Here is a 57,671-nt window from a genome sequence, read left to right on the forward strand (position 1 = left end):
AATTTTAAGTTCTACAACTTAAAATTACCTTACACTTGTAATCAAAATCTTGTTCAGTTTTCAAAGATCTACTCTGATTTGTTGCCGTTTAGTTCTCCCTTAACGCAACATGTATAACTATACTACGTTGTGTTTTCAATGTCAACAGATAAACTCAATTATTTTAAATTTATTTGTTAGCAATCGGCAAAACCATTATTGCAACATCAAATATAATACAGTATTTTGCACTTTAGTGCAAGAGCAATATTTATGATAATTAACTTAGTTCATAATCAGTGACTTATTAATTATTATCAAATCATTTTTCTCTCTCACTGAGCATTTACTACTATACATGCGCTCAAATACTTTGTCAACACTTTTGGTCAAAAAAGGTCAAACTTTTTTCAATTTTTATTTTCCATCTAATAAATGAACGTAATCGTACAAGTGATCAATCTTTACAAAAGCTACTCTAACAATGTTTCAAATCATTTTTGTACAAATAAAAAGAGATGATTTTAATCATCTCTTTTCTTTTTCTATCAAACAAATCTATTTTTTATTATCTTCATCCTGTGGATTATCAGAATTATCTTCTGGTCTCATAGTTGGGAACAAGAGAACATCACGAATGGATGGTGCGTCAGTTAAAAGCATTACCAAGCGATCAATTCCGATTCCTAATCCACCTGTAGGAGGCATGCCATACTCAAGTGCTTCGATAAAGTCTTCATCGATACCCTGAGCTTCATCATTCCCCTCTTCACGTTCCTTAGCTTGAGCTTCAAAACGTTGACGTTGATCAATTGGATCATTTAATTCAGAAAAAGCATTAGCATATTCATTACCAAGAATATATAATTCAAAACGGTCCGTAAATCTTGGGTCATCAGCATTTTTCTTTGCCAAAGGAGAAATTTCAATTGGATGACCATAGACAAACGTTGGCTTCTTTAGCTTTGGTTGAACGAACTGTTCAAAGAAAGCATTAATGATATGACCAACTTTCCAGTATGATTCATAGTGCACACCGTGTTTATCAGCCAACTTCTTAGCGTCATCATCCGACATCTTAGGCCAAAAATCAACTCCCGTATATTTTTTCACGGCATCAACCATATGAATTCGATCGAATTCTTGGTTCAAATCAACTTCTTCACCCTGATACGTAACCTTACCATTATCACTAACGGCTTTGGCAGCGGCTCTAAAAATTCCTTCGGTTTCATCCATTACATCATGAAAATCAAAGTATGCAGCATAGGTCTCAAGTTCAGTAAATTCAGGATTGTGTTCCTTATCCATCCCTTCATTTCTAAACACACGGCCAATCTCGTAGACACGTCCCATGCCACCTACAATCAAACGCTTCAAATGAAGTTCCAGTGCAATTCGCAAATATAAATCAATATTTAAAGCATTATGATGAGTTATAAATGGACGAGCGGATGCTCCACCGGCAGTAGTGTGTAATACTGGGGTCTCAACCTCAGTAAAGTCCATCTTATTATCCAAGAAGTTTCGAACTGCCTTAATAATTTTACTGCGCTTCTGGAAACGCTCAAAACTATCACGATTTGAGATTAAATCAAGGTATCGCTGACGATACTTTTGTTCTTTATTTTGTAATCCGTGATACTTATCAGGAAGTGGACGAAGTGCCTTTGATAGGAAAGTGATGGACGTCGCACGAACGGTTAGTTGCCCCATGTCTGTCTTAATTACTTCACCAGTAAAGCCAAGAAAGTCCCCGATGTCAGCACGTTTAAAGATATGATACTGTTCTTCTCCAACAACGTCTTTTCGAACGTAAACCTGGATTTTACCCGAACGATCAAGGATATCGGCAAATCCAACTTTACCTTTGCCCCGTTTAGCTACCATTCGCCCAGCAATTGTAGCCTTGACATCTTTTTGTTCTAATTCTTCCTTATCGTACTTATCAAACTCTTTGTCTAAATCTTTTGCCAAATAAGTTGGCTTAAAGGCATGACCAAAAGGATCAATTCCCTCATCTCGTAGCTCTTGCATCTTTTCTCTACGAACTTTTAATTGGTCATTCATTTTCTTCTCTTGTGCCAATTCAAATCCCCCAAACTAGTAACTTACATTCATAATAACATAGTTAAGCATCGTAATTATGCATTTTTCCGTGCGTTTCTCATCGCATCTTTTTCTAGAAAATCATCGAAGATCTGGTCCATCTCTGCTTCAGACTCAGCATTGTTTAACTTTACTTTGGTTCGAGCCGAATGAGAAATTCCTTTCAAGTAATAAGCTGCCTGACCTCTGAATTGTCTTGGCCCAACATATTCACCCTTAATTCGAACCAGCCCATGCAAATGTTCCTTAGCAGTGTTGATTTTTTTCTCAACACTTGGTTCCGGGATTAATTCGCCAGTTGCTAGATAGTGCTCAGTTTGCCTCAAAACCCAGGGATTTCCTTCAACGGCACGGCCCATCATTACTGCATCACAACCTACTTCATCAATCATTTGTTTAGCCTGTTGTGGAGTAGTCACGTCACCATTTCCAATGAACGGAATCGTCAATGCATCGGCAACTTCTTTTAAAATCTCCCAGTTAGCATGACCGGTATACATTTGTTTTCTAGTTCGACCGTGCATCGCAACAGCAGAAGCCCCAGCCGCCTCAGCAGCAAGCGCATTTTGCACCGCATAAACATGATCCTCATCCCAACCAGTTCGCATCTTAACCGTTACTGGCTTTTTAACGGCAGCAGTTACATAAGACACCATTTCATAAACCTTATCAGGATCAAGGAGCCACTTAGCCCCGGCATCGGTCTTAACGACCTTATTTACGGGACAACCCATGTTGATATCGATAATATCAGCAGCCGTCTTCTGATCAATAAACTTAGCAGCCTCCACTAAAGTTTCTTTGGTTCCACCAAAAATCTGAATACTCATTGGGTGTTCATTAGGATCAACGTTAACCATGCTTAACGTTTTTTTGTTGTTATACATAATTCCACGATCGGAAATCATTTCACAGACAACTAATCCCGCACCAAACTTTTTACAAATGATTCTAAAGGCTGAGTTCGTAACTCCAGCCATTGGAGCTACTACTAGTTGATTTGGAATCGTTACGTTTCCAATTTTCCACTCCATTTTTTCACCTCATCTAAATTGTTTCCAAACATTTTATATAATACCATACCCGTACAAAAAAGAGCGAACCGTATGACAGCACGCTCTTTGATACTACTTATCCCTCTCATTCAGTAAATCAACCAATTCATCTTCCGAAAAGTTATACTTTTTACCACAAAAATTACATACAACCTGTGCCCCATGATCTTCATCAATCAATTGCTGCAGATCCTTCTTACCAATTCCCGCAATGTCTTTGGCAAATTTTTCTTTGGAACAATTGCAGACAAATTCGACTGGCATATGATCAATAACGTTCAGATTATCCGTGCCAAATAACTCATTCAAAATGTGATCAGGATTAGGATCCTTTTCTAACATGGACGAAATACTGGGCGCATTCTTTAAAGTCTGCTCCAACTTATCAATTGCCTCGTCAGAAGCACCAGGCATGACTTGAATCAAATATCCCCCGGCACTTTGGACGTTGTTTTCTCCGTCAATGTCAACTGAAACTCCAACGGCTGATGGAATCTGTTCTGACTTTGCTAGATAAAAGGTAAAATCATCACCAATTTTACCGCTTGCGAGTGGAACATCACTAGTGTAGGGTTCACTTGTTCCCTGATTTTTAACAACTTCTAAAAAACCATTCGTTCCTACACCCTTAGAAACATCAACTTTCCCATCCTTTGTGAGTGGCAAGTTAACGTGAGGATTCTGAATGTATCCCTTAATGTGTCCCTTAGCATCAGCATCAATAACCATTCCGCCGACTGGACCACGTCCATTTAAGCGAACGGTCATGCTTTCTTTTCCCTTTAACACTGAGGCCGACAGCATCAAGGTTGCAGCAATCGTTCTTCCAAGTGCTGCCGTTGATGTACTCCAGGTATCATGAATTTTTTGAACATAACTGACAATTCCAGTCGCGTTTAAGCCGTAAACCCGAAACATCCCATCTTTAGTAAGTGCCTTAACTAATACATCATTTTTATCATTCATTTTATTCCCTCCTTAGATTAAAAAAGAACGTGGGCTTTGATCCCAACGTTCTTTTCGTTTATTGATCTTGATTATCAGAATTTTGGTGATCTGAATTACTATCATGATTTTCATCGTGTTTTTCTTCAGAATGATCAATTTCTTGTTCAAGTTTCTTTTCGTGCTCGTGCTCCTTAGCGTCAATGGCTTTTTTAGCTTGTTCAAAGGTTTCATTTTCACTAGGGTACTCATCACTATTAGTTGAATGTTCAGGCATTTTACCGGTCTTGTAGAGACTCAAAATTTCCTTTTCATCCAACGTCTCGTATTTAAGCAACGCATCCGCAATTGCCTTGTGCTGATCACGATGACCCTCAATAATCTCCTTAGCTTCACCATGAGCTTCATCAATAAAGTACTTCACTTCATCATCAATCTTAGCTGCGGTTTCCTGTGAGTACTTAGGAGCAGCGTATGGATCTTGGTTAGGACTTTCGAGTTCCACGGTTCCAATCTTGTCACTCATTCCATATTGAGTAACCATGGCACGAGCAAGATTAGTGGCTTGCTCAAAGTCATTTGAAGCACCAGATGATTCAGAATGGAAAACGACTTCTTCAGCAGTTCTACCACCCATTAACCCAGCTAATTGTTCTTGAGCGTTCTTCTTTGAGATCAATTGTTGGTCTTCCTTAGGCAGCATGATGGCATATCCACCAGCACGACCTCTTGGAACAATGGTAACCTTATGAACAACTCGAGCGTCATTTAATACTAAACCAACGATGGTATGACCAGCTTCATGGTTAGCCACAATTTGACGTTCGTGTTCGTTAATAACCTTATTACGTTTAGCTGGTCCAGCAATAACACGATCCTCAGCTTCATCCATATCAGCCGCATTAATCTCATTATCACCATTTCTCGCGGCCAGTAAGGCAGCTTCATTTAGCAAGTTCGCTAAATCAGCACCAACAAATCCGGGAGTCTGTTTAGCAATTTCATGAAGGTCAACATCAGAAGCAAGTGGTTTGTCTTTGGCATGAACTTTCAAAATTGCTTCTCGTCCACGAACATCAGGCTGACCAACTAAGATTTTCCGATCAAAACGACCTGGACGAGTTAAGGCTGGGTCTAAAACATCAGAACGGTTCGTGGCGGCAATGACAATAACACCTTCATTACCAGTAAAACCATCCATTTCAACCAACAACTGGTTAAGGGTTTGTTCACGTTCATCGTGACCGCCCCCCATTCCGGATCCACGTTTTCGTCCAACGGCATCAATTTCATCAATAAAGATGATGGCCGGTGAATTCTTCTTAGCTTGAGCAAACAAGTCTCTAACACGACTCGCACCAACCCCAACGAACATCTCAACGAAATCAGACCCTGATAATGAATAGAATGGAACGTTTGCTTCACCGGCAACCGCCTTGGCTAACAGCGTCTTACCAGTACCCGGAGGTCCTTCAAGCAAGACACCTTTTGGTATAACGGCACCCAGTTTAGTAAACTTCTTTGGATCCTTTAAAAATTCAACAACTTCGACCAGTTCTTGTTTTTCTTCATCTTCACCAGCAACGTCACTAAACTTAACATTACTCTTAACTGGTTTAGCCTGGCTCTTTCCGACTTTCATGACACCACCAGCGCCACCACCTGCTCCACCAGCTTGCTTCATCATAATGTAGAACAAGTAAATGAAGATTAATAATGGTAGAACTGAGATTGCTAAGTTTAACCAAAAGCTATTCGATTGTGTTTCTTTAGTACTCATCGGCACCTTATTCTTATTAGCTAACTTGGTAATCTGACTAACCGATGAGTCATTCTTTAAAATGCTAGTAGTGAATCCATTTACCTTAGTGTAAGTATTGTTGCTCGACTTGGTAAGTTTTCCATTACTAAAATTAAGCGGAATTCCGTTATTTTTCTGCTTAACATTTTGGGGCTTCTTGTACTGACCAGTTATTTTATATACACCGCCAGAAGGTTGAACAGAGAAGTTTTTAACCTTGTTCGTCTGCAAATCATTTGTAAATTGACTTGAACGAATTCCCTGAGTTTGAGTGCTTTGTGATCCGCTGCCACCACCAGTGACAAGCATAATCACACCCATGACAACCACAAAGATGATGATATAAAATAGGCTACTCTTAAAAAGCCCATTTTTATTATTTTTCATTTGTGCCTCCCAATCTAATTTCTCGAAAAGATAACAAATAGAATGTTATCACTTTTACTTTAAATGGACGACCGTTTAGGCCGAATAAATTGAAGGTTTTAAAATTCCAATGTACGGTAAGTTACGATAAAAACCCTTGTAATCAAGTCCATAACCGACAATAAATTCATTTGGAACGTTAAAACCCACATAATCTGCCTTGGCAGGGACAACTCTTCCCTCAGGTTTATCAAAAATGGTACAAACTTTAATTGAATTAGCTCCTCGATCTGAAACCAAATCCTCAAGAAATTGAAGGGTGCGTCCTGTATCAATAATATCTTCAACAAAAATGATATCACGGCCACTAACATCACCATCAAGATCACGGATGAGCTCAACTTTTCCGGTTGAAGCAGTCCCACCCTTATAGCTTGAAACATCGACAAAATCAAGATCTAGATATATGTCCATCTGGCGAATAATATCGCTCATAAATAACACTGCACCAGTCAGCACACAAACCACTAGTGGCTTTTTGTCTCGATAATCATTACTTAACTGCTTCCCTAGCCTTTTTACTGCAGAAGCAATGTCTTTTTGACTATATAAGACCCGCTCAATATCGTCATTCATTTGTTATATCCTTTCGCGTAATTAAAAGTTCATACCCGTGAGTTGCACCCTTAGGCAACCACTTGCTTTCCTTATAACCAATGACGGCCAACACACTCTCCTTACTGTCCACCAGTACTTGCACGTGACGTCGCTTGGCACTTGGAACTTTCTGATTAATTAACAATCTTCTTAAACTCTGATGACCGCCATTCTTGAGTTCAACGGTATCATCCGGTTTAAAGGCTCTTTTGGACAATGGAAACTGAGAGTCCGCCAAATCAAAATGACTTCGACGCCAAAAGTTTCCCTTTGGAACATGATTTTCATCAAAAATACCAAAATTAAATCCGTTAACGTTGCGGTTCCACTGGTTTAATTCTACCACAAACGAACTTTCATCACGGTGATCATCGTAATTGTTAGGAGATTGTTTAAAAAACATGATTTTATTATAACTTTTTTCAAAAAAATAAGCATTTGAAATTCGCAATTTTCCCTGTGGTTTTCCAAAATCTTTAACTAAAGTCAAAATTTCAGCAATTTGATTATCAGAAAGAGTAACCGTTGACGTCAACTGTTTTAACAATGCGCGAAGTAAAATAGAAAGTTGATTAATTGACGCTGTATCGTACTCGGCACTTACGCAGTCTCTTTTAATCTTTAAGTCATGTCTCAAAAGATCAGCTTGAGCGAAACCACTTGATCCGTCGAGTTCCGATTGCAAATTACTAGCAAACTTAGCAAAATGAGAGATAACATTAGGATTTTCTTTAATTAATTCTGGTAAAACCTGGTTACGAATCCGATTACGGAGGACCGTATTTTCAAAGTTAGTTTTATCATCATACCATGTTAACGAATGATTTTTAGCATACAAACGGATGGATTCTTTCGAAAACTGTAGTAATGGTCGAACCATCGTTCCTCCATTAAAGGGATGACTCTCTTTAATTCCTTGAACCTCAAACAAATTCCCACTGCGAATGAGTTTCATAAGGATGGTCTCGGCTTGATCATTTTCTTGATGAGCCGTTAACAAGACTGAAGCATTAAAATCATTCATGACTTCCGCAAAAAAATGATAGCGAAACTTACGAGCTTGATTCTCCACCCCACTACTAATCTGGTCGTGATTCCAATTGCCAACCCGCAAATCAAGGTGGTGTTTCTTACAGTAATCAATCAGAAACCGTTCTTCAACCTCACTTTGTTTTCGTAAATGGTGGTTAACATGAGCAACAATAATATGAGGTTTAAAATCTTTTAAGTGTTGGAGTAAATCTAACAAAGCCATGGAATCAACTCCAGTTGAGACCCCAATCACAACATTTTCGTCTTTTTTCCACCACTGTTTCTTCTTAACCAACGAATTAATTTGATTACGTAAATTCAAATTAACCTCCAAAACAAAAAAGCCGAGCAATTTGCCCAGTTATTCGTTCATTAACTACGACGACCACCACGACCGCCGCGTTTTCCTTCTGTGTTTTTCTTAATGACGGACATCCGACTTTCGCTTTCTTTCATGAAGTCTGAAAGCAAATCATCAAAGCTTTCATTCTTACCCTTATGGCCATTACGATTGTCGCGGCCACTGCGATGTCCATGATTCCCGTTATTTGAGTGCCCGTAGTGTGAATGCTCATCATGATTATGTTCACCATGATGTTGATGTGATTCTTTTTCTGGATGATCGGAAGCTTTGCGAATTGATAGGCCAATCTTACCATCATCCCCAATGCTCAAAACCTTAACGGTCACTTCATCGCCAACCGACAGAATATCATGAATATCTTTTACGTAACCATCAGAAACCTCACTGATATGAACTAGTCCAGTCTTATGATCGCCTAGATCAATGAAAGCTCCAAAATTAGTAATTCCTGAAACTTTCCCAGTGACCTTCTCTCCAACCTTAATTGTCATAAAAAAGCCATTCCTCCTAATAAATGTTGTGTTAATTATAACATAATCCTTTAAAGTAAAATAAAAGAAGATTACATCCTAGTAATCCTCTATTCATTACCAATCTTACTATTCTGTGGGAAACTGTAAACAGTTTCGCCTGGTTTTGTATAATAATATTTAGCTCGCATCAATTCTTGAAGATAATTCTTGTTATTTAAAAGCTTAATTTGTTCATTAAGATTCTTTTCTTTTTGTTTTTCAACCTGGTAATCCTGTTTTTTTCTGGTAATTTGGGCATTCACACCGTGAATTTGATTCATTCCACTAACAATTTGCCACCCGAGCGCCAAAAAAGCCACGGCAAATATTGCCACGAGAGCAACCAGTCGCTTGGTTCTTTTACTTAACTTCTTATTATCTCTTTGATGTTGGTTTGCTTTACTTTTCCTTGAAGCAGAATTCAAGTATTCAACGTTGTTATTTCTGTTCATCAGGAATGCCTCCACGAATTTATATGAACATAGTACCACATGTAAAGCCAGAATATAATATTAATTCAACAATAATTATTCTAATTCATCATTTTCAGCCCGATAGTCACGATCATAGGTTTCACTGATGGTCTTATACATCGTGTCTGAATCAGACTTTTTGGTGGTGTCTAACAGTTGTAGCACCTCTACGGTTAAATTTTTATTTCCAAACTTAATCAGAATTTGATCGCCAACCGAAACCTTACTCGATGATTTGGCTGGCTCACCGTTTACAAAGACTCGCCCTTGATCGGCAATCTTTTTGGCAACTGGACGACGTTTTATAATCCGTGAAATTTTTAAAAATTTATCAATTCTCATTTTTGCTTATCTCCTACAAACCGTTTCATAATTGGAACCATCGCTAACTCCGAAGCAGTCAAAACTTTTCCTTTCAGACACATTCCTAAAAACACGAATGCCCCAATCGGAATAACAACCATTAATTTAATAACATCCACCAGTCGACTGGTATCTCCAAGGACGTGGTTCAATCCGAATTCAGTTAAAACAACGACAATCACCATTACTATACTGATTAATGATACCTCTAATAGGAACTTCCAACTAAAAATGTGCTCATGAACCCGCTTTGGACTAGTATACCAGTTAACTAATAACACTATTAACAGAGCAATGATAGTTGATAATGAAGCACCAATGATTCCGAAATGAATTACGCACCACTTAGTGATCATTATTTTACAAATTAGACCTAACAAAATAGCGGTCACCGTACTTTTAAAGTCATCGATACTCTGTAAAACCGAGTTAAGGGCTGTCACCATCGTAGCGAAGGGGATGCTCAAACAGTATACCGAAAGCGTGATGTCTAAATCATAACTCCCAAACAAGAGATGATTTAATTGAGGCATAATACTAATCAGTCCGAAGGTAACTGCCATCGTCACTACCAGTGTAATGCGCATACTGTGGTTTACAAGGGTCTTAAATGACCTTTCTTTTCCAGCATGATGATAATACGCCATCTGCGGCAAGACGGTTGAAGAAATGGCCGTTCCAATCACTAATCCTAGTTGAACAATGGGCTGAGCGCGATCATAAATCCCCTTTTGGGTCTGAGCCATTAGATTACTTACACCACTTACTACCAGCCCATTTTTTACCGTAAATGAATCGACCAACTGCATTAACACCATTAGAGCAGCTAAAACACTAAGCACACCACCTTGTAAGATGATTTGCTTCGCTAATTTCAGGTAGTTAAATTTCAAATCTTGAAAGTGAAAATGAGCAAGGATGTCACGTGCATAATATCCCAAGATAAGTGCTGAAAAAATCGCTGCTAATGGAGCCGATAACATTGCTAACGTCCCCATCTTATATAAGTTCCAATGCTGGACGGATGCTAAATAGGCTACCACAATGATCATTGAAACCCGCACAAACTGCTCTACCACTTGAGAAGTCGCCGTTGGAATCATCTGCATGCTAGATTGAAAGTACCCCCTCACATCCGCTAAGAGGGGCATCAACAAAAACATCCAGCTTACCGCTTGAATTACGGGTTTTAATTCAAAGTCTCCCATTAAAGCAGCAATTTCTGATGAAAATAACTGTAATCCGCCAAAAATAACCACCGAAATGATCATTAAGATCACCATGATTTGGAAAAACAACGTTTGTTTCTCCTCTTCAGTCTCCCGTTCCACAATCATCTTGGAAACAAACGCTGGAAGACCGGTCAAGGCAAACGCAACCCCAATCCCATAAATAGGATAAACCTGCTGATAGATGTAAAATCCAACGTTTCCAACAAAATTTTCCAGTGGAATCCGATAAACAGCACTTAGTACCTTTGAAATAATGGCAGCTACCGAAAGGATCAAGGTTCCACTAACAATCTTTTTACTTGTCTTTTGATTCATGTTCTTCTTGATCCAATCTTATTTTACTCAAGCTTTTGACAAATTGATAAAGCTGTTTCAACCAATCGGCATCTTTCATCGTTGGTTGAACAACTAACTTAATTTGAAAACACCCGTTAACCACTTTCACTGAGGAACGAAAATCCGTATCAGCAATGGCTTTCAAAATTTCCTTACTAGTGAATTTTTGGGTTCCTACCTTACTCATGGTAACGGTTAAATTATTTTGATCTTTGCGAATTTTATCAATCAGATCATAATCGGCAAGCATCTTAATGCGGTCAATTTCAAGCAGATTAGCTACTTCATCAGGATATTCACCAAACCGATCAATTAAATCACTTTGTAGTTCGGTAAATTGTTCCTCACTATCCATCTGTCGGATTCGCTTGTATAATTCAATCTTTTGTTGCTGATCCTCAATGTAAGTTGCCGGAAGATAAGCTTCAATCCCGAGTTCAACCTTTGAATCAGACTTTTCAACCACGCGATGCTGGCCCTTCTTCTTGGAGACAGCATCAGACAACATCTTAGTATACATATCATAACCAACTGAATTAATAAAACCGTGCTGCTGCTTTCCAAGCACGTTTCCAGCCCCACGAATCGAAAGATCACGCATGGCCACCTTAAATCCTGAACCCAATTCAGTGAAATCCTTGATGGCTTCTAGTCGATTCTCAGAAACTTCGGTCAACACTTTATTTGGCTGGTACATAAAGTAAGCTTGTCCTACTCGATTACTTCGACCAATTCTTCCCCGAATCTGATAAAGCTGGGAGAGTCCCATCCGATCCGCATCCTCAACGAACAGGGTATTCGCATTAGGAATGTCAACTCCCGTTTCGATGATGGTCGTCGTAACCAACACATCATAATCTCCGTTAACAAAGTCGTACAGGATCCCTTCCATTTGATTTTCGGACATCTGGCCGTTGATGGAAGCAATCCGCGCATCAGGCAAAAGGGTTTGCAACTTATCGACCGTCTGATCAATATCTTTAACCCGATTATGCAAATAAAAGACCTGTCCCCCGCGTTGCATCTCCCGTCTGATTCCGTCCACAATCGAACCCTCATTTTGCTCCATCACGTAGGTTTGAATCGGATAGCGATTAGCCGGAGGCGTTTCAATAACTGATAGGTCACGAACGCCCATCATTGACATGTTTAAAGTCCGTGGAATTGGTGTGGCAGTTAGCGTCAACACATCGACATCCGACCTCAATTCCTTGATTTTTTCTTTGTGTTTAACCCCAAATCGTTGTTCCTCATCGACGATTAAAAGACCTAAGTCATTGAACTTCACGTCTTTAGACAGCAAACGGTGGGTGCCAACCACGATATCAATTTTTCCGTCCTTTAGGTCTTGAATGGTTTGGCGGGTCTGTTTGGGCGTGTCAAAACGCGAGAGAACTCCGATTTTAACCGGAAAACCATTAAATCGTTCAACCATGGTCTCATAATGTTGTTGAGCTAGTACCGTTGTCGGCACTAGAAAAGCCACCTGTTTCCCGGCTTCAATGGCTTTAAAGGCCGCTCTCAAGGCTACCTCAGTTTTCCCGTAGCCCACGTCTCCAACCAGTAAACGGTCCATCGGATGGGGACTCTCCATGTCTTTTTTAATTTCATCAGTACTTCGAAGCTGATCGGGTGTCTCCGTGTATGGAAACGCCTGCTCAAACTCAGCCTGATATTGGTCATCAACCGGAAAGGCATAACCCGACTCGGCCTCCCGTTTGGCGTATAAGTCAACCAGATCATCAGCAATGTCTTCCACCTTAGAAGCGACTGACCGTTTGGTCTTAGCCCATTCCGTTCCACCAAGTTTATTAATTTTTGGATGTTTATCTTCAGATGAAACGTATTTTTGTACCAAATTCAGTTGGTCAACAGGAACGTAGATCTTAGCTCCCTTTTGATAGGTCAAAGTCATATAGTCCTGATGCCTACCATCGACTTCCATAGTCTTCATCCCATCGTATCGTCCAATTCCGTGATTAACGTGAACAACGTAGTCACCGGGTTTTAAATCGGTATAGCTTTTGATTCGCTCTGCATTAGAAAAGGTCTGTCTTCTAACTCGTTTCTTTTTCCCTTGTTCATTCACCCGTTTAAACATATCTGATTCAGAAACAATCGCTAGGTTAGCGGCCGGCAAATCAAAGCCATTTTTTAGGTTAGCTGAAACAATCTGAGTCTTTCCCTTAATAATGTTATCAGTGGTTGATTGAATGGCATCAACACCAAAATCACTCAACGTTGACGAAACCTTTTCCACTCGTTTTTCATCACTAACGGCAATGACCACGGTTCGTTTCTCAGCTTGATAACGTTGCATTTCTGCTTTAAACATCGGCATTTGTCCAAAAAAACGCTGCATTGGGTGAACCTTGATGTCGATGATGTCAGAAAGCTTCATTCGCCCTAGTCCTTTTTGAAACAAAGAAAATAACAAGGTCGCATGATGATCAGTTCCGGTTACCGTTCTAAAATTAAGCGACAGTTTCTGGTCAGAAAACAGTTCATGATTATCTTCAACTGAATCACGCCAGTTCTGTTCGTCACTTTCAAGTTGCTTATTAGCATCCCTTATGCGACTGTAGTCATCATAGACTACCATCCCATTTTCAGGTAAATAATCTAAAATTGAGGTTTCCTTTTCAAAAATAAACTGACTGTACTCACTCCATTTTTGGTCAATCGATTGGCCTTTGAGCCCGTCAATCACCTGTTGAATGTTGTCAACTAAAACGTCACTGCCGTCGTCTTTGATGGTTTGGCTCAATCGTTTCGAAAGTTCCTTGATTCCATGCTTGCGATCGCTTTCGCTGGGTAAAAAATCAGAAGCTGGCAACACACTAATCTCATCAATATTTGCCACACTTCGTTGGGTAGCAGCATCAAAATAACGCATGGAATCCACTTCCGTATCAAAAAAATCAATCCGAATTGGATAGTCCGAATTAAGTGGGTAGATATCCAAAATTGACCCACGATTAGCAAATTCACCGGGGGCGGAAACCATGTTCTTCTTCTCGTAACCCATTTGAACCAATTGTTGTTGAAGTTTTATAAGGTCCAAGTCGTCTCCAACCTTGACGTGTAATTGGGCTTGATTAAAACTAGTTGGCTCTGGTAGATATCGTTTAAGACCAGCCGTTGAAACAATCACCACCACTGGTTTCTCTGACTCAAGCGCGTTTAGGGCCCGCACTCTTTGAGCTCGATACTGCGGAGAGCTGGTTGCAATCTCTGCCGCGACGAGTTCTTCAGCCGGGAACTCAAAGACCTGATCTGAATCCATTACTTCATTAAAAGACTCGGTAATTTGATCCGCATGGTTCATCGTATCGGTTACGTATATCGTAGGTTTTTGCTTATCATTAATTAATTGTTTTAATAATAGAGTACGAGCGGATCCACTAGTCCCGGTGATCAGTTGCTTGGTATCAGGAGCAAGGTTTGAACTGATTTTTTCATACTGTGGCATTTCTTTTAACGTTTCATCTAGCTTCAAAAACTCATCTCCTCTTTTATTAATTATACGAATTAATTAAACTGATTTTCTAACTTACTGAAGGGAGTACCAGAAACCCACTCGTCTAATGCTTTAACCGCATGATCCTCCGCTTCTAAAAACGGTGCCCGTTGTTCCAGACTAAATTTACTCAAGACATAGTTCACAACACTTTCACGTTTGGGATGACTGGTTCCAATCTTAATCCGATTAAACTGATCGGTCCCAAGGTGGGCAATGATACTTTTAATTCCATTATGACCACCAGCCGAACCGTGGTTTCTTAGCCGAATTCGTCCCACTGGTAAATCCATGTCATCGTAAACAATCACTAAATCATCAAGATCTAATTTGAAAAATTGCATCAAGGGATGAACTGCGCGCCCTGAATCATTCATCATCGTCGTTGGTTTGACTACCATTACCTTTTCACCATTGACTATTCCCGTACCATACATGGCATCCATCTTTTGTTTATTAATCGCAATCTGGTTTTGATCAGCAAACTTATCAACCACCATAAACCCCGTGTTATGCCTGGTACCATCAAATTCAGCACCAACGTTGCCTAATCCCACAATCATTTTCATTGCTATTGTCTCCCATTTACTTCTAATTAACCTAAAATGGCCGAAATGAATAATTACTCACTCGGCTTAATCATGTTTATTGTATCATAATAGATTAACGATTTGAGCTGATCCCGTACCATTAAGAATATGGTTCTGTATAAATAAATTCGTTCATGATATAATCGGTTTGTGAACAAACTAATTTCAAAAGGGAGAAATATTATGGCTGAAAAACACGAAAAAGTTGTTTTAGTTGGTGATGGTGCCGTTGGTTCATCATACGCATTCGCAATGATGCAACAAGGGATCGCCGAAGAATTTGTCGTTGTTGATATCGACAAAAACAGAACTGAAGGAGACGCATTGGACCTTGAAGATGCCCAACCTTTCACTTCTCCAAAAAAGATCTACTCTGGTGACTACAGTGACTGTAAAGACGCTGATTTAGTTGTGATCACTGCTGGAGCTCCACAAAAGCCCGGTGAAACTAGACTTGACCTGGTTAACAAAAACTTGAAGATTTTGACTACCATCGTTAAGCCAGTTGTTGATTCTGGTTTTGATGGAATCTTCTTAATTGCTGCTAACCCCGTTGACATCTTAACCTACGCAACCCAAAAGATTTCTGGCTTTCCTAAAAACCGTGTCTTTGGTTCAGGTACATCACTTGATACCTCACGTTTCCAAGTTGCCGTTGGTAAGAAGTTAAACGTTAACCCACAAAGCGTTAATGCTTACGTTATGGGTGAACACGGTGATTCAGAATTTGCTGATATTGATGAAGCTTCAATCGGAAACGTTCCGTTGGTTGAATTTGCTAAACAAAATGGTGTTAGCAAGGACGACTTATTGAAAATGGAAGACGAAACTAGAAACAAGGCTTACGACATAATTAACAAGAAGGGTGCTACTTTCTACGGAGTTGGAACTGCTTTGATGAGAATTTCAAAGGCCATTTTAAGGGACGAAAACACCGTTTTACCAATCGGTGCCCCAATGAATGGTGAATACGGTTTGTCCGATATTTACATTGGAACTCCTGCCATTGTTAATGCTTCAGGAGTTGCCAAAGTCCTTGAAGTTCCATTAAGTGATGACGAAAAAGACAAGATGAGTGCTTCAGCTAAAACTTTAAAAGAAACCATTGCTAAAGGTATGAAGACCATCAACCTTTAAAAATAAGTTTAAGAAGAACAGACATTTATGTCTGTTTTTTTATGCTCCCAGTTATTTTGTGTTAATATTAATTAGAAATTACTTATGTGAGGAGCCTTAGCCATGATTTTGCAATCTTTAGTTAAACCTAAAAGTGACCTGATTACTGTTGATGAAAACACTGATCTCGACACCGCATTAAAATTAATGGAAAAGAATCATTTTCGTTGCATTCCCGTTTTAGATGCCACTCATAAAGCCTTCAAGGGTAACATTTATCGCATGCACATCTACAAACACGAAGCCGATGGCGGCAAGATGTCCGACTCGGTTATGACCCTGATTAGAAACGAAACTAAATTTGTTAACCTGAATTCAGCTTTTTTCAAGGTCTTCTTTACGATTAAGGATCTTCCATACATTGCCGTTCTTGACGAGTTCAACAATTTTTATGGCATTTTAACTCACACGAAATTGATGGAAAGCTTGTCACAATCATGGAACGTGAAATTTGGTAGCTACGTGATTTCAGTTGTCTCACCTGGTGAACGTGGGGACTTAGAAGAGATGGCTCACATTATTACTAGATATACCGCCATCTCAAGTGTGATCAGCTTGGATTCAGTTGATCGTTCTGGTAAAACGGTCTATCGAACCATGTTTACCCTCCCGTCTAAGGTGACTAAGGATCGTCTGGACCGTATCATTGCAGCTCTAGAACGAAAGGGATTCAAAGTTCCAGAAGTTGAAGATCTAAAACAAGAATCAAAAGAAACTCCAATCGAAGAAAATTAGATACAAAAAAGAACGTGGAATAATTCCACGTTCTTTTTTGTATCTTATGTATCATCAGACTTCGTGCGTGCTCTGACTGAGCCCTAGACTTAAACTAAGACCAGCATCAACTTTTCTCATGATATCTTTACTTAAATGAGTGACATGATCTTTAAGACGCTGCTTATCAATCGTCCTAATTTGTTCTAACAGAATCACCGAACTCTTCTCAATTCCGGCATTCTGAGGTGTAATACCCACATGAGTAGGCATCTTTGGCTTAGTAATCCGAGCCGTAATTGCGGCTACAATCACAGTGGGACTATAATGATTTCCAACGTTATTTTGGACTACCAAAACTGGTCGCATTCCACCCTGTTCAGAACCAACGACTGGAGATAAGTCTGCATAGAAAATATCGCCACGTTTAATTTCAACGTTTTCCATAGACTATTCCTTCCGCATAAATAAACTTACAACCGTGACTTCTCGTCTTCATAATTGTCAAAGAGCCGTCTTGCGATCTCATCCTCGCATGGAGAATACTCATCAACAATTATTGAATTTAGATTAGCCATGATTGAGTAGCCATAAATTAAAGAATTAATTAGAGGATCTTTATCAAACGAGTTACAGTCCATGGCAACCTTGTGGTTGTCAAAAGAAAGTCCTAGTTTGGTGAAATATTCTTCATTTTTCTGAGACCAAATAGTATCAATCGTGTATTTGTATGTCATGGAGAACTCCTCCTTACAAATAGTTACTTCAAATGATTACTTGATTTATACACCCGTGGTAATCGATCCGAATACCCACATGCAATCTCATAGTGAATAGTATGACAGTAGTCGGCAACGTCTTGGAGAGTAATAGTATGACCGTGATCAGTTCCCACCAAGGTCACCTTTGTTCCAATTGGCAACTGATGTGGTAACTTCACCATCAGTTGATCCATACATACTCTTCCGACAATTGGACAATACTGTCCATCTACTAGAAGTGAAAATCCCTGCATCGAGCGACGAACTCCGTCTGCATATCCAACAGGAACCGTTCCAATCCACTCCTTTGAGTTGGATGTATAAGTTGCACCGTATCCAATTGAACGACCAGCATTAACTTCTTTAACGTAAACTAACTCACTGGTAAAGCTCAGTGCTGGTTTCAACTTAAATGGTGAAGCAATCTCAACCCCCGATGGATTCAAACCATAGCCAGCCACTCCAAAGCGGACCATGTTTCCACCCGCTGCTTTATGCCACATACTAGTAGCTGAATTTGCCACGTGAACATAACGAGGTTTATCGGGAATCGCAGTCATCAATTCGTTAAAATTATCCAATTGATACTTAAAATAATCATCATTAGCGCTATCTGCGGTAGAAAAATGAGTAAATACTCCCTCAAAGTCAATATACTCGCTAGTTCGGTTCAACTCAACTATTGCATCTCTAACTTCTGAAACAGTTTGGAGTCCGATCCTTCCCATTCCGGTATCCAAAGCCAAATGAACCCTAATCTTGTTCTTTAATTTCAGTTGCTCAGCTAACTTAGCTGCCTGCTTAATCCAATCAATCGAACTCACCGTAACCGAAACATTGTACTTCGCAATTAATGGAACATTTGAAAGGTCACAAAGACCCAAAACAAGAATGGGTTCAGACACAAATCCAGCTTCTCGAAGCTGAATTGCTTCGTCTAAAATGGCAACACAAAAACCAGTAGCTCCTGCTTGTTTAGCAATCCTCGCTACTTGAACCGCACCGTGTCCATAAGCATTAGCTTTGACGACCATGAATAGATCCGACTTGGCATCCAATCGTTTTCGTTCCTCACTAATGTTATGAAAAATGGCATCTTCATCAATAACTAGTTGTGCATTTCGATTTCTTCCCACTGCCATAACGTATACTTCCTCGAATAAAGTACTATCTAATTATTCTTTGATAATTATTATAACACTTAATAAATTAATTTTCTAAATAAAAGAGAGAACCAAGAAGGCTCTCTCTTTGCTACTTATTCTTAATAACAAAATTCTTTGATTTACCGTGGTTACCACCATTATGACCTCGTGAATCACGACGTCTTGAGTCGTGACCACCGCGATGATTGCCAAAGCGTTTGTGACTGTTCCGGTCATTTCTCTTACCGCGATAACCGCCACCACGATGACCACCAAAGCCACCATGATTTTTAAGTGGTTTTTCGGCCGTAATGTGAACCTTAACCTGATCTCTTGTCATGTCATTCAAAAGAGCAGAAACCAAATCGACACTGTCATACTTTTCAAGGAGCTTTTTTGCGACCCGCTCAAACTTGGCAGTATCCGTCTTCTTTACTAACTTTTCAATATCATCTTCAGCAAATTTTAACTGACCAGCAAGGGCTTCGTCTTCTGAAGGTGGCTTTAAAGGAAGCATCCTTACCTTGGTAAGTCGTTCAATTCCTCTTAAATAACTCATCTCATTTGGAGTGACAAACGTTACTGAGGTACCATGATGACCGGCACGACCAGTTCGTCCAATTCGATGGACATAACTTTCTGGATCTTGTGGAATATCAAAGTTATAAACGTAAGTGACACCCGAAACATCAATTCCTCTAGCAGCCACATCAGTAGCCACTAAATAATTAATCTTGTCGTTCTTAAATTCGTTCATAATCTGAGTTCGCCGTTTTTGGGTTAAATCACCGTGAAGACCGGCTGCCCGATAACCACGCGCAATCAGTCCCTTAGAAACTTCGTCGACTCGTCGTTTAGTTCGACAAAATACGATGGTAACCTTGGGTGTTTGAACGTCAAACAAACGGGTCATGGTATCAAACTTTTCGTTATCTTTAACCTTAACGTAGTACTGATCAACTAGGTCAGTGGTTAATTCTTTCGACTTAACCGTGATCTGCTTTGGATCTCTCATGAACTGAACCCCAACTCGTTTGATGGGTGCTGGCATGGTTGCTGAGAAAAGCAAAGTTTGCCGATCTTCTGGAATGTTCTTAATGATGCTTTCAATATCATCTAAGAATCCCATGTTAAGCATTTCGTCGGCTTCATCTAACACCAAGTACTTAACGTGTCCTAGTTTTAAGGTGCGACGATTAATGTGATCAAGAATTCGTCCTGGAGTCCCCACCACAATCTGTGGCTTCTTCTTCAAATCTCTAATTTGCTGGCGAATATCTGAACCACCATAAACTACTTGAACTCGAGCTCCTTCAACGCCACCAAGACGTTGCATCTCTTTTTGTGTTTGAATGGCAAGTTCTCTAGTTGGTGAAATTACAAGTGCCTGCACATCTGGATTATTCAGATCAATTTCTTGCAGGATTGGAAGGGCAAACGCAGCCGTTTTCCCAGTTCCAGTTTGAGCCTGTCCAATAACATCCTGACCCTTTAACAATAATGGAATTGTCTGAGCCTGAATTGGAGTGGGTTCGTCAAAGCCTGATTTTTCCACGGCTTTTAATAGACTATCAGATAGTCCTAAATCTTTAAACTTCAAATGTGTTCCTCCTATTGAAACTACAATTGTGAATTCAATGATTTGCTTGGAAAAAATCCGTTTTCCATAATGCGCAAATCGTCTGATTCACATTTATTTCTATATTCTTCAGCGATTACGTGTCTAAAACATATTACACCATCTGGCCTAATTTCACAAACCGATGAACCTATTCTAACGCTTTTAAAACTCGTTCTAAGTGAATTCCGTGACTCCCTTTTAACAAGACTTCATCCCCAGTAGATAACTGGGAGTCTAGGCTTTTAGCTAGTTGATCAAGCTGACCAACTGGATAATAATGAAGGGCATTTTGATTGGGATATTTTTTTTGCAACATTTGATATAAAGACTTCATAAGTGGTCCAACTAGGTAAACCTGGTTAATCAATTGTGGATCAATTGCATCAGAAATATCCTCATGCATCTCCACTCCCTTATCACCAAGTTCCAGCATGTCACCTAAAACTGCAACTCGCTTCCCTTGTAAATGAGTGGATTGAAACGCCTTTAAAACAGCTTTTAGAGCCGATGGGTTCGAATTATATACGTCACTTAAAATCATTTCACCATTTTGACCCTTAACCCATTCAGTTCGATTATTAGTAAAACTGGCATGGTCTAGTGCTGATTTCATGTTGGCCGGCAGGATTTCCGCTAGTTCACCAACTTCAATGGAAGCAAGTGCATTGTTGACGTTATAGTCACCAATTAGCGGAATGGTAAATTTCATGTTTCCAAACCGATTGGTCTTAAACGTCGTTTCGTGGTCGCCGTCATAGACATCCTTTGGGTAAATATCGTTAGTGTCTTTTCTTCCAAAGGTCAACTTTTCAAAGTCAAGTGATTTAGCCCGTTCGTTTAATAAGGGTTCGTCACCGTCATAGACAAACACCCCATCTGGCCTAAGTCCATGGGTAATCTCCATTTTGGCATCCGCAATCTTAGCACGGGTTCCGAAAAACTCAATGTGAGCTTCACCAATCATGGTAATGACAGCGATATCAGGTTTAACTAGCTTACTTAAAAAGTCAAGTTGGCCCGGTCGATCCATCCCCATCTCTACCACCAAATATTCTGTGTTAGATTCCATGGAAAGGATCGTAATTGGGACTCCAATCTCATTATTAAAGTTAGCGTGCGTCTTAGTAACATTAAACTGAGTGGCAAGAATTGAAGCAATCATGTCTTTAGTAGTGGTCTTGCCATTACTTCCGGTAATTGCCACCACTTTAGGATTAATCTTATTTAAATAGTGTCGACTGAGATCCTGTAGGGCTTTTAGTGTGTCATCGACTAAAATAACCGGAAAATCTTTCGGAACATCACTAATTCGACTTCGATTCCAAAACGTTGCGTTAGCCCCGTTTTTGATGGCACTAGCAATGAAATCGTGCCCATCGTGATTCCCAGTGAGTGGAACAAAAAGATCATGCGGTTTTAACTTCCGACTATCAAACGAAACTCCCGTTATTTCAACGTTTTCGTATTTTTTTGAATTCAAGTCACCATTAACGGATTTTGCAACCTCTAAAAGGTTCATTTTCATAACAAAAACTCCTCTTAATTCGATGTAAATGCATTTAAAGTATATCAGAAAAAAATCAATAAAAAAGCGACTCAGCCGGTTTAAACCAAATCGTTTAATTCTCCCTCATCATCAACGTCTCTTTGAAGTTCCCACGTTTTAGTGGAAATATCATAAGTAATTTGACCAACTTTAAAGGCTCCACTTTTCAACTGGTCATAAGAGTTCCAAATTACCTTTGGAGATCGTTTTTTGTGTCTCATTAAGGGAATCTCAAGCTTCGGTCTCTTCACAACTATCATATCATACGGAATAATAACTCCCGTAATTCCCAGTTTTAACAACTTGGTCATGGTACGTTCGTCGATATCCCTAAACGGCACTGACTTTACGAACATTCGTCTACTGTTCCACTGCTTTTTTAGATGCCGTTTAATGCAGACAGCTAAAATTTGATTAATGACACTAAAATGACGCATGTATACCTTTGTAAAGCCAGTGGATTCACCCAAAAACACAAATTGATTCTTCAATTTAACCGAAAATGGACTCGTTTGATTGAGTGGGATACCCATGTGACTCAAGTACAATAAATCTGCGATTTCATCCTCATTTAAAGAATCCAGATCCTCCCGGTTTCTAAAATCAACCCATTTCTTAGTACTAATTTTATTGTTAATCATGTACTCTCTAATTTCATTTTGACCGGTAATTAAATCAAATTTAGTGGACATATTGAAATCATTTGCGTAACGATAATCATCATTTAATAAAATAATATTTTGGGGATCGTTCTTAATTCCGTTTAAAAAATCCGACGGAAGAATTCCCCAACTGTAGGCAAAATTCTTAACTGGATTAACCTGAAAATACACTGTGTTAATTAACATATTTGTCTTGCTCCAATCCTTATTACCCCTTTCACCATAAAATAAGATTTTAATAACCATTTTTCCAACTCACGTCATTTTCTTACGTTATAATTAGCATTCATTTTTATATATATGAAGTTCAATTACTGTTAATATAGTAATAACGATTTAAATTTCGGGAGTGTGGATTATGAAAAAAACTAACGTTTTATTTGTCTGCTTGGGGAACATATGTCGATCTCCCATGGCAGAAGCAATGTTTAAAAAAATGCTTATAAATAAAGGACTTTCAAATCATTATTCAGTAAGTTCAGCTGCCACCGAAAACGATGAAGCAGGTAGTCGTCCTCATCCTGGTGCTCAAAAAACCATGGACGCTCATCACTTGGATTATAGTGGGAAACAATCCCATCCAATCACCGCTTACGACATCGATCATGCTGATTACATTATTACCATGGATGACTACAATATCAGTGATCTTAAAAAGATGATTCCCAAAAGTCAATGGAATAAGCTTCATTTATGCATGGACATTGTTCCCGGTAAAAAGGGAGTCAACATCGTTGATCCTTGGTATACCCATCGATTTGAGGATACCTATCAAATGCTGGATCAATCTTTGCCCCTGTGGCTAAAGTACATGCAAGAACATCATAACAGCAAACAGGAAGGAAGCGAATCATTTGAATCAGAATAAAGCCCCAATCTCTGATCCGGTTCCTTCAGAAATATGGCACAAAAACCTAGTAGCACTATGGTTTGGGATGTTCATGAATGGATTAGGTTTTAGTGAAGTCATGCCTTTTCTCTCCTTGTTCATCGCTACCCTAGGCCACTATAATTCTAGTCAACTAAGTATCTATAGTGGGCTTGCTTTCTCAGCCTCTTTCATTGTTACCGCCGTCGTCTCTCCCATTTGGGGATCTTTGGCTGACAGATACGGACGAAAAGTGATGCTTTTACGAGCATCACTTGGAATGGCAATCTGTCTAATATTGATGGGCTTTGTTACTGCTGTTTGGCAGTTAATTGCCCTTCGATTTATTCAAGGAATCTTCTCTGGATACATGAGCAATGCTAACGCCTTACTTGCGACTCAGGTACCAAAGCGAGAAAGTGGGAAAGCCCTTGGAATTTTAACCACCGGCAACGTCTCAGGAACCCTTTTTGGTCCTTTCATTGGCGGAATTTTAGCTTCTGTCTTTAGTTATCGTCTTACCTTCTTCATTACTGGTGGTTTACTCATTTCCGTCTTTTTTGTCACGCTATTTTTCGTTAAAGAACACTTTAAACCGGTTGCAAAAGAAGATAACCTATCTACCAAACAGGTTATTTTCGAACTTTCAAACGTCAAACTGATTTTTGGAATGTTCTTGACCACCCTGATTATTCAAGCCTCTAATTTCTCCATTTCACCCATTCTGTCACTGTACGTCAAAGAAATCATGCACAATAGTCCTCAAGTTACCTTTTACAGTGGAATTGTTGCCGCAGTTCCGGGAATTGCCACGCTTTTTGCCGCCCCCAAACTGGGAGCATTAGGCGATCGAATCGGGACTTCAAAAATTATGCTAGGCGGTTTCATCTTTGCCATCTTGGTCTACATCCCCATGGCGTTTGTAACCAACGTCTGGGAATTAATGGGACTCAGATTCCTGATTGGAATCTCCAACGCCTGTATGTTACCTGCCGTTCAAACCATTTTAGCTAAAAACACCCCATCTAACGTTACTGGTCGGATTTTTAGCTGGAACCAGTCCATGCAAGCAGCTGGAAACTGTATCGGACCCATCATCGGCTCCATTGTTTCTTCTTTGTTTGATTACTCAAGTGTGTTCATTTCAACCGCGATTCTTGTCTTCATTAACTTCTTGTTAGTATTAAACGAAACCAGAAACGAACAGAAGACCATAAACTAAATTTAGACAAAAAAAGAGCCAACTAGAAGTTGGCTCTTTTTATTTATTATTATTTGTCGGCAAGACCATATTTCTTGTTGAAACGATCGACCGCACCATCTGCTTGGTTGAACTTTTGCTTACCAGTGTAGAATGGATGTGAATCAGATGAAATTTCAACTCGGATTAATGGGTAAGTGTTGCCGTCGTCCATTTTGACGGTTTCATCAGAGGTTGCAGTTGAACCAGTAATGAACTTAAATCCAGTACTTGAATCTTGAAAAACAACTTGATGAAAATCTGGATGAATTCCTTTTTTCATAATATTTCGCTCCTTTTGCCCTAAACACAGTTCAGAGATTGATTTATCGAATATAACATCAACCATAATAGCTTAACATTATTTTTTGACGTACGCAATAGGACCCAGACGTTAGTCGTCTTGGTCAATCATCTGGACGTTAGCGTGTAGATTGGTTAATTTATTAGTAATATTATCATATCCGCGTAAAATATTGTCCGCATTTTCAATAACGGTCTTACCACTAGCCATCAGCCCAGCAATGACCAAGGATGCCCCAGCGCGAATCTCTCCGGCTTGAACGGTTGTCCCATGGAGGTTCTCACTCTTACTGATAATAATTGAATTATCAGTTGGATTGACCCTGATATTAGCCCCCATCTTCTGGAGCTGGGCAATGTGATTCTGACGTTCCGGATAAATCGTATCGTGAATCACACTATCCTCGTCTGCTTTAAACAGCATGGGGGTAATTGGTTGTTGTAAATCCGTCGCAAACCCTGGAAACGGTGCCGTTTTAATCTCGATACCATTTAATTTCCCAGTCTTTGGAACATAAATACTGTCTTCGCCAACTTCTAATTGAACGCCAGCTTCAATCAACTTAGCCGTGTAGGCTTGTAAATGCTCAGGAATTACGTTCTTAACGTTAATTCCCTTCCCAACAGCGGCGGCTAACGTCAAGTATGTCCCCGCTTCAATTCGATCAGGGATAATCGTATGCGTCGCCTTGGCCTGGAGATGATCAACGCCTTGAATCCTGATGACGTCGGTCCCAGCTCCTCTGATCTTAGCTCCCATACTATTCAAAAACGATGCAATATCAATGATTTCCGGTTCTTTAGCGGCATTACTAATGGTAGTAACCCCATCAGCCTTTACCGCTGCCAGAATCGTGTTGATCGTCGCTCCAACCGAGACCATGTCAAAGAAAATTGAAGCCCCATGAAGTCCATTTTCCGTTGCATTAATATCGACCGAATCATCACTTTCATTGACTTCTGCACCCAAGGCTTTAAAGGCGCGAATGTGCTGGTCAATTGGCCGTGGTCCGATATTGTCTCCACCAGGGAAACTAATCGTGGCACGATGAAACTTGCCAAGAAGCGCTCCCATAAAATAATAGGAAGCACGTAGACTTTTAATTGCTTTACCGGGCAACTCACCCTCAAGTATATTAGTTGGATCAATGTTTAAGACACCATCTGAAAAATCAGATGTTACGTTCATCGACTGGAGGATTAGCATGAGATTATGCACATCCAGGATATCGGGAACCATGTCAAGTTCCACTGGACTATCCGCCAAAATAGCGGCCGGTATCAAAGCGACCGTACTATTCTTAGCTCCGCCAACGGTAACGTCGCCATATAGAGGATGTCCTCCTGATATTTTTAGTATCGTCATAATTGGTAATCCTCACTTATATCATATCTTTTAATAATAATCATAGGAAAGTTTTCACCAAAACACAATACAAAATCAGAAATTATTTTATTAAGATTATAAAGAAGCCTGGTTACTTCTTGTGATTATGCATGTGTTCTTTGTCAGCAGCGGCGACAAACGCCTTGAATAATCCCTCGGGACGATTTGGCCGTGATAAAAACTCGGGATGGTATTGTGCTGCAACATAAAATTTATTGGCTGGAACTTCGACCACTTCAACCAAGTGATCATCTGGTGAGGTTCCAGAAATAACTAAGCCAGCATCTTCCAAGTCTTTTCTAAATTTATTATTGAATTCATAACGATGACGATGACGCTCTGAGATTTCCTTTTTGTTGTCGTATGCGGCGGCGGCTTTACTCCCTGCTTTTAACTTAGTCTTATAAGCACCCAAGCGTTGGGTTCCACCAGCATCAGTAACATCATTTTGATCGGCCATGAGATCAATCACATTGTGCTTAGTTTGCGGATCAAATTCAGTTGAGTTGGCATCATTATAACCCACAACGTCTCTAGCATACTCGATGGTAGCAATCTGCATTCCAAGGCAAACACCTAAATAAGGAACATCATTTTCTCTAGCATATCGAGCGGCTTGAATCATTCCTTCGACCCCTCGATTACCAAATCCACCAGGAACCAAGATTCCGTCCATTCCCTTTAACTTCTTAGAAACGTTGTCTCTGTTAATTGTACCCGCATCAACCATGTGAATGTTAACCTTATCGTCAGCAGCATAACCGGCATGTTTTAAAGCTTCATTGACGGACAAATAAGCATCGTTTAGATCAACATACTTACCAACAATGGCAATGTTAACCTCACCCTTGAGATTTCTGATGTGCTTCTCCATCTTCTTCCAGTCTTTCATGTCAGCCTCTGGAGCTTTAACGTTAAAGTGCTTTAAAATCTCATCGTCCATGTCCTGTTTTTGAAAACTGAGCGGGATTTGGTACAAGTTAGGAGCATCGATGGACTCGATGATATCCTTAACCGGAACATCACAGAACATGGCAATTTTTTTCTTCATCTCATCACTAACTGGTTTCTCAGCACGAAGAACCAACATATCGGGTTGAATGCCAATTCCCCTTAATTCTTTAACACTGTGCTGGGTTGGTTTGGTTTTCATTTCCTTTGCGGCGTGCAAGTATGGAACAAGCGTAACGTGAATATAAAAAGTATTCTCGTCACCAACTTCATGTTTCATCTGACGGATGGCTTCCAAAAACGGTAGGGACTCGATGTCTCCAACCGTTCCACCAATTTCTGAAATAACGATATCAGCGTCAGTGCTTTGAGCGGCACTCATAATCTTTTGTTTAATCATTCCAGTAATGTGAGGGATGACCTGAACGGTTCTCCCAAGATAATCTCCGTGACGTTCTTTTCTTAAAACTTCTTCATAGATTTTACCGGTCGTAAAGTTAGAGTACTTGTTTAAATTGTTATCAATAAAACGTTCGTAATGACCTAAATCAAGATCAGTTTCAGCACCATCATCGGTAACAAAGACTTCTCCGTGTTGATAAGGATTCATTGTTCCCGGATCAATGTTGATATATGGATCAAATTTTTGGATCGTAACGTTAAAGCCACGATTCTTCAATAATCTTCCGATTGAAGCCGAAACAATTCCCTTTCCTAAGGAAGAAACTACTCCACCGGTTACAAAAATATACTTAGTCATGCTTAACTCCTCCATCAAATTTAGGTTACAACATAAAAAAGCTCCCCATTCATTGAATAGGGAGCGGTTACTTATTCGAAATACTTCACATGTCTGTAAAGTGCCCAAATAGTATGTTAAGTGATTCTACATAATTAGTCAAGTTTAATCATTGTCGTCGTCATCATCTTTTTTATCGTCATCGTCAGCTGGATTGACCTCTGAGAGGTCGCCTTCAACACCGTCATCATCGTCGATGGCGTCATCATCAGTATCAGGATTTTCTTCATCAAGATCCTTATGATACTTATCCTTGTCGTCAGGGGTATCATCAAAATCATCCTGATCTTCTGGATCATCGTTATCATAGTCGATCACGTCATCATCGTCAGCTGCATCAGCCATAAAAGCATTCACCTTACGATGCTTTTTGGGAGTATTACCGTTGTCTTCTTCACCTTCATTGATGGTGGCTTCGTTAATGGATTCATATGGGTACCAAGTACGAAGACCCCAAACGTTATTGCCAAGGGAAATAAAACTCCCATCAACATTAAGGTCTGTGTAGAATTGAGGTAAACGATCACGAATTACTTGGTTGCTGTCCCCCAAGTATTTTTGTACTTCGTTGGTTAAATCAACGAATGACATGGTTTTACCAGCATCAGCTAAAATTGCATGAGCCACTTCAACCATTGATAATTCGCTTTTATCTTGCTTGTCTAATTCTTTAAGTTCCAATTCGACCACGCCTTTCTAGATTCCTAACAGACTAATAATACTAGTTTAACATTTAAATTGCAATTTGACTCGATAGTCGCCGACTTTCTGTCCGTCGGTGTACAACTCATAGTTAATCTCAATCATTTGCCATCCGTTTTTATCATCTCTAGATTGCTTAATGCTAGTGGTATGTGCCCCAATTTTCAAATTACCAAATGGCGTTCGGTACAAGTCTTCGATTGTTTCGTTCGGTTTAAAATGAAGTTCAAGATGATTTTTGCCAGCACGAGTTAACCGAATCGCATCTTTTCCAATCCGGTAGGTGACAGGAACGTCCGGTTGTCCGTCAACGTGTTCAACGTAACGTAAATAACGATAGCCGTTGAGCATAACTAGTTGCCCATTTTCTTTAAAATGATGGTGTTCGACGTTTTCGTCCTGTTTTATTTCGATTACAATCTCAACTTGAACTTTTTCGATCTTTTCGTTTTCTGTCAAAAATATCACCTCACAAATTTGATTTTACGCCGTTAGCAATGGAAATGCACTAACTTTGAGTTTGTCATGACGTTTATTTTTATTTCAGTTATAATGAAGAGAGATTAGTATAAGTGGGGGTCTTTTATTGAAGTATTACAATCAACCATTGAAATATGACAAAGTTTTTCGTGACCCAGTTCTGGGTCACGTTTACGTTGAACATCAAGTAATTCTCGATCTCATTAATACGCCTGAATTTCAACGTCTGAGACGAATCAAGCAGTTAGGAACTACTTCATTAACCTTTCACGGAGCAGAACACACCCGATTTAGCCACTCTTTAGGAGTGTATGAAATTACTAGACGAATTTGTGATAATTTTAAGCGAAATTATCCGTCTAAAAAAGCGGGTGATGGCTTATGGGACGATTCAGAACGAATTGTGGCCCTGTGTGCCGCTCTACTTCACGACGTTGGTCATGGAGCTTATTCACATACGTTTGAACACATTTTTCACACCAATCACGAACAGATTACCCAGCAAATCATCACTTCAAACGAAACGGAAATTAACCACGTCTTAAGTGAGGTCGGTCCCGATTTTCCCGAACGCGTCGCCAGTGTCATTAACAAGACCTATGACAATCCGCAAGTCGTCCAAATGATTTCAAGTCAAGTTGATGCCGATCGGATGGACTACCTTCTAAGCGATTCATACTACACCGGAGCACAATACGGTAATTTTGATTTGGATCGAATTCTTCAGGTGATGCGTCCGTACTCTGGCGGGATTTGTTTTCGGGCAAGTGGTTTACACGCGATTGAGTACTACATTGTTTGTCGTTTTCAAATGTATCAACAAGTATACTTCCATCCCGTCTCACGTTCGATGGAGGTTATTTTAAGTCACCTACTGATGCGGGCAAAAGAATTAGCGTTACAACCTAAGAGCACCTTTAAGCCTAGTCTTTTAATGCCAATCTTTTCTAATAACTACTCCCTAGATGATTATTTACAAATTGACGATGGGGTGCTTAACACCTACTTCGTCATGTGGCGCAAATCAGAAGATCCGATTCTCTCTGACCTCGCCAAACGTTTCTTAAATCGGCGTCCCTTTAAATCCGCTAAATACAATGATCAGACGGAATTTTTAATCCCTAAGCTACAAAAGATCATTGAAAAAGCCGGATTTAATCCAAAGTACTACACTGCCACTGACAACAGTTTTGATCAGCCCTATGATGTCTACGATCCCAAAAGTAAACATCAAAACGCCCAGATTGAACTGATGGAAAATGATGGTAATTTGGTAGAACTTTCTCAGGCTAGTGACCTAGTTCGTGCCATTACCGGAAAACTAATTGGTGACAAGCGTTTTTTCTTTCCACGTGAAATGCTTAAGCCAACAAAAAACGTTGAACTTTTTCAACCTTTATACGATGAATTTCAAAAATACATTGATAATGACAACCTTATAATTCCAAAGGAGAACTAACATGGATATCAAATTAATTGCCATCGATATCGACGGCACCCTATTAAACGAAAAAAATCAATTAGCAAAAGCAACCATCGAAGCTATTACTAAAGCCTGCAATCAAGGCATAAAAGTGGTCCTTTGTACTGGTCGCCCCATTACTGGCGTAAAGCCATACCTTGATAAGCTCGGAATTGATGGAGACGATGAATACGCCATCACTTATAATGGTGCCCTAGTCGAAACGGTTAGTGGCAAAGTGTTAATCAAAGAAACGGTTAAGTATGATGACTTTTTAGAAATTGAAATGATGTCACGAGAAATGGGCGTTCACTTCCAAATCGAAACGGTTGATTCCATTACCACTACCGATCGTGATATTAGTCCCTTTTCCGTTGAAGAAAGCCATCTTGTTTCGATGCCCATCAAATATCGAACTCCTGGTGAAATCACTCGTGACGTCAACATTTACAAACTGATGTACGTTGATTATCCGGACAAGATCACCAAAGCAAAGGGCAATCTACCAAAATCAATCTACGACCGAATGAGTGTCGTTCAGAGTTCACCGGTCTTTCTTGAGTTTATGAACTCAAATTCAAGCAAAGGCAATGCCTTACAGGATCTTTCCGAAAAGCTTGGTTTAAAGCCAGATAACGTCATGGCCATTGGCGATCAAGGGAATGATATTTCGATGATCAAGTTTGCGGGACTGGGAGTGTCCATGGGTAACGGAATCGATGAAGTTAAAAAGAACGCCCAATTTGTTACTAAACCTAATTCAGAAGATGGGGTAGCATACGCCATCAATAAGTACGTTAATCAATAACAAACGAGCGCAAAAAAATAATCTTAGCATTTTAAGCTAAGATTATTTTTTTATCCATTACTTTTTTTCATCATCCTTACCATAGTCAAACCGATGACTAAACAGCGGACTAACGGGACGATTTTCGTTAATTCTAGTAATTGCGTCTCCAATTAATGGTGCAACTGAAATTTGTTTGATCTTGTCAATTTTTTTATAATCGGGTAACTGAATGGAATCAGTCACAACCAGTTTCTTAATTGGCGAAGCTTCGATTCTTTCGGTTGCTGGCCCTGATAAGACGGGATGGGTACAACATGCATAAACTTCTGAAGCACCAGCATCCATTAAGGCTTGCGCACCTTTCGTAATGGTTCCAGCTGTATCAATCATATCGTCAATCATGATACAACGCTTCCCCTTTACATCCCCAATGATGTTCATAACTTGAGCAACGTTGGCTTTTGGGCGACGTTTATCAATAATAGCAATTGGAGCCTTTAAAAACTCAGCCATGGCACGAGCTCGACTCACCCCACCATGATCAGGTGAAACAACTACCGCGTCTTTTGCGAGTCCGTTCTTGATGAAGTAGTCAGCAAGGAGCGGTGCCCCCATCAAATGATCAACGGGAACATCAAAGAATCCTTGAATTTGAGCAGCATGTAAATCAAGGGCTACCAAACGTGTGATTCCATCTTTTTCCAGCATGTCTGCCACTAACTTAGCGGTAATCGGTTCACGACTTCGTGCTTTTCGATCTTGTCTAGCGTAACCATAGTATGGAATAACCACGTTAATGGTTTTGGCACTTGCTCTTCTTAAAGCATCGATCATGATTAATAATTCCATTAAATTATCATTAACGGGATCAGAAGTTGATTGGATAATATAAACGTTATCGCCACGAATGCTTTCTTCAATATTAATTTGAATCTCACCATCGCTAAAGCGACTGACGGAAGCTTTTCCCAAAGGAACTCCCACTCGTTTAGCAATCTTTTCTGCAAGCGGACGATTTGAATTTAAAGAAAAAATCTTTAATTTTGGATCAGCATACTTTTCAGCCATTATAACCCCCACATTTTTTTCCTACCTAATCAATTACATTATATTATTTTCAGAAAACAATTTCACTATTTAGCTCAAATTAATTAGCGCCTTTAAAGGGAAGCTTTTTATAATAACCCGGCTTGTTAGTTTGGCGCTCTCTAGCAATTCCCATGTCATACTGATCCATGTCGTCGGTAATGGTCGAACCAGCCGCAATAAAGGTATGATCAGCGATGTGGACTGGGGCAATCAAGTTGGAATTACTTCCAATAAAAGAATCATCACCAACCGTTGTAGTGTGCTTATGAGCTCCATCATAATTCGCAAAAATCACTCCACAACCAATATTAATGTGTTTACCAAGTTTAGCATTGCCAACATAAGTCAGATGACCCATCTTGGTTCCCTCACCAATGGTGGCACTTTTAACCTCACAGAAGTTGCCAATGTGGACGTCCTTCTCAATCTTAGCGCCTGGTCTTAAATGACTATCGGGTCCGATATCAGAGCCTGGCATCATCTCAGAATCTTCAATTACCGAAGAGAAGACCTTAACGTTATCATGAATTTTACTACCAGAAATTTTAGAGTGGGCACCAATGATACAGTTACTACCGATTTCCGCCCCATTTTGAAGTTGAACTCCTGGTTCAATAATGGTATCCTGACCAATTTTAATGTCACTATCAATATAGGTATCATCGGGATTAACAATCGTAACACCATTTTGCATGTGCTGACGATTAATCCGGGCTTGCATAATTTGAGTGGCACGGGCCTGAGCGACCCGATCGTTTACACCCATCGATTCATTAAAGTTCGCCATCTTGTAGGCAGCAATTGTGTGACCCTCATTTTTTAAAACTTCAATGGCATCAGTTAAATAATATTCACCCTGAGCGTTATCGTTATTAATCTTGTGCAAAGCCTCAAATAACGAATGATTATCAAACACGTAAACCCCAGTGTTAATCTCATGAATGCCCTGCTCTTCCGGCGTAGCATCTTTTTGCTCCACGATCTTTTCTACAATCCCAATGTCATTTCTAACAATCCGGCCATAACCAGTCGGATCAGGAGCTTTAGACGTCAAAATGGTTGCGGTGGCCTTTTTTTGTTCGTGATACTCAAAGAGTTGCTTAAGAGTAGAGGAGGTAAATAATGGAGTATCACCACTAATAACTAACGTCTCACCATCTGAGTTCTTTAAAAGTCCTTCAGCTCGTGCAACGGCATCGCCAGTCCCAAGTTGTTTATCTTGGACGACGTACTCACAACGATTGCCAAGTTCGTTTTCCACATCTTCAGCACCGTAACCAACAATCGTGATGATGTTATCCATATCTAACTTGGATACCTGCGTCAAAACATGGTCAACCATTGATTTCCCACAAATTCGGTGGAGAACTTTATATAACTTGGACTTCATCCGGGTGCCCTTACCAGCCGCTAAAATAATCGTATTCTTTGAACTCATTTTTGTTCCCCTTGTAATTAATTTTTAATTTGTACTCCCAAAAATTTTTTGGGCATAATTGCCAGGTTTAATCTCAATCTGATCATCTTTAATATCCATTTTAAGTAATGAAGTAAAATCAGTAACCTTTCTGTGACCTGGATCATCGGTTTCAACAAAAACCGTACTGCCCACCAGATGACAATCGAACTCATCAATCAGGGACGTCAGACCAGAAATCGTTCCGCCACCACGCAAAAAATCATCAACAATCAAAACGTTAGAACCTGGCTTCAGGCTTCTTTTTGAGATGGTCATTCGTTTAACTTCTTGACTAGATGCCGAAACGTAGTTAACACTCACGGTCGACCCCTCAGTAATTTGAGAGTCGTGCCTAGCAATTACCAGTGGCACATTTAAATACGTGGCAGAAGCTTCGGCAACTGGAATTCCTCTCGTTGCCACCGTTAGTACTGCGTCAACTTTCTGAAACAGGTATTGGGTGGCAATGATCCGCCCAATGGTTTTCAACTTCTCAGGTTGGCCTAAAATGTCGGACATATAAACGTAACCACCTGGAAGATACCGATCGTTATCGTTTAAGATGTCAGAGACCTCTTTAATAAATTGATCAGCCGCCTCTTTTAAAATGTATGGCGTAAATTTGGCGCCCCCAGAAGCTCCGGGAACGGTCTCAACCAGACCAATCCCACGTTGTTGAAATGCTTGCTTCACAATGGCTAAGTCCTCACTAATGGAAGATTTAGCAGAATTGTAGCGCTTAGCGAAAAAAGTTAATGGTACTAATGTATGAGGACGGTTTAATAGATAGTTTGTCATATCTACTAATCGTTCACTTCTTTTAAATTTCATGCTTTCACCTCGTCATAAATTGGCACACAAGGAAATTTTAGCATAAATGTTCGTGTTTTACTTCACTTTATCGAAAAAAGAGTAAAAAAAAGAGGAACTAAATCAAATTAGCTCTCCCTAAAGTGATTATAAATCAGTGATCCAAAGTAAATGGCAACCTCAATAACAGCAATAAAGAAACTGACCGGCCAGTTCGTGTAATATCCAAGCGTTAATCCGGCCCAAACTCCGATCAAACCAAAAACAATGGCCAGTCCAATCATTTTTCCGACTGAATGGGCAAAGTATTTAGCACTCGCAGCTGGCAAGGTCAAAAGGATAAAAATCAAAAGTGCCCCGACAATTTGAGCAGCCACGGAGACACTTAAGGCCAGCATCACTAGGAAAATCAATGAGAGGATTCCACTTGGAATTTTCTGGGCTCTGGCTCCCACTGCATCAAACGAATCAAACTTTAGGTCCCGATAAATACATAGGGTCACGATTAACACAATCACCGACAACCAAATCATCTGGTGGACCTCAGCGGCACTGATTCCGACAATACTTCCGAACAAGATATTTGTTGCATAACTAGCACTACTGTTTGAAAGGGCTAGAAATAAGACTCCTAGTCCAATAAAGAGGGCCGAAACAGCACTGATGGTATCTTCTCGTCTTTCGGCAACGGAGCCAGCACTCATTCTCCCAACGAGAACCGAACTAATGGTGGTAAAGAGTAGCATCCCGTTTAACGGACTAATTCCCACAAACATTCCAAAGGAAGCTCCAGCAAACCCAATCTCAGATAAAGTGTGGGTCAGAAACGGCATGTTTCTTGAAACGACAAACACCCCGATGACCCCACAGACCACCGCAATGATGGTACTGGCTAAAAAGGCATTACGCATAAATTCAAAACTAAACATCGGCTTGCCCCTTCCAAAATTCTTCAACATTTAAGTTCTTAATTGGTCCAAATTCATAATTACCAGGACGCAAAAACAAGTATTCGTTAGCGAACTTCTTTGCTAGCGGAATGTCATGCGTAACAAAAATTACGGTTAACCCACTTTTGACGTTTAGATCGGAAACCACATTAAGCAGGTTCTCCTTGGCCTCTGGGTCAAGACTTGCCGTCGATTCATCCAAAATCAAAAGATCAGGTTTCACTACCAGCGCCTGTGCCAGATAAGCTCGCTGTTTTTCCCCACCGGAAGTTCTTCCTAATGGCTCTTTGGCAATGTCATTCAGGTTGGTCTCAGTTAGGACCTGATTTAACGTTTCACGATCTTTTCTTGAAAGCCATGGTAGTTTAAACCCACTAAAAGCTAGAGCAACAAAATCTTTTACCGACAACGGATATTCGGTATCAATATTTCTAAACTGGGGCACATACCCAATCTTGACCTGAGAACGATCCGGGATAAACTGAACCTTTCCACTGGTGGGCTTCAATTGACCAAGAATCACTTTGATCAAGGTGGTCTTCCCTACTCCATTCTGGCCTACAATGCTTAAAAAACTACCACGTTTCACGTTAAAGCTCAAATCACTTAAAACGTGTTTATCCGCAAAATTAACGGTTAAATTTTCTATCTTTAAAACTAAGTCATCCATATTTAAACTCCTACCATTTCGAGCTTCAATAGTACTAACGAAGCTTACTAACTAATCAATAGTTCTCAACTAATATAACACTGTTATCTTAAGACATGCAACTAACAGCTCGGGGAAATCATGGATTATCTTGACTAATTTAAATACCCACATCATCTTACTAACTACTAATAATATAAAGCAAAAAAAAAGACCTTTCGGTCAATTCATTAAACAAAGTTAATCTCGATGTTCTTGGTTAAAATATCAGTATAACTGTATGATACTTGTCCTAACTTCTCGTCTGGATCAAGTGTAATTAAAAATACAGCGGGAAATGTCTCAGCCAGAACCCCATCATATTCGTTAGTTCGTTTTCTTCCGGCTTGTGCAGTTACATGGATTTCCTGTCCAATGTGATTATCTAGAAATAATTTAATCTTAGATAGACTAGTTGGCATTATCAATCACCTCGCGTACTACTATTATACATTAAAATCAATATAATGTAAAGGTAATGGATGAATAGCCTGTTATGCCAGCAATCCACTTACGTGAAACTGATTTGCCATTTTCACAAATTGATCAACCGATAACTGTTCGGGACGGTCTGACTTATTAATGCCTAACCGTTTTAAATCCTGTTCAATTTGTTCTTTTACCTCAGGTTTCTTCCCAAAAATACCCTGCAAATTATTCCAGAGTGTCTTTCTTCGGTGCATGAAACATCCATGCGCAAAGCCAAAGAAAGCTTTTTCATCGTAAGCAATCACCTTTTTATCTGTTTTCGGGGTTAACTTGACCACCGCAGAATCAACTTTTGGTGAGGGAATAAAGGACTTGGCCGATACGTTAATTGCAATCTCAACGTTTTTAAGATACTGAGTGATAACCGTCAAAGCCCCATAGTCGCGATTGCCCGGCTTTGCGCTAATTCGTTTTGCCACTTCTTTTTGCATCATCAACACCGTTGAATCAAATTTAACGTTGCCCTTTAAAATATCCATCAAGATTGGTTTGGTGACATAGTAAGGCAAATTAGCCACAACTTTTAGGTGGTGTTTTCCATCAAAGTTTTCTTTAATTAATTTTGGCAGATTAGCCTTCAAGAAGTCTTCATTAATAATTTTAATGTTGTCATAGGGACTGAGAGTCTCATCTAAGATTGGGAGAAGATTCTCGTCAATTTCAAAGGCCATTACGGCGTGAGCTGATTGAGCAATTTGTTCAGTTAATGCCCCAATGCCAGGTCCAATTTCAATTACATCATCGGCTTCTGATATTTGGGCAACTGCAACGATTTCTTTTAAAACTCCAAGATCGTTCAAGAAATTTTGCCCCAAGCTTTTCTTCGCATTTAAACGGTATCGGTTCAAGATGGCCTGGGTCCGAGCTGGACTGCCGATTGCTGGAACTTTACTCATCTAATCCCTCCTTATCATCAACTTGTTTTAGTGCATCGTTAAACTGTTTTTTCGTGATGCCAAACATTCGCAATCTTTTTTGCATTTGTTTAGCGTTAACATACCCCAAATGAAGCAATTCACCAAGTTCCAGTCGGCGTTCTTTGGCTTCTTTCGTTCCTACTAAACCAGCTTGAATCAAATCCTGCTTGCTAATGACTTCTGGATTCTCATCGCTTTCGGTGTACACTTCAGACAAGGCATTCCGAATTGCTTCTGGACTAGCATGCTCAACCCCAAGGGATCCCTTCTGTGTATCAGGAACTGCTTCCGACTTTTTCAAAAAGGCATGCTTTGCTTCTGGAATCTCATCTGAAATTATTTTTCTGATTTTTTCCCCAGAAAAATCTGGATCAGTAAAAACGATGATTCCACGGGTTTGTGCCAACCGATCGATTAGATCGAGGGTCTCATCCGAAATCGCAGAGCCACGGGTTTCAATCGTATCAGCATCAACGGCTCGTTGAATTTGTTTGGTATCATCTTTTCCTTCAACCACAATTACTTCTTTAATTCTTTTCATTTTAATTATCCAATCCAAATATTCGATTCGTATTTTCGTACGTCGCCTTTGCGACCACATCAGGATCAATGTCTTTAAATCTGGCAACTGCTTCTAGGGTATACAAAGAATAAGCCGGTTCATTTTGTCGTCCGCGAAACGGCTCTGGCGTTAAATACGGGGCATCCGTCTCCACTAGGATTTTATCCAGCGGAGTTAAACGAGCGGCTTCATGAACCTCTTTGGTTTTCTTGAAGCTCACGACCCCACTGTATGAAACCACCATCCCTAAATCAACGAATTTCTTCATCCATTCACTATCTCCGTTAAAACTGTGGATAATGCCACCGACTTCACCAATATTTTCATCTTTTAAAATCCGATAAACATCCTCAAAGGCATCCCGGTTATGAACTGAGATTGGTAAATGCATGTTTTTGGCAATTTCAATTTGTCGCCGAAAGACTCGTTCTTGCACGTCTTTCGGTGTGACATCTTGAAAATAATCCATTCCAATCTCACCAACGGCAACCACCTTGGGATTTTCTAGTTGCTTTTCGAGCAGTTCTTCCTGCTCACGACCGTAATTCATAGCGTCTTCTGGATGCCATCCAATAATTGAATACAGATTGTCGTACTGAGCTGAAAGCTCCAAGGAACGCTCATTTAGCTCAGTATTGGACCCGACGTTGGCCATTCTAACAACACCAAGTCTTTTGGCGTGTCGAACGTAGCCATCAATATCATTTTGGAATGGTTGATCGTTTAAATGAGTGTGCGAATCAAATATTTTCATTGCCTATTCCTTTCATAATCGAAAAAGTTTCACTAATCATTGACTAGTGAAACTTTTTTACTACGCTAAAATACTACCATTATCTAAAGTTTGATCAACAGTAGCCACTTTGATTGAACCATCATCTTGTTCAACGGATAAAATCATTCCTTGACTTAATTCGCCACGAAGTTTCTTAGGTTTTAAGTTAGCGACAATGATCACTTTTTTACCAATTAACTGTTTAAAATCTGGATACCACTTGGCAATTCCAGAAACAATCTGACGGTCACCGTCATCGCCAGCATCAAGTTGAAACTTCAGTAATTTGTCTGCATTTTCAACTTTAGCAACGTTTTTAATTTCTGCGACCTTTAATTCAACTTTTTCAAAATCACTAAAATCCAAATTCTTTTTCTCTGATTTCAAAATCGTCTTTTCTGGGTCAAAGGCCTTCTTTTGATCAGCACGTTTCATTGCTGAACGACCCTTGGTTTTGTCAGATTGAGTCATCTGATCCTTAATGAATTTAACTTCAACGTCGTGATCTAAACGAGGGAAAATTGGTTCACCATTTTCAATCACCTTCTGTTTTTCTGGAAGTCCAGAAAGAGCGGCATTCTTGATATCAAACCCATCCATCTGATCAAGACCTAATTGACGATACATCTCATTAGCAGCATTTGGCATAATTGGACTTACTAAGATTGCAATCAAGCGCAGACTGGCAACCAAATGACTCATGACGTTTGCTAATTTAGATTGGTCATCTGCGTCATCCTTGTTCTTAGCCAAGGTCCATGGCTCGGTCTGATCGATGTACTTGTTGGTTTGAGAAACTAATTTCCAAATCTCAGCCAAGGCATCAGATAAATGAGTGTCATTCATTAACCGTTTAAATTCTGAAACGGTTGTTTTAGCAACTTTTTGTAAATCAACACTCGGTTGATCATTGGAATCGTGATATGAAGGTGTTACGCCATCTTCGTATTTATTGACCATTGCAATCGTTCGGTTCAACAAGTTACCAAGGTCGTTAGCTAGGTCATAGTTAACCCGATCAACAAAGTCTTCAGGAGTAAAAATCCCGTCACTTGCAAACGGAATTGCTCTAATCAGATAGTATCTAGTAGCGTCTAATCCATAACGATCGATTAACGTCTCAGGATAAATTACGTTGCCCTTTGACTTGGACATCTTTCCGTCTTTCATGGTCAGCCAGCCGTGGCCATAAATTTTCTTTGGCAGTGGGAGACCAAGGGCGTGAAGAATAATTGGCCAATAAATGGTATGGAAACGAACGATTTCTTTTCCAACCATCTGTAGATCAGCTGGCCAAAATTTCTTAAACAACTCGTCATTATCACTGTCATAACCAAGGGCAGTGATATAGTTTGACAAAGCATCAATCCATACGTAAACCACGTGCTTAGGATTTGACTTAACGGGAACTCCCCACTTAAAGGTGGTTCTCGAAACCGCTAAGTCATCCAAACCTGGTTTTAAGAAGTTGTTAACCATTTCGTTCATTCTAGAATGCGGCTCAATGAAGTCAGGATGCTCTTTGTAGTAATTCATTAACCAATCAGAATATTTACTCATCTTAAAGAAGTAACACTCTTCGTTAACAAGTTGAACTTCGTGTCCAGATGGGGCTTTTCCGCCAATCACGTTTCCTTCAGCATCACGATAAACCTCTGCTAATTGTGATTCGGTAAAGTATTCTTCGTCTGAAACCGAGTACCACCCCGAATACTGTCCAAGATAGATGTCGCCTTGGTCTTGTAACGTTTGAAATATTTTTTGCACGGCTTTTACGTGCTTATCATCAGTGGTTCTGATGAAATCGTCGTTAGAAATATCTAAATTGGCCCATAAATCAGAAATTTGAGTGGCCATCTTATCAACGTAACTTTTAGGATCAACACCCAACTTTTCTGCTTTTTGTTCAATTTTTAGTCCGTGTTCATCGGTTCCGGTTAAATAAAACACGTCGTAGCCAGATTCCCGCTTAAAACGAGCCAGTGCGTCACAGGCAACCGTCGTATAAGCATTCCCGATGTGTAACCTTCCTGATGGATAATAAATTGGTGTTGTAATGTAATATGTTGGTTTTTCAGCCATCCCAATTCGCTCCTTTATTCCTATCGTACAAATTAAATCGTACCAATATTATACTACTTTTGCCCCTTAAAACAGATCGAGTTGCATGGGAGCTAACCCACCAAAGTTCAATCCTAAAATCTTTTTTAACTGAAGGGCATTGTCAGCCGCATCATGACCAGAATTGTTGTTAAAAATGACGCAAACTACCTTAGCTTTTTGGCGTAGATCATCAACAACTTCGGCAAAATGCTTTAATTCATCTTCGTTATAACGGTACAGAGTCCGTTTCTTACGCCACTGGGAGCTCTTTTCAAACCAGCCCTTTTGGTTTTGACCGTGCAGTCGAAGCATGACGAAATTCTTATCCGTAACAACGGGTTCAAAGGGCACGCCATCTGACAGGTTATGGGGCTCGTCAGCGATCACTTCACTCATTTTGAGGCTCTTTAGATAATCGTGGACATCATTTGAGATTTCATCACCATACCAGCTAGGATTTCGAAACTCAACTGAGATGGGTAAACTTCCCATCCACTCACGAACTAGTCGAAGGTACCTAATGTTATCGTTGTTTAAACGGAAGTACGGCGGAAATTGAAATAAAACGGATGCCAACTGGTTACTATCAACCAGTGAAGCAACCATCTCACCATACCGCATAAATTGCTCCCTTCTAACCTGCTCATTATCTTCACCAAACTGTGGCAAATGATGTTTGGTCATCAAATAATTGGCCTTTAAGATGAATTGAAAATTATTTGGAACCTGCTTTTGCCAATTCTCCACCGTCTTAATTTTAGGGATGCCGTAAAACGGATTATCAACTTCAACAACGGGAAAATGTTCCGCATATTCTGATAAAGTAACTTTGCGATCTTCCCCATTAATCAGTGATGGATGATCAGACCAGGTTGTCAGTCCAATTAAAATCACGTTACCACCTATACTTTCAGTTTATCAAAGAAATCAACGGCATCTTCTTGCACCATGGTGAACGGAAACGGAAAATTAAGTGCCTCTTGGTTAATCGCAATCACATCGGCACTGGAATTACGGTAATCAAGTAATCCGGCAAACGGATAAACTCTCATTGAAGTCCCGACGATCACAATTAGATCACTTTGACTCATCAATCGAACACTATTTTCAATTGTTTGAGGATTAATTCCCTCACCATATAAAACAATGTTAGGGCGCAAAATTCCGCCACAGTTTTGATGATACATACTCTTCATATATTCCTGATAATCAACGTGTTTGCCACATTTTTGGCAGTAAATATCATAGAGGTTGCCGTGAAACTCATTCAGGTTCTTTGCGTCAGCTTTTTCGTACAGATTATCAACGTTCTGAGTGATAATACTAGCCCGATTTTGACGGGTTAATTCCGCCTGCTTTTTGTGAATAACGTTGGGTTGAGCATCTGGATAGTACATGTTCTTTTTGACGTACTCGTAGAATACCTCAGGTTCATTTACTAAGCAGTCGTGACTCAAGTAATATTCCGCTGGTTTACTGCTCCTGTCATTCGTATACAATCCGCCCTTAGAACGATAATCGGGAATTCCAGAAGGGGTAGAGATTCCGGCTCCCGTTAAAAATACGATGTTTTTAGCATTATCAAACTTTTCTTGAATATTATCTTGATTCATATTGTCACCTTATCTCAATAAATATGGAATCCGTAAGTCTTGATACAACTCTTTAACCGTCTTTGAATATAGTTCTTTGAAATAGTCTTCACTTGCCTTTTTACCAGCTGGACCACTTGTCACAAACGAATTTTGGTCATCCGATTTGGTAAAGCCCACGTACGCTCTTTTGTTAGTCTTGGTCTCCTTTAATTCTGAGTGATAAAGGTTAAAAACCTGTTTCACTTGCAAACCGAGTTGGCGCTTTGAGAAGACCGCCGTTAGCATCACAAAATCATTTAATTGTAAGGCTGGTAGTCCCCAATTCTTCATCTGTTTATCAAAATCACGGTATAGTTTGACCACATCGCGTCTGAGGGTAAATGGTGAGTCCACCGGCTTCTCTGTGAGCATTGCGTAAAGTTCCTTAGCGGCCTTTAAAGAAATGGGAAAACTCGTTTGAAATACGTCTTCGTACTGACCAAAGTGGTCGCCAAGAAAAATCATGGCATCCAAAATGGTCACTAATCGTAATGGCATTTCATCGTCGACCTTCCCAGATTCAGGGGTAATCGTCTGTCTGACACCCTTAACATATTCTTTTTCAATCGCTTCATCAACTAAACCGTGTTTTCGCTGTTCAGCATACACGACAAAGTGACACACATCATCGTACAATTCGGTTCCCATGTACATCAACTGTTCGTCAAGTTGCTTGTCACCACTAGTGAGTGGGAAATAAATTTGTGGGAACCCGCGCAAGGTCATTAACAAGTGTAACAACTCATGAGTAGCAGTAAAATCTGGCTCAGTCAGATCTCTAATCTGCACGTAAAGTCGATCACCATCTTGCACGACTTGCGCTTGGTCATGGCGCACATAACCGGACTTTAAGTTGCCAATAAATTGAACCTCAACATCCCCCGGAAAAAAGTGACTGACTTCGTTAATTAAGCCTTGCGTCGTCTTACTTAATTGCACATTATCATTATTTTCGGCCATCTGATCCAAACTTCCCTTCTATAATTTGTTTTGCGTTTTCTAAGTTTCTTTGATTTGTTGGTAATTTCTTTAATGCGTTAATCACCATGTCCAAGTTCTTACTGGAAGCTCCAGCAGACATGGCGAGTGATTTCATCTGAAGGTTCATGTGACCTCTTTGAATCCCATCGGTTACAAGCGCCTTTAGGGCTGCCAGGTTTTGTGCTAATCCCACAGAAGCAATCACCTCCATGAACTGCATGGCAGAGCTAACGTTTAAAATTTGATAGTTAATCCTACTCATTGAAAAGAGCCGAGTTGCACCACCAATGATTCCTGAGGGTACCGGAATGGTAATTTCTCCCTTTAATCCGTCAGGAGTAACTCGCCATTGACTAACCCCACGATACTGACCATCCCTTGCGGCATAGGAATGAACCGCACTTTCAACGGCGCGCCAGTCATTACCAGTGGCAACGAGAACCGCATCAATCCCATTCATGATCCCCTTATTGTGAGTTGCCGCCCGTTTTGGGTACTTATTTGCCATTAATGAGGCTTCTGCGATTTTTTCAGCAACGTTTTTCCCGTCCAATTGACCTCGTTTTAGGGCATGAAACGGAACGGTTCCTGATGCTGTAACCAAATTTTTATCCCCATAATTCGATAGGATACTCATTAAAGACGACTGACTGATGTTGATTTCAATGTAAGTGGAAAGAGCCTCAAGCATCGAATTCATGATGTTAGCCCCCATCGCATCACCGACGTCAACGAACAGTTCAATCACCAGATAATGATCGTAAAGAGGTGAGACGGTCAAATCGTGGATACCACCGTATTTATCAATTGTGGGATGAGCATCGTGTGCAACCTGCATTAATTTAACTCGCTGATTTTCAACCCATTCGGTAAATTGAACTGGATCCGAGACTCCTAAAATGACTTCACCAGTCAAGATGCGACTCTGAGACTTTGCCTGAATGCCGCCACCAACACGAAGCATGTTGGCGCCGTTACTAGCGGCCGCAATGACCGAGGGTTCTTCAATCACCATCGGAATTAAATGTTCGACTCCGTTAATTACAAAGTTAGTTGCAACCCCCTCTGGCAATCCGTAGTCGGTAAGGTAGTTTTCAATCATGTGGCTACTAGCGTCTACGAAGTGACTTTCAATCACATCAAGTTGTGTTCGATCAAGATCGGCAAATTCGGCAACCTGCTGTAACCGTTTTTGATATGATTTTTTATAAAATCCATTAAAATCGTTCAAAATGACACCTATTTTCTAAAATGAGGACTATTCTCAATGTATTCATTAATCAGTCCCTCGCGCACGCCACCGTTTGAGAAAATGACCCGCTTGGAATCAATAAAATGCATCATGACAGTTAAACAAAGGGAACCACCAATGATGACGTCGGCACGGTCGTTTTCAAGCCCATTAATCTTTTGACGCTCAGCCAAAGTCTTACTCAGAAACATTTCCATCGTACTGTTGACCTGTTTTCTGGTTAACTGAAAATTTTGGATGTGATCAACATGGCTTAAATGTTGGTACTGCCGATTAATTCTTGCAATTGCGCGGGCAGCTCCACCAATCAAAACGATCGGATAATGAAGGGGCTTCTTAATCCAAGGAATCCGACTATACACTTCGATAACGTAAGACTCAGCCGCAAATAAATCAACTGGAGTCACCTGGTTAATCAAATGAAATTGTTCCGAAATTTTTACTGCCCCAATGGGAACGCTGATACAATGGATATCTTTTTGGTTTCTAACCTGAATAATTTCAACACTAGCCCCACCAACATCCATCAAGAGATAATCTTTAACCGCCAATCGATCAGAGATTCCTAGATAATCATAGTAAGCTTCTTCCTTGCCGGTTAACACGCGAATCTTAATGTGAAGCTGCTTATAAACATTGTGTAAAAAATCCTTTTGATTTTGAGCTTGGCGTACCGCTGCCGTAGCAATGGCACGAACCACAACGTTTTTATACTTTGAATACTCTGACTTAAAGGATCGAAGCGCCGAGATCGTACGATTCATTGCAGTTATCTGTAAAATGTTATTTTGTCCGATTCCCTCAGACAATCTCGTATCGTTCTTAACGCGTTTAATCTCATGATAACTTCCATCGGAATCGATGCAATAAATTGCCATTCTGACTGAGTTTGAACCGATATCAATGATAACAAAGTTCTCCATTCGATTCTCCTCCTCAAGTATTTATTCATATTTAGTGCTATGACAATTTATCTACTTAAAATAATTAATCCCCATGGCATCACGAACTTCTTCAAGGGTGTTTTCTGCAACAATGTTAGCCGCGTCGCTTCCGTCTTTTAAGACCCTGTATACATACTCAGGATCCTTAGCTAACTTTTCTCGACGTTGTCGAATTGGCTTGAGTTCATCTTGCAAAACTTCGTTTAAATACAACTTAATTTTAACATCTCCAAGACCACCGTGTTGATATTGCTTTTTAAGTTCACTAACTTTTTGCTTGTCGTGAGCGAAAATATCCAGATACGTAAAGACCGTGTTTCCTTCAACTTGACCTGGGTCATCAACGTGGACGTGCTTTGGATCCGTGTACATGGACATCACTTTTTTCTTAATGGTATCGGCATCGTCAGCAAGGTAAATGGCATTATTAAGCGACTTACTCATTTTGGCATTTCCGTCGAGGCCGGGAATGCGCCCCATGCCTTTCGGTGGAAAGAAACCTTGTGGTTCAACCAATACGTCTCTGTGATAGGCACTATTAAAACTTCTAACAATCTCCCTAGTCTGTTCGATCATTGGCTCTTGATCTTCTCCAACCGGAACCACGGTTGCCTTAAAGGCGGTGATGTCAGCGGCTTGACTGACCGGATAGATGAAGAAACCAGCTGGTACACTTTCACCAAAATTTTTCTGTTTAATCTCAGTTTTCACGGTCGGATTTCGTTTCAATCGGGAAACCGTTACTAAATTAAGATAAATCATGGTTAGTTCATTTAAGGCTGGGATCTGAGATTGGACAAAGATCGTTGATTGATTTGGATCAAGTCCAACCGCTAGATAGTCCAAGGCTACCTGCAACAGACTGTTTTGAATCTTCTTTGGATCACGAGCGTTATCGGTCAAGGCCTGCATGTCAGCAATCATGATGAATGGATCGTAGTTACCCGAATTCTGCAACTCTAAACGGCTCATTAACGAACCAACGTAGTGTCCAATGTGAAGTTTTCCGGTCGGACGATCACCAGTTAATACAATTTCTTTTTTTGCCATCGTAATTTTCCTTTCTTTAATAAAAAACGTCCTATTGAATAATCAATAGGACGCCTTGCACGTGGTACCACCTAAATTGCAGAGATTTCTCTGCCACTTAAACTATAAGGTTGTTACCCATTATCCAGTTCGTGTCGTCTGACTAATCTCAGTAAACATAGCCTCTCTGTTATTTGACTCCACTACTTACTAAACTAAATACATATTAATTTCATTTTATGCGATTTATGACGGGTTGTCAAAGCACGAAAAAATTGACAGTACCGGCTTTTCAAATTAGAATTATTCACGAATTAAAGGGAGGAGTATGCACTTGAATAAGGATGAAAAAAACAAAGAGCAAGAGCGGGTCACCTGGGTTTGTTCCCAGTTGGACGAAAAAATCCAAGACACCCAAACCGAATACCAAAAAGCCAAGGCAGAAACTCAACGAGTTCAAAAAGATTACGGGACCAATACATCTGCAAACTATTTAGAAGCTGATGACCGGATTGAAACCAGCGCTGACCTGCAACAACAACGAAGCTTAACTAACAAAGTGGTTGAGGATCAAGCCATTGTTGAGGGCCAACTAGCCACTTATCAGGACCTTAAAAAATCACCCTATTTTGGTCGAATTGACATCTCTGACGAGGGCTTTTCTGACGTTGATCACCTATACATTGGAAAGGCGTCATTCATCGACAAAAACGGTGAATTTTTAATCTATGATTGGCGAGCTCCCATTTCAAGTGTCTACTATAATGGTACGCTTGGAAAAGTTGCTTATGACACTCCCAATGGAAAACAAGCCACTGACCTTCTAAAGAAACGTCAATTCCAGATTAAAGACGGCAAGATCATCAACATGTTTGATACCAACGAAACGGTTGGTGACGAACTCTTACAGAGTGCTTTAAGTGATGAGAACAACGAAAAGATGCAAAACATCGTGGCCACCATTCAGCACGAACAAAATGACATTATTAGAGATACCACCAGTAATCTGCTGGTCGTTCAGGGAGTGGCCGGATCAGGAAAGACCTCAGCACTCTTACAACGGATTGCTTTTCTGTTATATCACAGTCGGGACTCTTTAAATGCTGACCAAATCCTACTCTTTTCTCCCAACCTTCTTTTTAGTAACTACATCAAGGACGTACTACCAAGTTTAGGGGAACGTAATATGCGTCAGGTTACGTTAGCTGAATTTTTTGCCCACCGACTTGAGGGCATGAAGGTTCAGACCCTTTTTCAACGTTACGAAGCTTCTGATCATGATTCTGATTCTAAACTTCGCGAATTCAAAAATAGTCAGAACTTCATTGATCAGATTGAAAACTACGTCCAAAATCTCACCTCTGATCAAATCAAGTTCGATGATATTCACTTTAATGGTGAGGTTTACTTTTCTAAAAAGGAAATTCGTGAAGTCTACGCTAGTCTACCCAGTGGGATGACCAGTAGTGAAAAACTTCTGCAAACGAAGAATCGCTTAATCAAGAGACTGAAGAACCGTATTCACGATGAAACTAAGAAAAAATGGGTCGCTGACATTATCGACACCATGAGCGAAGAACAGTACCACAATCTTCTGGGAGAAAAACACTTAAATGACTTTGAGGAACTAGACGATGAACGAAACTACATCGCCACGCGACTAGTTAAAGATCGACTTAGTACCGTGTACGATGCTATCTACAACGATGAGTTTTTCGATCCGTACGTTCAATACGCCGATTTTCTTGACCACGTTAAGTTGCCTGAAAATGTTGAACCAGATGCTTTTAAACAAAGCAAAAATGATTTCCTAAATCACATTGAATTTCACCAAATTGGTTTGGACGACACTGCCCCCCTCCTGTACTTGAGGGATCGTTTCAGTGGGGAAAATAAAAACGTTAACATTAAATACCTCTTTGTCGACGAGATTCAGGACTACTCAATTGCCCAGATTATGTATCTCAAGCTCATTTTTCCGAGAGCTAAGTTCAACCTGATTGGTGATAGTGAACAGGCCATTTTCAAGGATGTCGAGTCAGCCCAAACGTTACTAGACAAGCTTAATGATGCCATCCCTAGTAAACATTCCCGGCTAATTCAGCTGAATCGTTCATACCGCTCAACCTATCCCATCACGTCCTTTGCCAAATCATTACTACCAGATGGGAATAACATCGAGGCCTTCAACCGAAATGGGGAAAAGCCCGAGTTAATCGTGAAGGACAATTTTAATGAACTAACAAGTTCCTTATTTGACGTTATCAACGACCAACTTCAAAAACACGAAACCGTCGCGGTCATTACTAGAGATGCCACATCGGCCAAACAAGTTTATCAAAAGGTCAACGCTCACTACGATGCTACATTATTAAAAGATAGTGACCGAGATATGACCTCACCAGTTGTTGTACTTCCGGTCTACCTGGCCAAGGGACTAGAATTTGATTCGGTCATTGCCTGGGACGTCTCAAAAAAGAATTACCCTGATCAGCACTCACTCGGAGTCCTTTACACAATTCTGACCCGCGCCATGCATTCGCTAACCCTGTTGTGTAACGGCGAGGTTTCGCCGTTGATTCCCCAACAAGCCATCAGTGATAATTTAATTAAAGTCAGCAAAAATTCAACAGCCGAATAAAAAACAAAGAGACACCTCTACTTATAAGTAAGTGGAAATGCCTCTTTATTTTGAACTACTAAAAAAGAATAACTTATTTTTTTAATTCTTTCTGCATTTTTTCAACTACAGCAAGTAAATCATCTTTTGTTGGTTTCTTGTTATTTTTAGATAATACAAAGCTGTTATTGCTAACGGGTAAAAAAGCATTATCAAATATGCTTGCAATATAAGGGTTGTTAGCTACGTACTGACTTTCATCCATTTTTATTTTTAAGGCTATTAAATCATTTTGGATCATTTGTTCCTCATTATTAAAAATTCCACTATTAGAATCTGTATATACATCATTTTGATATTGATCTAAAAATCGTGCAAATTCTTGTTTCTCCATTACTTCCTTAAGACTTTCTGGTTTATTCATGTTTATTACCTCTTGTTTTTATAAAATTCAACACATTCAATTTAACATACTAATGAGATATTAAGCCATTCCCGGGAGTCGAACCCGGCACCTTTTCCTTACCATGGAAATGCTCTACCTACTGAGCTAGAATGGCATTCCTATTTTACCACACCAAAAATGGTACACTAGGATAGAATTCATAAAGATTAGAAAAGGACGATAATATGAAACGACATTTTAAACTTTCCCTCCTAGTCACTTGTCTCGTACTACTGATGATTCCACTCACAGCCTGCAACAAATCGGCATCCAATAACCAAAAGAAGATTCAGGTTGTAAGTTCCGTTAACTTTTATGGTGATGCGGCTCAGCAAGTCGTTGGAAAGTACGGTCACAACACGTCCATCATCAATTCAGACGTTGATCCACACGACTTTGAACCAACAACTAACAACGCGAAAGAAGTTGCCAAGGCAAACGTGGTCATCTCAAATGGAATTGGTTATGACGATTGGATGAACGAATTAATTCACAACGCTGGAAACGATCATCAACAAGACGTGAACGTTGGCAAATTGATGCATAAAAAAGATGGCGACAACGAACACATTTGGTATAAACCAACTACCATGGACCATTTGGTTGATCATCTAGTTACCGTCTACAGTAAGATTGATCCGGATCACCGTGGATATTTTGAGGAAAATGCGCAAACATACAAAAATGAATGGGGCCAAACGCAACGGTTAATCAAGCAGTTATCAAAGAATTCGCACGGTCAATCAGTTGCAACCAGCGAACCCGTCTTTGACTACTCGCTATCAGCCCTTGGCTACAAACTTAAGGACTACGGATTCTCAAATGCCATTGAAAAGGGCGTTGATCCTTCAGTCAGTGACATCTCCAACCTGCAAAGTGATATGCGCAATCATAAAATTGCTTTCTTCGTTAATAACACTCAATCCGATAGCCCGGTGGTAACGCAAATGGTTAAGTACGCTAAAACACATCATGTTCCCATTTTAAACGTCTCAGAGACTGCTCCAAAGGGGCAAAATTACATGCAGTGGATGAATAATCAGTACCGAGAACTTGGAAAAATCCAAAAACAACAATAAAAAATGATGCTCAAAATTTGAGCATCATTTTTTATCTAGTTAACTTTTAAAGCTTGTTCCATTGCCTTTTGTTCCATCTGATTTTTAGCTTTGTTCTGCATTTGCGTCTTAAATTCATTCTCAGCTTGTTTTTGCAGCTTAGCTTGGTCCTTTGGTGACATCTTTGGATTTTCGGCCATAGCTTGTTGTATCTTAGCTGCTACAAACTGTTTCCCAGAAGCAGCCATCTGTTGCTGAGCTTCAGGACCTTGTTGTGACTGTTTCATTTGAGCAGCCTCTTGTTTCATGGCCTTCCCAAATGCTTTAGCTTGTTCAGGTGTGAATACCATGTAACCTGATTTTACGTGGAAAGTATTCGTACGTTTAATAAAGGCTTCTTTTTGAGCAAACATGAAGAAGACTTTGTAAAATTTATTTTTGTAGACCCAATCTTGTTGCTTCGTAACCAGTTTGTTTGAATCGCCACCTGGTTTGATTTCATTCGTAGTGTCAATCGCAGGTGTTACGGTTGGCTTCTTTTGACTTACATTCTTTTTGTAGATCACAACTTTATCATTAGTCTGACCAATCTTCTTATACAATATCATGTTGGCTTGATTGTTCACTGATGTAAACGAAGTGGTCTTAACCGTGGTCTTCTTTTCCATCCCAAAGTGATTGTGGTAATTGGCAATCATTAGACCAATCGTAATGATAATCAAAGCAGCAAATATAAGGCCTAAAGAGGTCGCCACTTTTTTATTAGCAATCAAATTCCACGTTAAGAAAAAGGCAATTACAAAAATAATTAGTAAGATAAATATCATTATTTTTTACCTCCCTTTTCAAAAACAGGATCCTCAGTAACATGACCCTTTTTCAACGCAAACGTCAAAAGAAAGGCAATTAATGAGATTAAGAATGCGACTCCAAAGGCTGCCATGTATCCCTTTAAATTAGCGTTAATTGCTCCAGCTCGATATGCCAATGGATTAATTTTAAGTAAGTGTTTTGCTGGCATATTATTGGTAGTAACGTTGGCTAAAATTGAAATCATAACGGCCGTTGAAATTGATCCACAAACCTGTCTAAAGGTATTGTTAGCAGCAGTTCCATGCCCCATTTCAGAAACTGGAAGAGCATTCATTCCAGATGTCGTTACTGGCATCATGGACATTGCCACCCCAAACATTCTAATCGCATACAAAATAACAACGTAAATGGTTGGAGTATCCTTTGTTAAAAACAAAAATGGAAAAGTCCCAACCGTCAATAAGAACAATCCACCCATTGCTAAACGACGGGCCCCAAACTTATCGAATAGTCTTCCAGTAATTGGGCTCATAAATCCGGTTAAAAGTGCTCCGGGTAATAGAGTCAATCCGGAATGAAAAGCACTCATCCCTCTAACAATTTGTAAGTAAAGAGGTAAGACCATTTCAACTCCGACCATTCCCATGAAGACCACCGCACTGACAATGGTTCCAAGTCGAAATTCACGTGATTTGAAAACATTTAAATTTAAGAACGGGTTCTTCATGACCAGTTGACGCCATCCAAAGAGAATAATAAAAATGACTCCAATAATTAATCCCCAAATGACAGTTGGACTTCCCCAACCGTCATTTCCAACTGACGAGAATCCATAAAGTAAACTACCAAAACCAATGGTAGACAAAACTAATGAGAGATAATCTAGCTTACTTTTCTTAGTTGGAAGAACTGGTTTAACAAAAAATAGTCCTAATATAATGACTACGGCAACAATGGGAGCAATAATCCCAAATAGATTTCGCCAAGATGAGGTATCAATCACCCATCCAGATAACGTTGGTCCAATCGCAGGAGCTAACCCAACAACGATTCCGGCCAGTCCCATGGCAGTGCCCCGTTTTTCTGCTGGAAAAATTGATAACATGATGGTCTGAAGTAATGGCATGGCAATACCAACACCAACTCCTTGAATCAAACGGGATCCAAATAAAAACCAGAAGCTTGGAGCTATCCATGACCCCACCGTTCCAATCTCAAAGATGATCATTGCTGATAAGTACAGCCATTTAGTGTTAAAACGTCCACTCAACCAGGCACTAACTGGAATCAAAATTCCGTTAACCATCATAAATCCGGTGGTTAACCACTGAACGGTCGAGGTATTAACATTAAAGGCACGCATTAATGTTGGAAAAGCCGTTGACAAAATGGTTTGGTTTAAAACCGTACAAAAAGTTCCAACCAAAAGAATAATGACAAACATGGTTCGATTATACTTTTTGCCATTCGCATCAACAGCAGGAATATTATGCATTATATATGCCCCTTTCAAAAGCTTAATTAATTAATATTTGCTCAAAATTACAACACCAACTACTATACAACCATCCGATGTTTATGTCAATTTAATTGACACGTGCATTATTTTACATATAATTAGTATTGTATTATTTAATGAATTCATCGAGTTTGATTAAGCATAGAAAGTAGGTAAACCCTTGGAAAATGAGAATGATCAAGACGTAGCTGACCTCAACGGACGACTCGGAAAAATCATCAAAAAAAATAACATTTCGGTTGGCATTGGTGATATTTCCAAGTGCTCCGGCCTTTCCCAAAGTAAGATTCGCTACTGGGAGCAGCGAGGATACATTACTTCTTTACCAGTTCATAAAAATCAAAACAAGCGATATAGCATTTATACCTTAGTAACCGTTTTATTAATCAAATCCTATCTAGAGTCCGGATTTACTCTAGCCACGGCAGTAGATAAGGCAAAACGTCACGAAGAAATCAGTAAAGTTTTTAAAAAATTAATCCTTGATCGGGTTCAATACGTTAAAACTAAAAATGACGACTACTGCATTAATATGGGACCTCTTTCAGACGACCCCAGTAAATCGGTCATTATCAAAGTCAGCGATCGTGGTAGTAAAATCACACTAATGGATACAAAAAAGACACTTCCTAATTAATTAGGAGGTGTCTTTTGGTTTAGATTAAATTATTTATTTTCGCCTAATTTAACCTTGTCTAAAATGTTTAAGTCAGAGTCAATATCATAAACAATTGGTTGACCAGTAGCAATCTCAACGTTCATGATGTCTTCATCAGAGATTCCTTCAATGTACTTAGTTAAAGCACGAAGAGAGTTACCATGGGCAGCAACGATCACATTCTTGTTGTCTAACAATTTAGGAGCAATGTGATCTTGCCAGAATGGAATAACTCGTTCCAAAGTAACCTTTAAGTTCTCACCACCAGGGATTGCCTTTGGATCTAAGTCAGCATAACGACGATCTTTGGCAGCTGAGCCTTCATCATTTGCGTCCAAAAGTGGAGGCAAAACATCGTATGAACGACGCCAGATGTGAACTTGTTCCTTACCGAATTTTTCAGCAGCTTCCGCCTTATTTTGGCCTTGAAGTGCACCATAGTGACGTTCGTTTAAACGCCAAGACTTCAAAACTGGAATCCATAATTGGTCACTTTCATCCAACACATAATTTAAAGTCTTGATGGCACGCTTTAAAACTGAAGTGTAAGCTTGGTCAAATTGAATGCCTGCTTCAGCAATTAATTTACCCGCATTTTTAGCCTGCTTAACTCCTTCTTCACTTAAGTCAACGTCGACCCAACCAGTGAATTGGTTCGATAAGTTCCATTCACTTTGGCCGTGTCTAACAAATACTAATTTAGCCATTGTAATTACCCCTCTTTTGTTTTTATACTAGTTCATTTTACATCATTTAAAACTTTTTTTCACTAACTTACTGATCTTACTAAACCAACCTGGTTTCCGATTTCTCGCCACTTCATCAACGTTTTGGACTCCCAAGACGTCCAGTAAAAAGGTGAAAACAGGAACCGAAACGATTAATCCCCACGTCCCAAAGATGTGTTCACCAACCAGGAGGACTACGAACGTAAAGAAGATGGGCAGCTCGGTCTTAGCCGACATGAACTTGGGGTTTAACACGTATGCTTCAAGTAGATGAACCAACATAATGATGATGAAGATGTATACCACGTATCTAAATCCACCTACAGTATAACCAATCAAGGTTAGAGGGATTAACGAAATGATAACCCCAGCCACCGGAATGAGGCTCAAGAAGAAAATCATGACAGCTAAGATCAAAAGCTGTGGAATTTGCATGATCCATAAACAAATCGTGGTAATGGTCGTGTTACAGATTGCGATAAAGAATTGGGCTTCAATCACGACCCCAAAGGTTTTGACGAAAGTCTTCGCGAAAAACAGGATATCCGAGAAGAACCACCCAAAGGTACTGGTTAAAAACTTCTTAGAAAAGCGCTTCACCTGCTTAAGTTCCAAGGTAAAAAAGAAACTCAAAAGTAGTGACAAGAACATAGCAATCCCAGTTGAACCAATGCTTGTAATGTAACTCCAAATCAGGTTCATACTTCCCTTAATCTGGTTTGGTACATTAAAGTTCTTTAGTAACCATAAAACCCACGAACGTAATTCTGGGTTTTTAATCGAATGGGGACTTTCATAAAAGGTAATTAGCGTCTTGGTTATTTCAACTCCCTGCTCAGCAATCTGGGGGAGGTACAGGACACTTACCAGTACAATGGCTCCCACAATTAATAAGTAAATCACAATGACCAAGATTGGAATCGGAATCTTAATCCGGGCCCGAATCCAAAGTACTAGCTTGGTTATTAATAACGTAAAGATAAAGGTCAAAAGAATGGTAGTCATCATTGAGCGACAGAGATACAGAACAACGACAATTAGCAACAAGACCACTGCCCGTCTTAATTTTGTGTTATTTAAAAATTTTTGCCACCAATTGGTTAAATTCTCCATTTTGGTTTTAATCCATCCCCTCTCCATTCATAATTCGTATTTAACACTTTACTCAAATCAATTTTAATAGTAATACGTAATATTTTTATTATAGCATCTAATGTAATTTGTTAAAATTCATGTCAGTCTATTTTACGAGTTTCACAAAAAAAGGTTATAATGGCCATATAACTATTGAATTAAAGAGAGGTTTTTATATGCTTGAAAAGACGTTTTACAGTGAATTTATCAAACACAGTTTTAATATTCCATTAAAGGTAACATACTGGGATGGTTCTACCAAGACTTATGGTAAGGGTGAGCCTAAAGCTCACATTACCATCCACAAGGCAATTCCAATTAAAGATATTACCAGTAATGCTTCAATCGCTTTAGGTGAAGCATACATGGATGGTGTAATCACTGTTGAAGGGATTTCTTTAGAAGATTTAGTTGCAGCAGCTTACCTGGATAGCAGCAGTTTCTTACACAACAAGAAATTCATTAAGTGGCTACCAAAGTCTTCTCATTCAGAAGCAGCAAGTAAAAAAGATGTGCAAAAGCATTATGACATCGGAAATGAATTCTACAAAATTTGGCTGGATAAGACCATGACCTATTCATGCGGTTACTGGGAAAGTCCAGAAGATAGCCTGTACGATGCTCAGATGAATAAAGTTCATCACATCATCAAGAAACTAAACCCACAGCCTGGTGGTACTCTTTTAGATATCGGTTGTGGTTGGGGTACTTTAATGTTAGTTGCCGCTAAAGAATACGACCTAAAGGTTACTGGTGTGACTCTTAGTCAGGAACAATGCGACTACGTTAACGAACAGATCAAAAAATACGGTCTTGAAGACGTCGCTGAAGTCCGCCTTCAAGATTACCGTGAACTACCAAAGTCAGAAAAATGGGATTACATCACATCAGTCGGAATGTTTGAACACGTTGGGAAAGAAAATCTTGATGAATACTTCAAGGTTGTTTCAGACCACTTAGCGAAAAACGGAAACGCCCTCATCCATGGAATTACCAGACAACAAGGTGGTGCGATCAATGGTTGGCTTAATAAGTGGATCTTCCCTGGTGGTTACATTCCCGGTTTGACCGAA

Annotated in this window: 54 protein-coding genes and 1 tRNA gene (1 of these 55 running past the window's edge); 10 read left to right on the forward strand and 45 right to left on the reverse strand. The window is 39.8% G+C overall.

From position 1 onward, the window contains the following. Positions 1-537: 537 nt before the first annotated feature. The 12 genes from lysS to pth all read right to left on the reverse strand — a co-directional run bounded on the left by lysS (position 538) and on the right by pth (position 15,313). On the reverse strand, positions 538-2,067 hold the full coding sequence (gene lysS / locus AC6UDB_RS03895; RefSeq protein WP_500695756.1) for a lysine--tRNA ligase: 1,530 nt from the start codon (positions 2,065-2,067) through the stop codon (positions 538-540). Between the two features lie 56 nt (positions 2,068-2,123). After that, on the reverse strand, positions 2,124-3,122 hold the full coding sequence (gene dusB, locus AC6UDB_RS03900; RefSeq protein ID WP_500707473.1) for a tRNA dihydrouridine synthase DusB: 999 nt from the start codon (positions 3,120-3,122) through the stop codon (positions 2,124-2,126). Between the two features lie 93 nt (positions 3,123-3,215). After that, positions 3,216-4,109, reverse strand: coding sequence for an Hsp33 family molecular chaperone HslO (gene hslO, locus AC6UDB_RS03905; RefSeq protein WP_500709193.1), 894 nt, complete (start codon positions 4,107-4,109; stop codon positions 3,216-3,218). Between the two features lie 58 nt (positions 4,110-4,167). Next, entirely contained in the window at positions 4,168-6,276 is a 2,109-nt protein-coding gene (ftsH, locus tag AC6UDB_RS03910) for an ATP-dependent zinc metalloprotease FtsH (RefSeq protein ID WP_500709194.1), read from the reverse strand. A 75-nt stretch (positions 6,277-6,351) separates the two neighbouring features. Further along, on the reverse strand, positions 6,352-6,891 hold the full coding sequence (gene hpt, locus AC6UDB_RS03915; protein ID WP_500693970.1) for a hypoxanthine phosphoribosyltransferase: 540 nt from the start codon (positions 6,889-6,891) through the stop codon (positions 6,352-6,354). Beyond that, positions 6,884-8,266, reverse strand: a complete 1,383-nt coding sequence (tilS, locus tag AC6UDB_RS03920) for a tRNA lysidine(34) synthetase TilS (RefSeq protein WP_500709195.1) — start codon at positions 8,264-8,266, stop codon at positions 6,884-6,886. The genes hpt and tilS overlap by 8 nt, the downstream gene beginning before the upstream one ends. 50 nt (positions 8,267-8,316) lie before the next feature. Further along, a complete protein-coding gene (locus tag AC6UDB_RS03925) occupies positions 8,317-8,799 on the reverse strand; it encodes a S1 domain-containing RNA-binding protein (protein WP_500693972.1) in 483 nt (160 codons plus the stop codon). A gap of 89 nt (positions 8,800-8,888) precedes the next feature. Beyond that, complete coding sequence (locus tag AC6UDB_RS03930) at positions 8,889-9,272, reverse strand: FtsB family cell division protein (protein WP_500699654.1); 384 nt, start codon at positions 9,270-9,272, stop codon at positions 8,889-8,891. A 75-nt stretch (positions 9,273-9,347) separates the two neighbouring features. Continuing rightward, positions 9,348-9,635: an RNA-binding S4 domain-containing protein gene (locus AC6UDB_RS03935; protein ID WP_500693974.1), complete on the reverse strand. Its 288-nt coding sequence runs from the start codon at positions 9,633-9,635 to the stop codon at positions 9,348-9,350. Further along, positions 9,632-11,203, reverse strand: coding sequence for a putative polysaccharide biosynthesis protein (locus AC6UDB_RS03940; protein ID WP_500709196.1), 1,572 nt, complete (start codon positions 11,201-11,203; stop codon positions 9,632-9,634). The genes AC6UDB_RS03935 and AC6UDB_RS03940 overlap by 4 nt, the downstream gene beginning before the upstream one ends. Further along, positions 11,184-14,723, reverse strand: coding sequence for a transcription-repair coupling factor (gene mfd / locus AC6UDB_RS03945; protein ID WP_500709197.1), 3,540 nt, complete (start codon positions 14,721-14,723; stop codon positions 11,184-11,186). Before mfd ends, AC6UDB_RS03940 begins: the two co-directional genes overlap by 20 nt. 32 nt (positions 14,724-14,755) lie before the next feature. Continuing rightward, positions 14,756-15,313, reverse strand: coding sequence for an aminoacyl-tRNA hydrolase (gene pth, locus AC6UDB_RS03950; protein ID WP_500696915.1), 558 nt, complete (start codon positions 15,311-15,313; stop codon positions 14,756-14,758). 204 nt (positions 15,314-15,517) lie between these two features. On the opposite strand from pth, the gene AC6UDB_RS03955 reads away from it, so the two are divergent. Together AC6UDB_RS03955 and cbpA are read left to right on the forward strand one after the other, a co-directional pair. After that, positions 15,518-16,471: an L-lactate dehydrogenase gene (locus AC6UDB_RS03955; RefSeq protein ID WP_500693978.1), complete on the forward strand. Its 954-nt coding sequence runs from the start codon at positions 15,518-15,520 to the stop codon at positions 16,469-16,471. A gap of 102 nt (positions 16,472-16,573) precedes the next feature. Continuing rightward, complete coding sequence (gene cbpA / locus AC6UDB_RS03960; protein WP_500693979.1) at positions 16,574-17,245, forward strand: cyclic di-AMP binding protein CbpA; 672 nt, start codon at positions 16,574-16,576, stop codon at positions 17,243-17,245. A 54-nt stretch (positions 17,246-17,299) separates the two neighbouring features. Here the strand turns inward: cbpA and AC6UDB_RS03965 are convergent, their stop codons facing one another. From AC6UDB_RS03965 to AC6UDB_RS03990, 6 genes are all read right to left on the reverse strand, one after another. After that, positions 17,300-17,671, reverse strand: a complete 372-nt coding sequence (locus tag AC6UDB_RS03965) for a type II toxin-antitoxin system PemK/MazF family toxin (RefSeq protein WP_010022835.1) — start codon at positions 17,669-17,671, stop codon at positions 17,300-17,302. Between the two features lie 26 nt (positions 17,672-17,697). Next, on the reverse strand, positions 17,698-17,961 hold the full coding sequence (locus AC6UDB_RS03970) for a hypothetical protein (protein WP_500709198.1): 264 nt from the start codon (positions 17,959-17,961) through the stop codon (positions 17,698-17,700). A gap of 23 nt (positions 17,962-17,984) precedes the next feature. Next, a complete protein-coding gene (gene alr, locus AC6UDB_RS03975) occupies positions 17,985-19,127 on the reverse strand; it encodes an alanine racemase (protein ID WP_500699649.1) in 1,143 nt (380 codons plus the stop codon). Between the two features lie 112 nt (positions 19,128-19,239). Continuing rightward, complete coding sequence (gene cshA / locus AC6UDB_RS03980) at positions 19,240-20,730, reverse strand: degradosome RNA helicase CshA (protein WP_500695764.1); 1,491 nt, start codon at positions 20,728-20,730, stop codon at positions 19,240-19,242. Positions 20,731-20,899: 169 nt separating this feature from the next. Next, entirely contained in the window at positions 20,900-22,276 is a 1,377-nt protein-coding gene (locus AC6UDB_RS03985; RefSeq protein ID WP_500709199.1) for a UDP-N-acetylmuramoyl-tripeptide--D-alanyl-D-alanine ligase, read from the reverse strand. An 80-nt stretch (positions 22,277-22,356) separates the two neighbouring features. After that, a complete protein-coding gene (locus AC6UDB_RS03990; RefSeq protein WP_500693984.1) occupies positions 22,357-23,145 on the reverse strand; it encodes a hypothetical protein in 789 nt (262 codons plus the stop codon). Between the two features lie 172 nt (positions 23,146-23,317). Here AC6UDB_RS03990 and AC6UDB_RS03995 point away from each other — a divergent pair, with 172 nt between their 5' ends. Beyond that, complete coding sequence (locus tag AC6UDB_RS03995) at positions 23,318-23,827, forward strand: low molecular weight protein-tyrosine-phosphatase (protein WP_500696918.1); 510 nt, start codon at positions 23,318-23,320, stop codon at positions 23,825-23,827. Continuing rightward, positions 23,814-25,049 (forward strand): multidrug efflux MFS transporter, encoded by a 1,236-nt coding sequence (locus AC6UDB_RS04000; protein ID WP_500709200.1) that lies wholly within the window; start codon positions 23,814-23,816, stop codon positions 25,047-25,049. The genes AC6UDB_RS03995 and AC6UDB_RS04000 overlap by 14 nt, the downstream gene beginning before the upstream one ends. A gap of 49 nt (positions 25,050-25,098) precedes the next feature. Here the strand turns inward: AC6UDB_RS04000 and AC6UDB_RS04005 are convergent, their stop codons facing one another. From AC6UDB_RS04005 to AC6UDB_RS04025, 5 genes are all read right to left on the reverse strand, one after another. Beyond that, on the reverse strand, positions 25,099-25,350 hold the full coding sequence (locus AC6UDB_RS04005; protein ID WP_500693987.1) for a type B 50S ribosomal protein L31: 252 nt from the start codon (positions 25,348-25,350) through the stop codon (positions 25,099-25,101). 111 nt (positions 25,351-25,461) lie between these two features. Continuing rightward, positions 25,462-26,736, reverse strand: a complete 1,275-nt coding sequence (gene murA, locus AC6UDB_RS04010; RefSeq protein WP_500709201.1) for a UDP-N-acetylglucosamine 1-carboxyvinyltransferase — start codon at positions 26,734-26,736, stop codon at positions 25,462-25,464. A 112-nt stretch (positions 26,737-26,848) separates the two neighbouring features. Then, entirely contained in the window at positions 26,849-28,468 is a 1,620-nt protein-coding gene (gene pyrG / locus AC6UDB_RS04015) for a CTP synthase (protein ID WP_500709202.1), read from the reverse strand. A gap of 144 nt (positions 28,469-28,612) precedes the next feature. After that, positions 28,613-29,188 (reverse strand): DNA-directed RNA polymerase subunit delta, encoded by a 576-nt coding sequence (gene rpoE / locus AC6UDB_RS04020; protein WP_500709203.1) that lies wholly within the window; start codon positions 29,186-29,188, stop codon positions 28,613-28,615. 45 nt (positions 29,189-29,233) lie between these two features. Further along, positions 29,234-29,668, reverse strand: coding sequence for a YwiB family protein (locus AC6UDB_RS04025; protein ID WP_500706682.1), 435 nt, complete (start codon positions 29,666-29,668; stop codon positions 29,234-29,236). Positions 29,669-29,795: 127 nt separating this feature from the next. On the opposite strand from AC6UDB_RS04025, the gene AC6UDB_RS04030 reads away from it, so the two are divergent. Next, on the forward strand, positions 29,796-31,148 hold the full coding sequence (locus AC6UDB_RS04030) for an HD domain-containing protein (protein WP_500706684.1): 1,353 nt from the start codon (positions 29,796-29,798) through the stop codon (positions 31,146-31,148). Position 31,149: 1 nt separating this feature from the next. After that, positions 31,150-31,959: a sugar-phosphatase gene (gene yidA, locus AC6UDB_RS04035; protein WP_500707463.1), complete on the forward strand. Its 810-nt coding sequence runs from the start codon at positions 31,150-31,152 to the stop codon at positions 31,957-31,959. A 57-nt stretch (positions 31,960-32,016) separates the two neighbouring features. Here yidA and AC6UDB_RS04040 read toward each other — a convergent pair whose 3' ends face one another. The 16 genes from AC6UDB_RS04040 to trpS all read right to left on the reverse strand — a co-directional run bounded on the left by AC6UDB_RS04040 (position 32,017) and on the right by trpS (position 47,644). Further along, entirely contained in the window at positions 32,017-33,009 is a 993-nt protein-coding gene (locus tag AC6UDB_RS04040; protein WP_500693994.1) for a ribose-phosphate diphosphokinase, read from the reverse strand. A gap of 79 nt (positions 33,010-33,088) precedes the next feature. Continuing rightward, on the reverse strand, positions 33,089-34,468 hold the full coding sequence (gene glmU / locus AC6UDB_RS04045; RefSeq protein ID WP_500709204.1) for a bifunctional UDP-N-acetylglucosamine diphosphorylase/glucosamine-1-phosphate N-acetyltransferase GlmU: 1,380 nt from the start codon (positions 34,466-34,468) through the stop codon (positions 33,089-33,091). A 24-nt stretch (positions 34,469-34,492) separates the two neighbouring features. After that, positions 34,493-35,320: a pur operon repressor gene (purR, locus tag AC6UDB_RS04050; protein WP_500693996.1), complete on the reverse strand. Its 828-nt coding sequence runs from the start codon at positions 35,318-35,320 to the stop codon at positions 34,493-34,495. Positions 35,321-35,427: 107 nt separating this feature from the next. Next, positions 35,428-36,228, reverse strand: a complete 801-nt coding sequence (locus AC6UDB_RS04055; RefSeq protein ID WP_500709205.1) for a metal ABC transporter permease — start codon at positions 36,226-36,228, stop codon at positions 35,428-35,430. Further along, positions 36,221-36,919 (reverse strand): metal ABC transporter ATP-binding protein, encoded by a 699-nt coding sequence (locus tag AC6UDB_RS04060; protein WP_500709206.1) that lies wholly within the window; start codon positions 36,917-36,919, stop codon positions 36,221-36,223. Before AC6UDB_RS04060 ends, AC6UDB_RS04055 begins: the two co-directional genes overlap by 8 nt. 209 nt (positions 36,920-37,128) lie before the next feature. Further along, positions 37,129-37,359 (reverse strand): Veg family protein, encoded by a 231-nt coding sequence (locus AC6UDB_RS04065; protein ID WP_500693999.1) that lies wholly within the window; start codon positions 37,357-37,359, stop codon positions 37,129-37,131. Between the two features lie 72 nt (positions 37,360-37,431). Further along, positions 37,432-38,322: a 16S rRNA (adenine(1518)-N(6)/adenine(1519)-N(6))-dimethyltransferase RsmA gene (gene rsmA / locus AC6UDB_RS04070; RefSeq protein ID WP_500709207.1), complete on the reverse strand. Its 891-nt coding sequence runs from the start codon at positions 38,320-38,322 to the stop codon at positions 37,432-37,434. Further along, positions 38,315-38,884, reverse strand: a complete 570-nt coding sequence (gene rnmV / locus AC6UDB_RS04075; protein WP_500709208.1) for a ribonuclease M5 — start codon at positions 38,882-38,884, stop codon at positions 38,315-38,317. The genes rsmA and rnmV overlap by 8 nt, the downstream gene beginning before the upstream one ends. A gap of 1 nt (position 38,885) precedes the next feature. Then, entirely contained in the window at positions 38,886-39,659 is a 774-nt protein-coding gene (locus AC6UDB_RS04080; protein ID WP_500709209.1) for a TatD family hydrolase, read from the reverse strand. A gap of 60 nt (positions 39,660-39,719) precedes the next feature. Beyond that, positions 39,720-41,762, reverse strand: coding sequence for a methionine--tRNA ligase (gene metG / locus AC6UDB_RS04085; protein WP_500709211.1), 2,043 nt, complete (start codon positions 41,760-41,762; stop codon positions 39,720-39,722). A 66-nt stretch (positions 41,763-41,828) separates the two neighbouring features. Further along, entirely contained in the window at positions 41,829-42,677 is an 849-nt protein-coding gene (locus AC6UDB_RS04090) for a DUF72 domain-containing protein (RefSeq protein WP_500709212.1), read from the reverse strand. Positions 42,678-42,685: 8 nt separating this feature from the next. Further along, a complete protein-coding gene (locus AC6UDB_RS04095) occupies positions 42,686-43,396 on the reverse strand; it encodes an NAD-dependent protein deacylase (protein ID WP_500709214.1) in 711 nt (236 codons plus the stop codon). A 9-nt stretch (positions 43,397-43,405) separates the two neighbouring features. Next, the gene (locus tag AC6UDB_RS04100; RefSeq protein ID WP_500709215.1) at positions 43,406-44,377 is read right to left on the reverse strand and encodes an IpaB/EvcA family protein; all 972 of its coding nucleotides are present in this window, start codon (positions 44,375-44,377) and stop codon (positions 43,406-43,408) included. After that, a complete protein-coding gene (locus tag AC6UDB_RS04105) occupies positions 44,364-45,629 on the reverse strand; it encodes a hydroxymethylglutaryl-CoA reductase, degradative (protein WP_500709216.1) in 1,266 nt (421 codons plus the stop codon). The genes AC6UDB_RS04100 and AC6UDB_RS04105 overlap by 14 nt, the downstream gene beginning before the upstream one ends. Before the next feature lie 8 nt (positions 45,630-45,637). Beyond that, entirely contained in the window at positions 45,638-46,573 is a 936-nt protein-coding gene (locus tag AC6UDB_RS04110; RefSeq protein ID WP_500709217.1) for a Ppx/GppA phosphatase family protein, read from the reverse strand. Positions 46,574-46,624: 51 nt separating this feature from the next. Continuing rightward, positions 46,625-47,644: a tryptophan--tRNA ligase gene (gene trpS, locus AC6UDB_RS04115; protein ID WP_500708294.1), complete on the reverse strand. Its 1,020-nt coding sequence runs from the start codon at positions 47,642-47,644 to the stop codon at positions 46,625-46,627. A gap of 307 nt (positions 47,645-47,951) precedes the next feature. Between trpS and helD the strand changes: the two genes are divergently transcribed. Beyond that, positions 47,952-50,264 carry an RNA polymerase recycling motor HelD gene (gene helD, locus AC6UDB_RS04120; RefSeq protein ID WP_500709218.1) on the forward strand — a complete coding sequence of 771 codons (2,313 nt, stop codon included), beginning with the start codon at positions 47,952-47,954 and terminating at the stop codon, positions 50,262-50,264. A 73-nt stretch (positions 50,265-50,337) separates the two neighbouring features. On the opposite strand, the gene AC6UDB_RS04125 is transcribed toward helD, so the two are convergent. Continuing rightward, entirely contained in the window at positions 50,338-50,667 is a 330-nt protein-coding gene (locus AC6UDB_RS04125; protein ID WP_500709219.1) for a hypothetical protein, read from the reverse strand. A 63-nt stretch (positions 50,668-50,730) separates the two neighbouring features. Then, a tRNA-Thr gene (locus tag AC6UDB_RS04130) sits at positions 50,731-50,803 on the reverse strand. A gap of 70 nt (positions 50,804-50,873) precedes the next feature. Between AC6UDB_RS04130 and AC6UDB_RS04135 the strand changes: the two genes are divergently transcribed. Continuing rightward, positions 50,874-51,767, forward strand: coding sequence for a metal ABC transporter solute-binding protein, Zn/Mn family (locus AC6UDB_RS04135; RefSeq protein ID WP_500709220.1), 894 nt, complete (start codon positions 50,874-50,876; stop codon positions 51,765-51,767). Positions 51,768-51,802: 35 nt separating this feature from the next. Here AC6UDB_RS04135 and AC6UDB_RS04140 read toward each other — a convergent pair whose 3' ends face one another. Continuing rightward, positions 51,803-52,573, reverse strand: a complete 771-nt coding sequence (locus tag AC6UDB_RS04140; protein ID WP_500709221.1) for a DUF4811 domain-containing protein — start codon at positions 52,571-52,573, stop codon at positions 51,803-51,805. Next, positions 52,573-54,054 carry an MDR family MFS transporter gene (locus tag AC6UDB_RS04145; RefSeq protein ID WP_500709222.1) on the reverse strand — a complete coding sequence of 494 codons (1,482 nt, stop codon included), beginning with the start codon at positions 54,052-54,054 and terminating at the stop codon, positions 52,573-52,575. Before AC6UDB_RS04145 ends, AC6UDB_RS04140 begins: the two co-directional genes overlap by 1 nt. Positions 54,055-54,238: 184 nt before the next feature. On the opposite strand from AC6UDB_RS04145, the gene AC6UDB_RS04150 reads away from it, so the two are divergent. Beyond that, complete coding sequence (locus AC6UDB_RS04150; protein WP_500699628.1) at positions 54,239-54,715, forward strand: MerR family transcriptional regulator; 477 nt, start codon at positions 54,239-54,241, stop codon at positions 54,713-54,715. A gap of 29 nt (positions 54,716-54,744) precedes the next feature. Here AC6UDB_RS04150 and AC6UDB_RS04155 read toward each other — a convergent pair whose 3' ends face one another. Both AC6UDB_RS04155 and AC6UDB_RS04160 read right to left on the reverse strand, forming a co-directional pair. After that, on the reverse strand, positions 54,745-55,443 hold the full coding sequence (locus AC6UDB_RS04155; protein WP_500694015.1) for a 2,3-diphosphoglycerate-dependent phosphoglycerate mutase: 699 nt from the start codon (positions 55,441-55,443) through the stop codon (positions 54,745-54,747). Positions 55,444-55,485: 42 nt separating this feature from the next. Then, a complete protein-coding gene (locus tag AC6UDB_RS04160; protein ID WP_500694016.1) occupies positions 55,486-56,577 on the reverse strand; it encodes an AI-2E family transporter in 1,092 nt (363 codons plus the stop codon). Positions 56,578-56,774: 197 nt separating this feature from the next. Between AC6UDB_RS04160 and AC6UDB_RS04165 the strand changes: the two genes are divergently transcribed. Beyond that, on the forward strand, positions 56,775-57,671 hold the 5' portion of the coding sequence (locus AC6UDB_RS04165) for a class I SAM-dependent methyltransferase (protein ID WP_500694017.1). It continues 282 nt past the right edge of the window; the window shows 897 of its 1,179 coding nt (coding positions 1-897); it begins with the start codon at positions 56,775-56,777; the stop codon falls past the right edge of the window.

The organism is Fructilactobacillus sp. X3R2C1 (genome assembly GCF_059901235.1).

Bases quoted from the DNA above. Each gene is read 5' to 3' on its own strand.
- dusB (WP_500707473.1), bottom strand. From the start codon at position 3,122: ATGGAGTGGAAAATTGGAAACGTAACGATTCCAAATCAACTAGTAGTA.
- hslO (WP_500709193.1), bottom strand. From the start codon at position 4,109: ATGAATGATAAAAATGATGTATTAGTTAAGGCACTTACTAAAGATGGG.
- ftsH (WP_500709194.1), bottom strand. From the start codon at position 6,276: ATGAAAAATAATAAAAATGGGCTTTTTAAGAGTAGCCTATTTTATATC.
- hpt (WP_500693970.1), bottom strand. From the start codon at position 6,891: ATGAATGACGATATTGAGCGGGTCTTATATAGTCAAAAAGACATTGCT.
- AC6UDB_RS03925 (WP_500693972.1), bottom strand. From the start codon at position 8,799: ATGACAATTAAGGTTGGAGAGAAGGTCACTGGGAAAGTTTCAGGAATT.
- AC6UDB_RS03930 (WP_500699654.1), bottom strand. From the start codon at position 9,272: ATGAACAGAAATAACAACGTTGAATACTTGAATTCTGCTTCAAGGAAA.
- AC6UDB_RS03935 (WP_500693974.1), bottom strand. From the start codon at position 9,635: ATGAGAATTGATAAATTTTTAAAAATTTCACGGATTATAAAACGTCGT.
- AC6UDB_RS03940 (WP_500709196.1), bottom strand. From the start codon at position 11,203: ATGAATCAAAAGACAAGTAAAAAGATTGTTAGTGGAACCTTGATCCTT.
- pth (WP_500696915.1), bottom strand. From the start codon at position 15,313: ATGAAAATGATTGTGGGATTAGGCAACGTTGGTGCTGAATTTGATGGT.
- AC6UDB_RS03955 (WP_500693978.1), top strand. From the start codon at position 15,518: ATGGCTGAAAAACACGAAAAAGTTGTTTTAGTTGGTGATGGTGCCGTT.
- cbpA (WP_500693979.1), top strand. From the start codon at position 16,574: ATGATTTTGCAATCTTTAGTTAAACCTAAAAGTGACCTGATTACTGTT.
- AC6UDB_RS03965 (WP_010022835.1), bottom strand. From the start codon at position 17,671: ATGGAAAACGTTGAAATTAAACGTGGCGATATTTTCTATGCAGACTTA.
- AC6UDB_RS03970 (WP_500709198.1), bottom strand. From the start codon at position 17,961: ATGACATACAAATACACGATTGATACTATTTGGTCTCAGAAAAATGAA.
- alr (WP_500699649.1), bottom strand. From the start codon at position 19,127: ATGGCAGTGGGAAGAAATCGAAATGCACAACTAGTTATTGATGAAGAT.
- AC6UDB_RS03985 (WP_500709199.1), bottom strand. From the start codon at position 22,276: ATGAAAATGAACCTTTTAGAGGTTGCAAAATCCGTTAATGGTGACTTG.
- AC6UDB_RS03990 (WP_500693984.1), bottom strand. From the start codon at position 23,145: ATGTTAATTAACACAGTGTATTTTCAGGTTAATCCAGTTAAGAATTTT.
- AC6UDB_RS03995 (WP_500696918.1), top strand. From the start codon at position 23,318: ATGAAAAAAACTAACGTTTTATTTGTCTGCTTGGGGAACATATGTCGA.
- AC6UDB_RS04005 (WP_500693987.1), bottom strand. From the start codon at position 25,350: ATGAAAAAAGGAATTCATCCAGATTTTCATCAAGTTGTTTTTCAAGAT.
- murA (WP_500709201.1), bottom strand. From the start codon at position 26,736: ATGACGATACTAAAAATATCAGGAGGACATCCTCTATATGGCGACGTT.
- pyrG (WP_500709202.1), bottom strand. From the start codon at position 28,468: ATGACTAAGTATATTTTTGTAACCGGTGGAGTAGTTTCTTCCTTAGGA.
- yidA (WP_500707463.1), top strand. From the start codon at position 31,150: ATGGATATCAAATTAATTGCCATCGATATCGACGGCACCCTATTAAAC.
- AC6UDB_RS04040 (WP_500693994.1), bottom strand. From the start codon at position 33,009: ATGGCTGAAAAGTATGCTGATCCAAAATTAAAGATTTTTTCTTTAAAT.
- glmU (WP_500709204.1), bottom strand. From the start codon at position 34,468: ATGAGTTCAAAGAATACGATTATTTTAGCGGCTGGTAAGGGCACCCGG.
- purR (WP_500693996.1), bottom strand. From the start codon at position 35,320: ATGAAATTTAAAAGAAGTGAACGATTAGTAGATATGACAAACTATCTA.
- AC6UDB_RS04055 (WP_500709205.1), bottom strand. From the start codon at position 36,228: ATGTTTAGTTTTGAATTTATGCGTAATGCCTTTTTAGCCAGTACCATC.
- AC6UDB_RS04060 (WP_500709206.1), bottom strand. From the start codon at position 36,919: ATGGATGACTTAGTTTTAAAGATAGAAAATTTAACCGTTAATTTTGCG.
- AC6UDB_RS04065 (WP_500693999.1), bottom strand. From the start codon at position 37,359: ATGCCAACTAGTCTATCTAAGATTAAATTATTTCTAGATAATCACATT.
- rsmA (WP_500709207.1), bottom strand. From the start codon at position 38,322: ATGAGTAAAGTTCCAGCAATCGGCAGTCCAGCTCGGACCCAGGCCATC.
- rnmV (WP_500709208.1), bottom strand. From the start codon at position 38,884: ATGAAAAGAATTAAAGAAGTAATTGTGGTTGAAGGAAAAGATGATACC.
- AC6UDB_RS04080 (WP_500709209.1), bottom strand. From the start codon at position 39,659: ATGAAAATATTTGATTCGCACACTCATTTAAACGATCAACCATTCCAA.
- metG (WP_500709211.1), bottom strand. From the start codon at position 41,762: ATGGCTGAAAAACCAACATATTACATTACAACACCAATTTATTATCCA.
- AC6UDB_RS04095 (WP_500709214.1), bottom strand. From the start codon at position 43,396: ATGAATCAAGATAATATTCAAGAAAAGTTTGATAATGCTAAAAACATC.
- AC6UDB_RS04100 (WP_500709215.1), bottom strand. From the start codon at position 44,377: ATGGCCGAAAATAATGATAATGTGCAATTAAGTAAGACGACGCAAGGC.
- AC6UDB_RS04110 (WP_500709217.1), bottom strand. From the start codon at position 46,573: ATGGAGAACTTTGTTATCATTGATATCGGTTCAAACTCAGTCAGAATG.
- trpS (WP_500708294.1), bottom strand. From the start codon at position 47,644: ATGGCAAAAAAAGAAATTGTATTAACTGGTGATCGTCCGACCGGAAAA.
- helD (WP_500709218.1), top strand. From the start codon at position 47,952: ATGCACTTGAATAAGGATGAAAAAAACAAAGAGCAAGAGCGGGTCACC.
- AC6UDB_RS04125 (WP_500709219.1), bottom strand. From the start codon at position 50,667: ATGAATAAACCAGAAAGTCTTAAGGAAGTAATGGAGAAACAAGAATTT.
- AC6UDB_RS04135 (WP_500709220.1), top strand. From the start codon at position 50,874: ATGAAACGACATTTTAAACTTTCCCTCCTAGTCACTTGTCTCGTACTA.
- AC6UDB_RS04140 (WP_500709221.1), bottom strand. From the start codon at position 52,573: ATGATATTTATCTTACTAATTATTTTTGTAATTGCCTTTTTCTTAACG.
- AC6UDB_RS04145 (WP_500709222.1), bottom strand. From the start codon at position 54,054: ATGCATAATATTCCTGCTGTTGATGCGAATGGCAAAAAGTATAATCGA.
- AC6UDB_RS04155 (WP_500694015.1), bottom strand. From the start codon at position 55,443: ATGGCTAAATTAGTATTTGTTAGACACGGCCAAAGTGAATGGAACTTA.
- AC6UDB_RS04160 (WP_500694016.1), bottom strand. From the start codon at position 56,577: ATGGAGAATTTAACCAATTGGTGGCAAAAATTTTTAAATAACACAAAA.